Raw genomic sequence first — 56322 nt, 5'->3', positions numbered from 1 at the left:
TGCCATGCCAGGGGAGTGAGAAGATTCTCCATCGTTACATCCGGGAAAAGATTGTCGGATAACGAAATCGACCGTATCTGTCATGCCGTCCGCCAAATAAAAGCAACAACAGCATTGGGGATCTGCGTATCGATCGGTTTATCGACGGAAGATCAATTAGTTCAACTGAAAGACGCAGGGGTTACACGAATACATAACAATCTGGAGGCATCGGAAAACTTTTTCCCCAAAATATGCACGACACATACGTTTCGGCAGAAGGTTGAAACGATATTGACCGCTCAACGGTATGGTTTTGAAATCTGCTCAGGAGGAATTATCGGACTGGGTGAAACTTTCGAAGACAGAATTGATCTCGCCTTTGCCGCTCGCGAGTTGAATGTGGTCTCCATGCCGATCAATATCCTGAACCCGATTCCCGGCACGCCCTTCGCGACCAAGGAAAAGCTCAGCGAGGAAGAGGTGTTGAGGACCATCGCCATGACCAGATTCATTCATCCCGCATGTGTCCTGCGACTGGCAGGGGGGAGGGCACTCCTGGCCGACAACGGCAGGCGCTGCTTCACCTCCGGCGCCAATGCGGTGATAACGGGCGATATGCTGACGACAAGCGGCAGCCAGGTGGAGGACGACATCAGGATGATAACCTCTCTGGGCTATTCCATAGAGGGAGAGGCGCTCAGGTAGCGATGCACAGGAAATGCACCGATGCTGGTCTCTATCGGCAGGTGCAAGAGGATCGAGCTGAACGGCGACAACGCCCGTGAGGTCAGCGCCTCCAACGACCTGAAGACAAGAATATGGGAACTGCTTTCAAAACTTTTTTGGGTCTTCGATGTCAAGGCATCCAATGCCCGACCCCGACATTTAGGGGAAAAGGTAGCGATTTACCAGTTGAAATCGTTGAACATAATCCGGGATTATACACTTTGAGTGCAGGTTGAACCGATGTCCCCTTCGCTTCGCTCTCCATTGCTGTTGATGGCCGTTGCCGCCACCGTCGGCCTGCTGGTCGCCTCCGGGTGGTCTCCCTATGACCGGGCCACGTGGGTCATGGAGGTCGTGCCGGTCATCATCGCCTTGCCGGTTCTGTTGCTGACCTACCGGCGCTTCCCGCTCACCTCGCTGCTGTACCTCTGCATCTTCGTCCACGCCATGGTGCTGACGCTCGGCGGCGCCTACACCTATGCCCGGGTGCCGCTCGGCTTCCAGATCCAGGAGCTGCTGGGGCTGGACCGCAATCCGTACGACAAGATCGGCCACTTTGTGCAAGGATTCGTCCCGGCCCTCGCGGCTCGGGAAATTCTGCTCCGCGGGGGGTATGTCCGGGGTCGGTCGATGCTGGCCTTTCTGGTGATATGCGTCGCTCTCGCCATCAGCGCCACCTATGAGCTGATCGAGTGGGGGGCGGCGCTCGTTCTCGGGCAGGGGGCGGACGAGTTCCTCGGCACCCAGGGCGACCCCTGGGATACCCAGTCCGACATGTTTTTCGCCCTGCTGGGGGCGATATCGGCGCTCGTCTGCCTCGGATGGCTGCACGATCGGCAACTGCGGCGGCTCGCTGTCGAATCTTCCCGGGAAGGGGGACATCCGTCATGATCAAGGTTGCCGTCGTCGTCGCCGTCCTCATACTCATTGTTGTCGTGCTCTGTCGCGGCAATATCCAGCGCTCTCTGCTCTATTACCCCGGATCGTATTCGCTGGCCGAGGTGCGGCGCTCTGCCGCGGCCGGCGACCGGCTGCTGTGGCCCACCGATGACGTCGACTACTACGGCATTATCAGCCGCGATGGACCGGCCGCCTTCAAGGGCACGATCGTCGTCTGCCACGGCAACGCCGGGGCGGCGGTCGACCGCGGGTACTATATCGCCGCCCTGGAGCGACGGGGCTACCGGGTGGTGGTGCTCGAGTATCCGGGATATGGCGGCCGGCCGGGCGAGTTGAGCGAGGGGAGTTTCGTCGCCGATGCCCGCCGGGCGGCGCAGCGGGCGCGACAGGAATTCGGCGGGCCGTTGTACGTCTGGGGCGAGTCGCTGGGATGTGGCGTCGCCTCCGCCCTGGCCGCCGATGCCGATCTCCGCCCGCAGGGCGTGGTCCTGATCACCCCGTGGGACTCGCTGGCCAACGAGGCCAGGGTCCACTACCCCTGGCTGCCGGTCAGGCTGCTGCTGCACGACCGCTACGACAATGCGGCCAACCTGGCGAGTTATACCGGGCCGGTGGCGGTGGTCATGGCCGGGCGGGATGAGATCATCCCGAACCGATTGACGAAGGCGCTGTACCGCTCGCTTGCCCAGCCCAAGCGGCTGTGGACCTTTGCCGAGGCCGGTCACAACGATTGGCCCAACCATCCGGGTGCCGGGTGGTGGGATGAGGTCCTGGAGTTTTTGACCACCGGGGAATGAGCGGTCCAGCTTCGGCCATGGTCTCCGGTTGTCAATGACGGTCAGCCGGGCTCCCTTCCGGAGGGCCTCCTCGCGGCGATGTTCCGGCAACGGGTGGGCGGTCGGGTTCGGGATGACCGGGGGAATGGCGGACCGGGGGCCGATCACAGAGTGGAGGATGCGATGGGAATTTACCGGCATATCGATGGTGTCCAGGTGGCGGCCGCTTTTTCACCCTGTCGAAGGTACCGCTACCGGCTCGAGGTCACGCGCAATGCACCTGGCGGCGGCCATCCGCTGACCGTGTGCGCGATCCTGCAGAATCCCAGTGTCGCCGACGCCGATATCGCCGACCGCTCCGTCCAGTTTCTTGAAAAATTGGTATTCATGAAGGGGGTCCCCCAGTTTGCCGGGGTGGGCAGGCTGATAATCGTGAATCAGTTCGCCTTGATCCAGACCAGAGGGTTCGTCGGGGCGGAGACGGATATCGGTCCCGACAACGATCGCCACCTCGCCCGGGCGATTGCCGAAGCCGATATCATTCTCATCGCCTGGGGCAAGAGCAACGCCTTTGCCTCCAGGAAACAGGTGGTTGACCGTCTCCTCGCAGAGCAGAGCGACAAACTGCTGCTGCAGGGGAAATCTCATCCCTCACGGGCGAGTTACACCGGTTATGTCGCCACCCGTGTCGTCTGACCAGACCTGCCGGAAGCGGTTCGTTGCTGCCGCAGTCTCGGATACCCGCGACTGCTTTTTCCGGCCAGGGAAAATATGGTGCAACCCGTCCCGGGAGCTTATCGGCGCTTGTCAGCTTCACTGGTGATTTCAAGATGCTCCAGTTTGTCGATGGCGTAGGTCGTGTCCTCGAGCAGGTCGGTGTGGTTTGCCTCCAGCGTCACCTCCGTTCCATCGAGGCTGGCCAAGTGGAGCGAATCGGCGGCGAGGTGGACGTGGCGGGCGGTGATGATCACGAAATCACGGCCATAGGCCCGGAACAGCAGCGCTCCGGGGAAGAGGGCCTGCAGCTCGGTGGCGATTTTCTGCATCAGCAGGTTGCCCTGCTCCCAGCCCAGGCGCAGATTGTACTGCTCCAGATTGTTGACATGGAGGCTGTGCAGGCAGTGAAATTCCCGCAGTACCTGGTTGTTGCGCAGCATGATCTGGAGGTAGTCCTCGTTGTAAAGGCCCGTGAGCTTGTCGCTGAAAAAGTACAAAAATCTGCGTTGTTCCATCTGGTTTCTGGGAAGTTGGTTGATGGATTCGGGGATCTCCACATTGCGCAGCGCGATCAGCCCGGCGGCGACAACGTCCGGGTCGAATTGGCTGCCGCCGAGGGTGTTCAGCTCCCGCAGGGCCTCGTCAACCGTCTTGCGCGGCTTGTAGATCCGGTTGGTGGTCATGGCGTCGAAGGAGTCGGCAACGACGATGATCCGCGCCAGCAGGGGGATGTCCTTGCCCCCCAGGTGATCCGGGTAGCCCATGCCGTCATGGCGCTCGTGATGATGGCGGATGATCTCGGCCAGCTCCCGGTACATGGGAATGCCCGCCAGCATGACGTGGCCGGCGGAGGCATGATTTTTGATCAGGTCGTAATCGAGGGCCGAGAGTTTGCCCGGCTTGAGCAGCACCGAATCAGGGGTGGCGATCTTGCCGATGTCATGGAGGATCGCCGCCTGCTGCAGCAGATCGATCTGCTCCTCGGCAAGTCCCATCTGCAGGGCAAGCAGCCGGCTGTACCGGGCGACCCGCAGCGTGTGCCCGGCGGTATAGGTGTCGCGCTGGTCGATCATGTCGGCAAAGGATCTGATGGTCTGCTGGTAATTCTCGATCCGCGCCCGTTCCAGGCCGGCCACCTGTTCCTTCTGGCGGAAGGAGTTGACGGCAAAACCGATGTTGCCGGCCAGTTCCTCGAGCATGGCGATCTCCTCCGGCTCGAATCCTTCCCGGCGCATGGTATAGACGCAGAGCGCCCCCAGCGGAGCGGAGTGGCGGTCGGCACGCAGCGGCAGGGCGACGACCGCCCGAAACCTGCCGGTCGTGGCCGGATCGGGGCCGGGGGTGGCATCACCCTCCCCCTCTTCCCTGACCATGACCACGGTCCGGTTCGTCGTGATGCAGCGGCCCTCGGCTGACGCGGCGAAGAGACCGGTGGGATCGAAGGGGTTGAAGGGCGGCTCGCCCGGCAGCCGGAGGGGGGCGTCGGTGCTGAAAACCGTGTCGACCAGGCCATCGTGGAGCAGGCCGATCCAGCAGTAGCCGTAATGGCTGTGTTCGCTCATCGCCTGGCATGCCGCGGGCAGCAGGGTTTCCAGGTCGGTGGCCGAAATCAGCAGACCGTTGACCTCGGCGATCGTCTCCATGATCTCGCGAAGATACAGTTCCTGGTCAAGCAGGGTGTTGACCCGGCTGGTCCGCTCGACGACCTTGTCCTCCAGCGTGGCGTTGAGTTCGTCCACCTCTCTGTTCTTTTGCCGCAGCCGCCGGTTGAGGCGGAGTATGTAGAGCGAGGTCAGGAGAACGACGGTGACGAGGAGCAGCATGACCGCGAGCTGCCGCCAATAGCGGCGGAGGACGTCGTTGAGGGTGAACTGGCCGAAATCGGCATAGGGGCCGATGCGCAGGTCGAGCAGACAGTCGTGCACCGGCTGGTAGTTCAGCGGTGCGGCCCATCCGGCGCTGTTGCTGGCCCTGGCGGCGGGATCGTCGCTATCCATGGCCAAAAGGGCCGAGGCGACCCGGCGGGTCAGCTCGGCGGGGGTGGTCCTGATCGCCGCCATGGGCCATTCCGGATACAGGGCGGTGCTGAGTTTGAAGGGGAAGCCGGCGACCTGCCGCTCGTTGAGAATCCGGAATTCGTCGAGCTGGATGCTGCCGGCCTCGGCCATGCGCTCCAGGGTGTCGGTGCGGACCGTCCCCGCGTCGACCGTACCGCTCTGCACGGCCTGAACCACGGCGTCATGGGTGTTGCCGTACTCCAGTGAGGCGAAGAAGCGGAGGGGATCGATGCCGAGACGCTTCAACTCCCGCCAGCAGACCAGCCAGCCGCCGAAGGAGCGCGGTTCGACCGCCATGAACCGGCGGTTGCGCAGGTCCTTGATTCCCTTGATGTCATGGCGGTCGGCCCGGGCGAAGACGACGCCGCCGAAGGTGGTGGTCTGCTGCCCCGGCAGATTGCGGTTGATCAGGGTGGCGATCCGGTTGACCCCGTACAGTTTTTCCAGTTCCACGTAAAACGCGGAATTGGCGAGGACGAAATCGATCTTCGCTTCCCGGGCGGCATCGTGGATCTCGGTGAAATCGAGGGGGACGAGGTGGAAACGGTGGCCGGGCAAGCGGGCGGTGAGATAGTCGGCGGTCGCGGTCCACAGTTGGACGTCGATCTCCGAGCCCCGTTTCGCCAGCAGGCCGATCCGGACGTCACGGGCGGCCTGGGACCGGGCGTCGCCGGCCGCCAGGAAAACGGGCAGCAACAGCAGCAAGGCCAGGAGAACGCGGTATATTCCCGATATCATGTTCGATGTTCGTTGCGGATAAAGCACTGGCGCCTCCGTCGAAAAAACGTCCGGCCATCTGCTGCCGCCGACATCTCTTCGGCGATCAGGCGGCCGGAGATGCAGGCCCGGCAGGCCTGTTGCAAGATTACCCGGGCGCACATCTCCTTTCAACTCCTCCGGAGGCGACGGCGAACATTTGCCCCCACCGTGGCCTGGAAACCCACGGTTTCCATACCGTGCCGCCCGTCGGCCGATGGAGGAGCAGACCGGCGCACCGGCTGGCAGGGCAGCGTTAGTGGACGGAGAGGGGGCGATGAGGTCGGAAAATTTTCCCCATCGTGCTGAAAAGTCGCGATACGCTACCTGCCGCTCGTCGCTGCGATGACCACGAACGCGCCGTGGCCATGTCCTGGCCGCAGCGGCTCGATCGCCCGTGTCTCGGCCAGAGAGTGGGCGAGAGTCTGGACCCGGGCGTGGATTGAAAACCCTGAGTTCGACAGGAGCCGCTCCACCTCGACAGTGGAATGGAACGTGGCGTCACGGTAAAACACGTTTTCCGCCTGATGTGCCAGATACTCCTGGCCCAGGGGGCTCTCCCGGTCGATGAAGCCGAGCACCAGACGCCCGCCCGGCCTGAGGATCCGGTGCACCTCGGCCAGCATCGTCGACGGGGAATCGACGAAGCAGATGGTGGTCACCACCAGGGCGTGGTCGAAGCTGGCGTCCGCGAAGGGCAGGGCTTCGGCCGTACCCTCCACGACCTTGATGCCACGCCTGGCGGCGCGGACCAGCATGGCCGGGGAGGGGTCCACCCCCACCTGCACACCCAGAGGCGCGGCGAAACGGCCGCTGCCGACGCCGATCTCGATGCCCCGCCCCAGCCAGGGAACGAATGGCCGCAGGGCGAGCAGTTCCGAGATGTAGGCGGCCTGGTGCTTTTCGAACCAGGCCTCGTAGCGCTGATGATGCGCCTCGAAGGGCGCGATCCTAGGCATGCCGTAGCACCCTCCCGCAGCGCCTCGACCATCCGACGGTTGTCTCCCGGCAACGATGTGGTGAGAGGCATAGAGCCCGGGCCGCCGCAGAACTCGATGTCTTCATGGGTGAGCTTCCTGCCCCGGCCAGTCCTGAAAATGGAGTCCCGAATTCCAGCATGTCATCTTCCTTTTTTGGGGTTGGTGGCCGTTGTCGGCGGGGCACGGGACAGTCGCGGATCGCCGGCAACCGTGACTGGCGACCGGTGATGGTCGCGCGTGCTTGCCTCTGCCGGGAAAATGAACAAATCGATCGCTCATCGACTCGCCGCCTCGTTCTGTTTGTCCAGTTCACGTGCCACCTGCAGAAAAACCCGGCTGGTCTCGGAATCAGGCGCCGACACCAGGAGCGGCACGCCGTTGTCGCCGCCGCGCCCGAGCTCAAGATCGAAGGGGATCGCGCCCAGCAGCGGCAGGCCGGTTTCCCGGCTCAGTTTCTCGCCGCCGCCATGGCCGAAAATCTCTATCGGCTGCGACGAATGACCGCAGCGGAAGTACGACATGTTTTCCACCAGACCGGCGATGCGCAGGCGGTGTTTCTGAAACAGGGTGACCGACCGCCGCACATCGATCAGGGACACTTCCTGCGGGGTGGTGACCATCAGGATCGAGGCCTGGGGAATGGCCTGCGCCACGGTGATGGAGGGATCCCCGGTCCCCGGCGGCAGGTCGATGACCAGATAATCGAGCTCGCCCCACTGCACCCGCTCCAGCAGGTGACGGATCATCTTCGAAACCAGGGGGCCGCGCCAGATAAACGCGTCGGTCTCGCCGGCCGTCATGCCCAGCGAGACGACACGCAGACCGAATTTTTCCCTGGGCAGGATCATTCCCGCTTCTTCTTCGAGGGATTCGGGCAGGGCCAGCATCAGGGGGACACTGGGGCCATAGACGTCGGCGTCGAGCAGTCCCGTACGCAGCCCGTTGCGCGAAAAAGCCAGGGCCAGGTTGACGGCAACCGTGGTCTTGCCCACCCCGCCCTTGCCGCTCGCCACCGCGACGATATGGCGGACCTTTTCGATCCCCTTGAGCGGCACCCTGGGGAACAGCCGCTGCAGCTCTTCCTCGCTCAGGGTAATGACATTCACCTTCACCACCGAGACATCGGCCAATGCCCCTGCGGTTTGTTCAATATCCCGGACAAATTTTTCCTTCAGGGGACCATGGTCCGATTTCAACGCCAGGGTCAGGGTGACTTCCGTCCCCCGGACCGCGATGTCGCGGATCATCCCCAGGTCGATCAGCGGTTTCTTCAGGCTGGGATGGATGATTGCCCGCAATGCCGCGCCAATTTCCTTTTCCGTCATCATCTTTGTCTCCTTTGCCCCCGTCACTGCTGTTTTCAGCTGGTTGACTCCATTTGTCCCGCATTCCTGCCGGCATATTCTTTCGCCTTGGCCTGCACCATGGACAGGACGTCGTCGGCGTCGCGTTCCTTCGCGAGAAGAATTTCCGCATTGCTGTTTCCCAGCACAAACTGCGGCCCTGTGCCGGCCTGGTCTTGGTGGGAGATCAGCACATCGAGTCCGTTTGCGAGCAGCCGTTCACCCTGCCGTGAAGGGCCTTGAGCAATTCAGGATGCAGTGTTCTCATTGCCTGCTTGGCGACGCCCTGGTGTATCTGTCGACTTACCGGCGGCATCGCCCCGTTCCTCTGCCCATTCCCTGTCCCCGGCCCCGTCCCATGCCCTGCCCCATGCCGGGGCGGCATTCCTGCCCGGCAGCTGCAGCGGAGTCCTCCTTGAATTCACTGCGCTGAAACCTGGCCAGCGCCTCCTGCACGGTATCGGCGGCGGATGCCCCTTCAAAGACCTTGATATTGCAGGCCTGCAGGGCCTTGGAGGCATTGGGGCCGACAATACCGGTCACTATGGCCTGCACTTCCTTGTCCGCCATGACCTGGGCCGCGGCGATACCTGCTCCCTGGTTGCCGGCGGCAGCCGGGTTCTCAAGCACCTCGCGTGCCATGCTCTCGGTATCAATGATCTGAAAATAGGGAGCCCTGCCAAAGGCGGTGTCCACCCTGGAATCCATGTCTTTGCCGCTGGCGCTTATGCATAGTCTCATATCGTCCTCTACTGTGGTATTGTCTGCCCGATCCGGGCACGTTCCCCTGGCCATTGACCTGTGGGTTTCCTGCGCTTCGCCGAAAAAATTAAAGGCCTCCACCGGAATCGTCTGTTCCTTTGGAGGCCTTGCAAACGTAATTTCAAAAAAACCTCTTTCATTGGAGTCCTCCTCCGTGTCGAGGTCGTTCAAATGAACATATGTTTATAATATTTCTTCGCCACCGTGAAATCAAGTGTCACAATGTGTCACAGACGGGTGGCGCTTGTCCTCCGCCGGGCTGTGGATGTAAGATTGGATCGGGTCCAAACCCTGATGCGGCAGAAAAGTATCAGCCGCCTCGGTTTCGTCCGGGCGCCGGCCCGGCCAATCTCCGGCAGCGCCAACTCCCGGCGGAGAAGGAAGGGGATGGATGCCTGTCGCTGTGACGAAAGCATGAAGGGATGGCATGAATACCGCAAAGATGAGCCTGTTATGGACACAGGACTCAGGGGGGTGCAGCCGCTATGACCACTGAAACTTTTTCGCTGAACCGGCGGAGTCTCGCCCGCCGCCGGCGCCACCTTCACCCTCCTCGCCTGGGGATTCGCCTACGCGTTTCTGGCCTGCCAGATGTGGATCCCGGCCAGCTTCGGCGGCGATCCTGCCGCCGGTCGACCCCATACCTTCCTCGAATTGCTGTCCCTGAGCTTCAACAACCTGTCGGCCACCGGCCTCGGCGATATCGTCCCGCTCACCCCGCCGGCGCGGGTGCTGGTGATGCTCGAACAGTTCGCCGGTGTCGCCTATATCGCCGTGGTGGTTTCCCGGCTGGTGGGGATGACGATTGTACGTTACCGGGGCAAGGGGACATCCTGACCCCGGCAATTATCCTTCCCGGACCGTCAGAAATTGGTTGCGGAACGCCATCCCGTTGTTTTTCGGTTTATTTCCACAGGTACAACATATTGTAGATAAGACTTGAGCGGCCAATAAATGTGGTGTATAAACTGACTCGATTGCCGCTTTACGCAGACTGTGCCGGTCGGTTTGACCTGTCATCTATTGCGTAAATTTCAACGCCGTGGGGCACGGACAGAAAATCATACCACTGCAAATTTTCGACACCTTGAGGAGGGTGGGAGATGGCGCCGGATTTGACGAAACAGGTGTTGACCAGTACCGCTGAGACGGTACTGGCCAGACGGTACTATTTGAAAGATGCCGAAGGCAACCCCACCGAAACCTGGGAGACGCTGTGCCGCCGGGTGGCGGGGGCCGTGGCGGCGGTCGACCGGGAACCCGAGCAGGTCGGGCTGCTGCGCGATTCCTTTTTCAACCTCATCTATCACATGGATTTTCTGCCCAATTCCCCCTGCCTGATGAATGCCGGCACCGATCTCGGCCAGTTGTCGGCCTGTTTCGTCCTGCCGATCGAAGACTCGATGGACGGTATTTTCTCCGCTATCCGCAACGGCGCCCTGGTCCACAAGACCGGCGGCGGCACCGGCTACTCCTTTTCCCGCCTGCGCTCGAAGAACGCCTCCGTCCGTTCGACCCAGGGCGTCGCCTCGGGGCCGCTGTCCTTTGCCGCCGTCTTCGATGCCGCCACCGAGACGATCAAGCAGGGCGGCAAGCGCCGCGGCGCCAACATGGGGGTCCTGCGGGTCGATCACCCCGACATCATGGATTTCATCGCCGCCAAGGAAGATCAGAGCCGCTTCAACAACTTCAATTTCAGCGTCGCCATCACCGATGCCTTCATGCAGGCGGTGGAAGAGGGAGACGACTATGAACTGATCGAACCGTCGACCAGAGAGGTCACGGCGGTTTTGAGCGCCCGCGCCGTGTTCGAGAAGATCGTCGATCTCGCCTGGCATAACGGCGAACCGGGGGTCCTGTTCATCGACGCCGCCAACCGCGCCAACATGACGCCGCAGCTGGGCGAGTTCGAGGCCACCAATCCCTGCGGCGAGCAGTGGCTGCTGCCCTATGAGAGCTGCAATCTCGGCTCGATCAATCTCGCCAATTTCGTCCGCGGGGGAGAGGTTGACTACACGCGGCTGAAGCATGTCACCCGGATCGCCACCCATTTCCTCGACAACGTCATCGACTGCAACCGCTTCCCGATCCCCGAGATCGAGGAGATGACGCTGAAGACCCGCAAGATCGGCCTCGGCATCATGGGGATGCACGACATGCTGATCCAGCTCGGCATTCCCTACGCCGGCGAGCCGGGGCGGCAGCTGGCGGCGACGGTGATGAAGTTTATCAGGAATACGGCCGAAGAGCGCTCGATGGAACTGGCGGCCGACAAAGGCCCCTTCCCGGCCTACGATCCGGCCGTCAACGACTATCCGGCCCGACGCAATGCGGCCCTGACCTCGATCCAGCCGACCGGCACCGTGTCGATGATCGCCGATTGCGCCTCGGGCTGCGAGCCGTACTACTCGATCGTCATGGTCAAGCACGTCATGGACGGCGACCGGCTGATCCTGGTCAACAAGTACTTCGAACAGATCGCCCGCGCCGAGGGCTTCTATTCGGAGGAGCTGATGAGCCGGGTCGCCGACAGCGGCACGGTCATCGGCCATCCCGAGATCCCCGAAAAATGGCAGGAGGTCTTCCGCACCGCCCAGGATATCAGCCCCGAGGACCACATCCGGATGCAGGGGATCCTGCAGCAGAGCGGCGTCGACAGCTCGATCTCGAAGACCATCAACCTGCCGAAGTCGGCGACCCGCGAGGACGTCAAGCTGTCCTACATCACCGGCTACAGGCTGGGCTGCAAAGGGCTGACCGTCTATCGCGACGGCTCCCGCGATTCGCAGGTGCTCAACACCAAAGACAGCGCGAAAAAGGAGGAGACGGCGGTCGTTTCGACCAGCGGCCCGGTCAAGAAGACCCTGCCCGACATCCTCGACGCCAAGCGCTACAAGCTGAAGGACCAGGACCAGAAGTCGGTGTATATCATCGTCTGCTTCGACGAGAACGAGAAGCCGATGGAGGTCTTTGCCAAGTTCCCCTTCGACAACCGCTTCGATCTCAAGGACAAGTCGACGATGTGGACCACGACCTGCCGCCTGGTGTCGCTGGCGCTGCGCTTCAACGTGCCGATGGACGAAATCATCAAGCAACTCGACCGTTCGAGCGGACATATGCTTGACCTGCCGGCGCAGTTGAGTAAACTGTTCAAATCATTTCTGGCCGGCACCCAGCAGGGATTTTCCAGCATCTGCCCGGAGTGTTCCGGCCGGCTGGTGTTCGAGGAGGGGTGCGAGTCCTGCCGCTCCTGCGGCTACAGCAAATGTTCATAAAGGGCAAGATCATCGACAGCATGGTGTGACGATATGGGAAAAATAGGAAGAAACGACAAATGTCCCTGCCAGAGCGGCAGGAAGTACAAGCACTGCTGCGGCCTGAAGGAGCGTGAGGCCGCGCCGCAGCTCAGCCCCGAGGCGGCCCTGAAGATCACCCTGATGAGCGGGGTCGGAGCGATTCAGGAGGCGGCGCTGGCGAAGCGGGCGGTCAATCGCGAGCTGGGGGTCTTTTTCCTTTATGCGACGGCGGCCGGTGATGCCTGGCTGCTGGAGATGACCGATTGCGACTGCGTCCAGGTGGCGAGAGGCGGCGAGATCCTGGAGTCGCCGATCGATGAGAACCCGGAGATCATCGAGGTCAACTGGAGCCATACCTTCGCCATCCGCGACAAGCGGCTCGAGATCACCGCCTATGCCGACAAATCGGTGCAGGTCCTGGCCGATGCCCCCAGCCGGGAGATCAGCGCCGCGATCAGGCGGATCCGCCGCCGCTTTTCCGACAGCCAGCTGCGGGCCATTCACCTGCCGAACAAGGAGGGCAGTACCGCCGCATGAGCCGGTCGTTGCCGGCCCTGGCCCGTTTCCTGCCGGCGCTCGGGGTCATGGGCGCCATATTCCTGCTGTCGCACCAGCCGGCGACCGACCTGCCGCCGCTGTTCCCGCACTTCGACAAGCTTGCCCATTTTTCGATCTACGGCCTGCTGGCGGCGACCCTGGTCGGCGCCGTCCCCCCGGACCTGCGGCGGCGTCGGCCCTGGGCGGCGGCCGGGGCCATAGTCCTGTGGTGCCTGGCCTACGGCATCGCCGACGAGTTCCACCAGTCCTTTATCCCCGGCCGGTCGCCGAGCCTGGCGGACATAGGCGCCGACACCCTCGGGGCGATCGTCGTCTCCCTGGGGGCGCTGGTTTTCCGGCAACCGTCGGAAAAAACCGGAGAAGAGACGGGCTGAGCCCGCCGTCCGATTGATCCGCCTGACGCACAAAAGGGAGCCGAGGATGTCCTCGGCTCCCTTTTGTGCGTTGTGCCTCCTATGCCGTGATCAGCGCCGCAGCAGGCGGGCCATGTCCTTGGCGAAATAGGTGATGATGATGTCGGCGCCGGCCCGTTTGATCGACAGCAGGGTCTCGGCCATGACGCGGTCGCCGTCGATCCAGCCCCTCTCGGCGGCGGCCTTGATCATCGCGTATTCGCCGCTGACGTGATAGGCGGCGATCGGCAGGTCGAACTCGTCGCGCAGCCTGCTGATGATGTCGAGGTAGGCCACCGCCGGCTTGACCATCAGGATGTCGGCCCCCTCGTCGACATCGAGGGTGGCCTCGCGCAGGGCCTCGCGGCTGTTGGCCGGGTCCATCTGGTAGCCGCGGCGGTCGCCGAACTGGGGGGCGCAGTCGGCGGCGTCGCGGAACGGGCCGTAGAAGGCCGAGGCGTACTTGACGGCGTAGGACATGATCGGCACGGTCTCGTGGCCGTGCTCGTCGAGGGCGGCGCGGATCTCGGCGACCCGGCCGTCCATCATGTCGGAGGGGGCGACGATGTCGGCCCCGGCCTCGGCATGGGACAGGGCGGTCTTGGCGAGGATCTCCAGGGTGGCGTCGTTGTCGACGTCGTTGTTGATCAGGCAGCCGCAGTGACCGTGATCGGTGTACTCGCAGAGGCAGACATCGGTGACGACCATCAGCTCGGGGACCTTGTTCTTCAATTCCCGGATCGCCTGCTGGATGATGCCGTTCTTGGCGTGGGCGCCGGAACCCATCGCGTCCTTCTTCTCCGGCAGGCCGAAGAGGATGACGGAATTGACGCCGAGCTCGAGGCACTCCCTCGCCTCCTGCGCCAACTGGTCGATGCTGACCCGGAACACCCCCGGCATCGAGGCGATGGCCTCGCGCTTGTTTTTTCCCGGCATGACGAAGAGGGGATAGATGAACTGGGCGGGGTCAAGCCGGTTCTCGCGGATCAGGCCCCGAAAGGCCTCGTTTTTGCGCATGCGGCGCGGTCGATATTCTGGAAAAACCATAATCTGCTCCTGTTGTTGAGATGTGAGGGAGACGTTCCGGCCGGATGTCCGGGGCGTCGTCGCTGCCCGGCATGCGTCTGCCCCTTCCGATTGCTTAGCCCTTGCGCGATTCCGGCGAGGTGACGGGGAGTTCGACGATGAAGGTCGAGCCCTTCGGCACATTGTCCTCCACCCGGACATAGCCGTTATGGTCGGAGACGATCGTCGAGACGATGGCGAGCCCGAGACCGGTCCCGGCATTTTTCGTCGAAAAGTAGGGCTCGAAGAGTTTCGGCTTGTTTTCCTTGGAGATTCCCGGTCCGTCGTCGGATATCTTGATGATGGCGCTTTCCCCATCCTGGGACAGGGACAACTCAATGGCGATTGTACCTCCGCCCGGCAGAACTGCAACGGCATTGTCGAGGAGGTTGATGATGCAGCGTTTGATCTGTTCGGCGTCGAAGCTGAAGATCGGGATCGGGGTGCGTTCGTCGCAGTGGAAGACGATGTCGCGGTGCGCCTGTTCGTAGAGGAACAGGGTGTCGCGGGTCAGCCTGGTCAGGTCGGCCGGGGCCTTGTGGATTTTCGGCATCCGGGCGAATTTGGAAAATTCGCTGACCAGGCGCTTGAGTTCGTCGACCTGGGTGATGATGGTGCCGGTGCAGGTATCGAAGACGCCGTCCGCCTCCGCCAGGATCTCCGGGTAACGTTTGCGCAGCCGCTGGGCCGAGAGCTGGATCGGGGTCAGCGGATTCTTGATCTCGTGGGCGATCCGGCGCGCGACCTCGCGCCACGCCGCCACCCGCTGGATCTTCTCTATTTTGGTCAGATCGTCGAAGACGAGGACGAAGCCGAGCGGGTTTCTGCCCTCGTCCGTCAGTCGCATGAAGGTCACCAGCAGCGAGTAGTTGCGGCCCATGATGTTGAGCCGGAGGTGCTGCTCGACGGTGGTCTTGCCGGTGATGTTCAGCTCGTCGATAAAGCCGGAAACGATCGCCGCCTGCTGCGGCGGCAGGATCTCGGAGTAGCGCCGGCCGAGGAACAGGGAGCTGTCGAGGTGGAGCAGTTTTTCGGCGAAGCGGTTGAAGGTGGTGATGTGGCCGTGTTCGTCAAGGGAGATGACGCCGGTGGAGACGCTCTGGAGGATGATCTCGGTATAGCGCCGTCGCTGTTCCGCCTCCTGCGAGCTGGTCTGCAGGGCGGCATGGGCCTCGGCCAGATGGCGGTTGCTGGTGCTGAGGTTGTGGGTCATGGTGTTGAACGAGGTGACGAGCTGGCCCATTTCGTCGTCGGACTCGGCCGCCATCTCGAACTCGAGATCGCCGTCGGCAACGCGGCGGGTGGCGGCGGCCAGCTTTTCCAGCGGACCGGTGATGCCGCGGGAGATGTAGAGCCCGAACCAGATCGCGGCAAAGATGATCAGCAGGGTGACGATCAGCAGGATGACCAGGAGCCAGAACTTGAACGGGTCCTTGAAATGCTTGAGCTGGCGATAGCCTTCGAGTCCCTTCGAGATGACCTCCATCCGTGAGACCTGTTCCCGGCTGACCAGCAGCGAGGTGATCAGGGTCGCGGGCAGATTGCCGACCTCGATCTTGCTGACGCAGCGTACCAGGTCGCCTTTGGGCGTCTCCTGGATGATGGTCCGGCGCTTGCCGCTGGTCTTGACCTCGCGCATCAGGCTGAGCGGGATCCGCGGCAGGCTGACGTCCTTGAGGTCGGGGCTGACGACCGAGATCTCGAGATTGTTGTCGTCGGAGATCAGCGCCAGGCTGTCGGGGCCGTTGATGGCGTTGAAGGCGAGGATGTGTTCGAGTGAGAGGTTGATTTCGAGGGCGTTGGCGGATTGCAGATCCAGCTGCTGCAGCCGGTCTTCGACCCCCCTGCTCATCTCGCCGACCTGCTCTTCGGTCTCGAGGAGCAGGGACTGGGCGAGCTTCAGCGATTCCTGCAGCGAGTTTTCGATGCTGGTGTTGAACCAGTACTCCATGCTGGTCGAGACGAATTGCAGCGAGACGAAGAACAGGAGGATGGTCGGGATCAGGGTGAGCGAGAGAAAGGAGATGATCAGTTTGGTCTTGAGCTTGCTGCCCAGGCGGTTGATCCGCCTCTCGAACAGCAGTTCGGCGAGGTTGCGGAGAACCAGGAAGAGGACGAAGAGGACCAGCAGGACGTTGAGGTTGAGCAGGGCGAAGATGAGGATGTTGTTGCCGGTCGGCAACGTCGTTTCGTGCTCCAGCAGCGATCCCTGGATCCAGACCGACAGGGGGATGAAGCCGAGGCAGATCACGATGACCCAGCGGATCAGGCGACGTTTCTGGGCGAGCTGCTCCGGGGTGTAGGGGCGTTTTTCCGGCGCCTGATCGTCGTTCGGCAAAGGCATGTTCCGTGCTGGAGGCGTCGGCTTCATCAGGGCCTGTCGGGTGGTCCGAGTTTAAAGGTAAGGGTGTGCCAGTCGGTCTTGATATCCCACCATGACACGAACGGGACGACATGCTGCAGGCTCAGGGGCAGGGTCTTGTTGAACAGTTCGGCCTTGACCTGAAGGGTGTAGACGGCGTCCGGCGACAGTCGCGACAGTTCTATGACCTTGATGCCGTTGAGGTCGTTGAGGACACTCTGGGCATCGAGCAACGAGGCGAAGGCATGGCTGCGCCTGTCCTCCTCGAGTTCGACACGGTAGATCTCCTTGAGGATATCGTAGGTCAATGTGTGGGTGAAGGATTGCGAGACGACGACCTTGTCGGCGGTCGAGCCTGTCCGTTGACGCAGTTCGATGAAGAAGGAAAAGCGGATGGGGAGGCCGCTGTGCAGACCTTCCAGCATCTCTTCGGTGAAACTGTTGCGGAGGGAGCCGAACAGCAGCAGGTGGGTGTCGGAACCGGTTGCGGTGAGATCGACGATCGCCGCATCTTCATTCTCCTCCGCCCCGGCCGGGGACAACCCCTGGGTGGCGAGCGCGATCAGCAGCAGAAGGAGAACGATTCTTTTCAACATCGATATGCGAACGTATTGTAATAAAGGCAGTGTCTGCACGATTCCGGGATGGTGCCGGGGGCGGGATACGCCGACAATCTACCTGAAATGATAACGACTGTCCATCGCTTGTTCCCGCGGGGCCAGACCCGACGGCTCCTGCCCGGGCGTCCGGCATTAGACCTTGACAAACGGCGGCCGGGGGACTACATGTGCATATACACGGTATAATGTGCATATGCACATCCGGAAACATACGATAATTTTATCAGCAGGAGAATGAAAATGCGAGTAGCGATACCAACCGATCGTCCCGGCGGGTTGGATGCCGCACGATCGGATCATTTCGGTCATTGCGAGATCTTTACCGTCGTCGATCTTGATGAACACAACGCCGTCACTGCGGTCGAGACGGTGGCGAACGGTTCGCACGCGGCGGGCGGATGTCTGGTCCCGGTCAGGATCCTCCACGATGCCGGTGTCGACGCGATCGTCGTCGGCGGCATGGGGGCCAGGCCGATGCAGGGTTTCGCCGAGGTCGGCATCAAGGTCTATTTCGCCAATCGCGACGCCGTTCCCAGCGTCGGCGCGGTCATCGACCATCTGGCTGCCAACCAGCTGCCGGTGATGCATCCGGACCAGGTGTGCCAAGGCTCAGGTAATTGTCATCATTGACAGAATCGTTGCTATTTGGACCGATCATCAGTATAAGTCGATAACAACCTTCCCGGCAGGCCGTTGTTTGCAGGCCTGCCTCAATCTCCACCCAGATGCCGTTGATGTCACCACGACCAAAAAAAATCCGCCACTGCCAATGCAAGTTCTGCGGTCGGGCCTTCAAGCCGACCGGTACCCCCTTGGCCGAGCTTGAACAGGTTCACCTGTACCAGGATGAGCTCGAGGCCCTGCGTCTGTGCGACAGCGAGGGCCTGACTCAGGAAGAGGCCGGTCAGAGGATGGGGGTGTCGCGGGGAACAATCCAGAGGATCATCACCCTGGCCAGAAAGAAGACGGCCACCGCCCTCACCGAGGGGCAGGCCCTGATCTTCGTCAATGAGGACGAGCCGGCATAAGTCGTCCCTCGCCCCGTAATCCTACTCGAGACCGTTCTGTGGTCGGTCCCGGAAGCACTCCGCCCGGCGGCCGGCGAGGCCGACGCTTGTTGACCGGTTCCGCGGCTCAGATATTCTCGCGGGTCTTGTGGAACTCGACGTCCGGCCATTTCTCCATGAAGAATTTGAGCATCCATTCGCTCTGCGACAGGTAGGTCAGGAACCCTTCCGCATCGTAGGCCAGGGCCATCTGGTTCTTGCGTTCGAATTCCGCCATCTTCTTTCTGTCGCCGCAACTGACCCAGCGGGCGGCCTGGTAATCGACCGGTTCGTAGACCGCCTCGACCCCGTACTCGTTCTTCAGCCGGGCCATCGTCACCTCGAACTGCAGGACGCCGACCGCCCCCATGATATAGTCCGGGCCGATGATCGGCCGGAACACCTGGATCGCCCCCTCCTCGGCGAGCTGCACCAGCCCCTTCTGCAACTGCTTCATCTTCAGCGGGTTCTTCAGCAGCACGCGGCGGAAGTGCTCGGGGGCGAAGTTGGGGATGCCGGTGAACTTCAGCTCTTCCTTCGGGGTGAAGGTGTCGCCGATCTTGATCGTGCCGTGGTTGTGCAGGCCGATGATGTCGCCGGGATAGGCCTCCTCGACGTGGGAGCGTTCCTGGGCCATGAAGATCGTGGCGTTGGCGAGGGTGATGTCCTTGCCGAGCCGGTGGTGGCGGACCTTCATTCCGCGGCTGAAGGTGCCGGAACAGATGCGGAGGAAGGCGATGCGGTCGCGGTGGGCCGGGTTCATGTTGGCCTGGATCTTGAACACGAAACCGGAGAAGGCCTCCTCCTGCGGCCTCACCACCCGGGTGGCCGACTGGCGCGGTCCGGGCGGCGGGGCCATTTCGACGAAGGTGTCGAGCAGTTCGCGGACCCCGAAGTTGTTGATGGCGCTGCCGAAGAAGACCGGGGTCTGGCTGGCCGAGAGGTAATGGTCGTACTCCAGCGGGTTGGCCGCGCCGTCGAGCAGTTCGATATCGGTGCGCAGTTCGTCGGCCTGGTGACCGAGCAGCCGATCGAGTTCGGGGTCGTCGAGGCCGTTGATGGTGATGCCGGGGCTGAGCCGGCTGTCGTGGCCGGCGGTGAACAGGTGGAGCTGGCGGCGGAGGATGTTGTAGACCCCCTTGAAGGTCTTGCCCATGCCGATCGGCCAGGTCAGCGGGGTGCACTCGATCTGCAGCTTCTCCTCGATCTCGCCCATGAGGTCGAGCGGCGCCAGGCCTTCGCGGTCGAGCTTGTTGATGAAGGTGATGATCGGGGTGTTGCGCATCCGGCACACCTCCATCAGCTTTTCGGTCTGGGCCTCGACCCCTTTGGCGCTGTCGATGACCATGATCGCCGAGTCGACGGCGGTCAGCACCCGGTAGGTATCCTCCGAGAAATCCTGGTGACCGGGGGTATCGAGGAGGTTGATCTCGAAGTCGCGGTAGGTGAATTTCATCACCGAGGTCGTGACCGAGATGCCGCGCTCCTGCTCGATCGCCATCCAGTCGCTGGTGGCGTGACGTTCGACCTTGCGCGATTTGACCGCCCCGGCGAGGTTGATGGCGCCGCCGAACAGCAGCAGCTTTTCGGTGAGGGTGGTCTTGCCGGCGTCGGGATGGCTGATGATGCCGAAGGTCCGCCGCCTGGCGATTTCTGCTTCGAGTTGTTTGCTCATGGTGCTATTGTCAAAGATTGTCCTTTGCGATATCGGCAACTGGTATTATAAGAACAGGCTGAGAAGAACACAGCAGAATAGGTCCTTTTTCCCATAATGCAAACAGAAAACCCACTGCCATGCAAAAAACACGCACCGTCCTGGTGACCGGGGGCTGCGGCTTCATCGGCGCCAATTTCGTCCGCCTGCTCCGGGCCAAACGTCCGGAATGGCGGCTGATCAATCTCGACAAGCTGACCTATGCCGGCAACCTCAACAACCTGACCGGCATAGCCGAGGGGCCGGAGTATCGATTTGTCAGGGCCGATATCGGCGATGCCGCCGCGATCGAGGAGCTGTTCGCCGCCGAGCCCATCGACACGGTCGTCCACTTTGCCGCCGAATCCCACGTCGACCGGTCGATCACCGGCCCGGCGGCGTTCATCGCCACCAATATCAACGGCACCTTCACCCTGCTCGAAGCGGCCCGTAAAAGCTGGTCGGGAGCAGGGCGCCAGGACGGTGACTCGCGGTTTCTCCACATCAGTACCGACGAGGTCTACGGCTCGCTCGGGGCCGAAGGGTATTTCCGTGAGACCACCGCCTACGACCCGCGGTCGCCCTATTCGGCCTCGAAGGCCGCCTCCGATCATCTGGTCAACGCCTATTTCCATACCTACGGCCTGCCGACGCTGATCACCAACTGCTCGAACAACTACGGCCCCTACCAGTTTCCGGAAAAACTGATCCCGCTGATCATCCACAACGCCCTGCACGGCAGGAGCCTGCCGGTCTACGGCGACGGCCGCAATATCCGCGACTGGCTCTATGTCGGCGACCACTGCGAGGCCGTGCTCGAGGTCCTGGAGCGCGGGGTGCCCGGCCGCAGCTACAATATCGGCGGCAACAACGAGAAGATGAACATCGAGGTCGTGACCCTGGTCTGCGATATCCTCGACCGCCGTCTCGGCCTGCCGGCGACGGGGATGACCCGCCGCTCGCTGATAACCTTCGTCAAGGACCGGCTCGGCCACGATCGCCGCTACGCCATCGACGCCACCAGGATCAGGGAAGAACTGGGATGGCAGCCGCAGGTCGGTTTCGAGCAGGGCATCGAGATGACCGTCGACTGGTACCTGGCCAACCAGGAGTGGGTGGCCGCGGTCGTCGACGGCAGTTACCAGGAATATTATCGGACGATGTACGGCGGCAACTGAAGGAAGGAGGCTGCGCTCCCGCCAGGGGGCGACAGGGAGGGGCAACGATGCGGATCATTCAGACAGCCATCCCCGAGGTGCTGCTCGTCGAACCGAAGGTGTTCGGCGACGACCGGGGGTTTTTCTACGAGAGTTTCAATCAGCGCCTGTGGCGGGAGCAGACCGGCCTGACGACGACCTTTGTCCAGGACAACCATTCCCGCTCGATCCACGGCGTCCTGCGCGGCCTCCATTACCAGATCCGCCAGGCCCAGGGCAAGCTGGTGCGGGTGGCGGTCGGCGAGGTCTTCGATGTCGCGGTCGATCTGCGCCGCCATTCGCCGACTTTCGGCCATTGGGTCGGCGAGATCCTCAGCGCCGACAACAAGCGGCAGCTGTGGCTGCCGGCGGGTTTCGGCCATGGCTTCCTGGTGCTCTCCGAGTCGGCCGAGTTCCTCTATCGCACGACCGATTACTATGCCCCGGAGCACGAACGCTGCATCATCTGGAACGATCCGGACCTCGCCATCACCTGGCCGCTGGACGGCGACCCGGTGTTGTCCGTCAAGGACACCCAGGGTGTTCCTTTCCGTGCGGCGGAGGTCTACGACGGCGATCCGCCGTCGAGACACGGGGGCTGACGGCGGCATGAGCCGAGAGGCTTGAACACCGCGGCAAAACCCATTAGATTACTGCCAGCCGCACCGGAATGGCACCGGGTGGCCGAATTTTGCCCCAATCCTGCTGCATTCCATAAAAATTATCCACACTGCCATTGTGGGAGGATCCGTATGCGCCTTTTTCCCCTTCTCCTTGCCGTCATGTCCCTGGCGCTTGCCGGCTGTGAGTCACCCCTGCCGCTGACGACTGCCGGCCTCAGCGAACCGGCGATCAGCACCGCCGTCGATCTCAACACCAAGGCGCCGCTGGAGAAGGCGACAATCTTTCCCGCCGATACCAAGACGCTGTATGCCACGGTCAGGGTCAAGAACGCCCCGGCCGACACCGACGTCAAGGCGGTGTTCTATTATCTGGAAGAAAGCCGGCAGCAGATTGCCGAGAATACGGCCAGGGGCGAGGGCAGCCGCTATCTCAGCTATGCCTTCAATCCCCCGGAAAACGGCTGGCCGGCCGGTCGCTACGAGGTGGAGTTCGTGCTCGGCGACGAGGTCAGGGAAACGGCGGCCTTCTCGATCGTGCCTGCCCCCGACATCCCGGTGACGACCGGGTTCCCGAGCGCCCCGGGGCAGCAGTTGCCGCCCGCTCAGGCGCCATCTCCGGCTTCACCGGCGGCGGGGGCGGGGGCGGAGGGTGCCGCTCCAGCCGCCCCGCCCTCGGGCGGACAGACAACGGTGTCGTCCCAGCCCGACCTGAAATACAAGACCTTCCTCGACAGGCAGACCGGCTTCTCGTTCGAGCTGCCGGAGAACTGGACGTTCCAGACTGTCGGCGTCAACAGCGATTACCTGTTCAGCGGCCCGTCGGGAACCCCGGAGTCCGAGATCAGCGTCATCGTCCAGGTCGTCGATACCGAGAAAGGGGCGGTCGGCAGCCTCAAGGACCAGATGCTGACCCTCCTCAACCACTATTCCCGGATGAACGGGGCCAAAATTGAATCGAAGAGCCAGTTCCAGGCCGCCGGCCAGGCCGCTCCGTTCTTTCTGGTGACCTACCCGGCCGAGGACTCGAAAAAGCAACGGGTCACCTTCGGTCATACCCAGTTGGGCATCGACCATTCGCCCTACCTGCTGCTCATCAGCTACGCGGCTCCGCGCCAGATCTACCAGCAGAATGTGGCGATTTTTCAGCACATGGTCGATTCGCTGAAGCTGATGGCGCCGGTTCGCTAGGCGGGGCAGCCGCTACCGGCTGAACTCCTCCGATATCTCCGGCGGTTGGGCGCCGGGGGCGGGTGGCGCCACCGGTGCCGCCAGTTCCTCTTCCGGCATGGCGGGAGGGGCGGTTCCCATTGTCGCCGGATCGTCGCTGGAACGAAGGTTGCCGAGATAGCGTGAGGCAACCCAGCCGACGGTCCCTCGCTGCGTTTCGACTTCCGACCACAGGCCGCTCTGCCGGCGAACGGCAATCTCTTCCCCCCGATAGAGCAGGACCGTGACCTGGCAGGAGGTGTCCGGGCACTGGCGCAGGTTGAGGGTGTCGGCCTGCACGGTCATGTAGTGCCTGCTCGGCGGGGGAGAGATCATCCCGCTGCGCGACGGCGGTCCGGCGCACCCCGCGATGATCAGGGCGAGACTGCCGGCGGCAAGAAACATGGCGCGTCGCCAGGTGAAGATAGCGGTTCCCATATCAATTCCCTCCCGCCAGCCAGTCGGCCCGCTGGCTGACCTTGCCGGCATCCGGGGCGGACGGGGCGAGGCTCGAGTAACGGCGATAGGCGTCGATTGCCCGTCGCGTTTCGCCGTTCTGTTCGAGGAGGATGCCGTAATTCTTGTAGGTGAGGGCGTATCCCGGGTTGAACTGGATCGCCGCGGCGTAGGCCCGGGTCGCCTCGTCGATGCGGCCGAGCCGGCGCATGACGAGGCCGAGGTTGTTGAGGACATAGGCGTTGGTGGGGTCGATGGCGACGGCCTTCTCCAGGGCCGCCCGCGCCTCCTCGTATCTCCCCTGACGGGCGAAATCCGTGCCCATTCCGAGCAGATCGGCGGCGGAAAGCCCTCCTGCCGGGGTGCCGGCGCCAGGAGTCGGCGCTGTCGTCGGCACAGTGTCGATCGTTGCCGGCGGCACGGTGGAGCCGCCGGCCGGCGGCGGCGGGGCCCCCAGGTCGACGACCGTCCCGGTCGCCGGCCGCTCGAAGGCGGATTGCGGATCGGCGGCGGGAGCCTTGGGTGGCGGCTGTTGCTCCGCGGGCAGGACGAACGGCGAGGCGGCCGCCGGCTCGCCGGCGGCGGTGGTCGCGCTCTGCTCCTCGTCGCCTGCAGGGGGGAGGGCGAACGGCGACGGCTCTGTTGCCCCGACCGGAGAGGCAGCCAGCCATCCGGCGAGCAGAATGAGAAAAATTCCCGTTGATTGCAGTTTCATTGGTGTCGTGCTCCTTCTCTGTCACTGGTTGTACATTCCAGCAGGTTGCTGGATCGCGATCCCGACGGCGGCTTGAGCCTGGCGCGGCAGGAGCGGGCTAATTCCGTTTCCGCAGGGGTCCCTTGGCGTTCTTCTTCCCCTTTTTCCTTCGCGCCAGCGGCGAGGCGGCAAGACGCTGCTCGGCGAGGTCGATCAGAATCTCCTGGACGGTGCGACCCTCGTCGCCTTCTTTCGGCTGCCGCTGGGTGTAGGAGCCGTCGGCCTGCATTTCCCAGACGCTGCGGCGGTTGAAGATGTGGACGTCGAGAATCTCGCGCAGTTCCCGCTGCAGTTCCTTGCCCTCGACCGGGACGACGACCTCGACCCGGGCCTCGAGGTTGCGCTTCATCAGATCGGCCGAGCCGATGAAATACTCGGGGTTGCCGCCGTTGCGGAAATAGTATATCCGCGAGTGTTCGAGAAAGCGCCCGACCACCGAGATCACCGCGATGTTCTCCGACAGTCCGGGAATGCCGGGACGGAGACGGCAGCTGTCGCGGACGATGAGATCGACGTGAACCCCGGCCTGGGAGGCGCGGTACAGGGCCTCGGTGATCTGCTTGTCCTCGATGGCGTTGGTCTTGAACTGGATCAGGCCGGGGCTGGCGGGGCTGTGGCCGTCGATCTCCCGTTCGATCTTGGTCAGCAGGGCCTTCTTCAGCATGTTCGGCGACGGCAGCAGCTTCTGGTACTTGCGGGCCGGGGCGTAGCCCGTCGTGAGGTAGTTGAACAGTTCGGTGAGGTCTTCGCAGATCACCGGGTCGTTGGTCAGCAGGCCGATATCGCTGTAGCCCCGGGCGGTGCCGGCGTGGTAGTTGCCGGTGCCGATATGGGCATAGCGCTGCAGGCCGCTGTAGTCGCGGCGGACGACGAAGATGACCTTGCTGTGGGTCTTCAGCCCGACGACGCCGTAGGTCACGTGGATCCCGGCCTCCTCCATCGTCTCGGCCCAGCGGATGTTGGCCGATTCGTCGAAGCGGGCCATCAGTTCGACGACCACCGCCACCTGTTTGCCGTTCTGGGCGGCGTCGATCAGGTACTCGATGATCCGCGAGTCGGCGCTGGTGCGGTAGAGGGTCATCTTGATCACCAGGACCTTGGGATCGGTGCTCGCCTCCTTGAGGAACCTCTCCACCGTCGTGTCGAAGGACTCGTAGGGGTGCTGGAGCAGGATCGACTTCTGGGTCCGGATAATGTGGAAGATGTTCGGTTCCTCCGTCAGCAGCTTCGGGTGGTCGCAGGGCTGGTGCGGCGGATAGTGGAGCGACGGCTTATCGATCCTGGCGATCTCGAAAAAATCGCGCTTGCCCATGATGCCGGGGGACTCGATGACGTCCTCGTCGACGTCGATGCCGAGCTCGGCCGCCAGCAGGCCGCGGTGGTCCTTGGTCATGCACGGGCCGACCTCGAGGCGGACGATATCGGCGAACTTGCGGTCGCGGAGGGCCGATTCGATCATCGCCAGCAGATCGTTGGCCTGTTCCCCGCTCCGCTCGGTGATGGCGTTGCGGGTGACCCGGAACAGCTCGCAGCTGTGGATGACGAGTCCCGGAAAGATGAGGTCGAGGTTGTTGCTGACCAGGTCCTCGAAGGTGATGTAGAGGTGGTCGCCGCCGACCTTGATGAAGCGGGGGGCGCCGATGCCGGTCGGGACCTTGAGCCGGTTGAGGAAGACCTGCTCCTGCCCCTTCTCGCTGGTGGCCACCAGCCAGTTGAGCGAGAGGTTGGAGATGAAGGGAAAGGGGTGGGCAGGGTCGATTCCCTGCGGAATCAAGAGGGGATAGAGCTCCTTTCTGAAGTACTTTGTCATCTCCTGCTGCTGTTTCTGGGTCAGGTCGCCGAATTGGCAGATCCTGATCCCGTCATCGGCGAGGAGCTTGACCAGGGTCTCCTCGAGCTGCAACTGCTGGTTGAGCAGATCCTTGACGACCGGGTAGCAGGCCTCCAGCTGCTGCTTGGGCAGCATGCCGTCGATCGAGGGTTTTCTGACGCCGGCCCAGAGCTGCTGCTTCAGGCCGCCGATGCGCTTCATGTAGAACTCGTCGAGATTGGAACCGATGATCGCCAGGAAAAAAACCCGCTCGAGCAGCGGTGTCCGCTGATCCTGGCCCTCGGCGAGGACCCGGCGGTTGAACTCGAGCCAGGTCAGCTCCCGGTTCAGGAACCACTTGGGACTGGAGAGGTCGGTGATCTTCGTCGGTTCCTCGCCCTGCTTTTTCACCGTTTTTGAAAGTACCTGGCTCATCGTCGCGTTTCCTCCTTGACCGTCCGGGGCGGGCTGGCGCCGCCGAAAACGTTGGTCGAACCGGGCGCCTCCCGGGGGGGCTGATCGTCCCGAACCGTCGCGGATCGGCAATCATTACTTTGTTGTGAAATTACGGAAAAATGAGCAATAAGTCAAATACAACAGAGAACATCCGGGCGGCGACCGGGTGAGGGCGGGAGAGCGGAGCGGCCGGCAGCGCCGGAATCCCATGGGGTGGGCGGCGGAGCCGTGGCAGCCGGACAATTGTCCGGATTGCCTGGAAACTTCCGGGATCGTGGTTATTTTTACACCGTTTTCGGCTGGTTGAACGACTGCAGTGGGGTGGCGTCCGGGCTGGACCCTGATGCCGCCTTGCATCAACAGAAAGATGGAAAGCAAATTGAAAGGAGGGCGCCGGCGATGAGCGGGCAGGAGCGATTTTTCATCTTCCGCGAGGGTAAGATCCTGGTGCGCACGGACCGGCGGGAGATCGCCGCCTGTAGTCCCGGCGACTGGCGCGAACTGCAGCCCCGCGCCGCCACGGTCCTGCCGCTGGACAAGGGGCCTGAGGGCAGCACCTTCGCCGTGGAAATGGAAACGGGATTCGAGGCCGGCGAGAGATTCGCGTGGATGAGCCTGCGCCGCCTTGTCGGCCGCGTCGCCGACGAGGAGTTCAATGCCTGGGGCAAGGCGGTCCAGCTCCTGCACTGGTACAGGACCCACCGCTTCTGCGGCCGGTGCGGCCAGGCGACGATCGCCCACGCCAGCGACCAGGCAATGATCTGCCCATCCTGTTCATTGTCGTGGTACCCGCAGATCTCGCCCTGCGTCATCGTCCTCGTCTCCCGCGGTGAAGAGCTGCTGCTGGCGCGGTCGCCGCACTTCCAGGAGGGCATGTACAGCACCCTCGCCGGTTTCGTCGAGCCGGGCGAATCGGTGGAAGCGGCCGTGCACCGGGAGATCGGCGAGGAGGTGGCGGTCCGCGTCGGCGGTCTGCGCTATTTCGGCAGTCAGCCCTGGCCCTTCCCCGGCCAGCTGATGCTCGGCTTTCTCGCCGAATACGCCGGCGGTGAGATACAAATCGACGGGGTGGAGATCAGCGATGCCGCCTGGTACCACTATCGGCGGCTGCCGCTGATCCCCGGGCCGGCGACCATCGCCGGCCGGATGATCAGGCACTATCAGCAGATCCTGGATGGCGGCGGACCAGGGACGGATGCGCAGGGTTGACCCCGCTGCCGTCGGTAGACGAGTGAAAAGATGACCCGAATCGGGTACAAAGAGTTCCAATACCCCCGGCTCCGGCGATCGAGATGCCGTTGCCGCCTGGATTCAACCCCTACACCCTGAAGACCATGGATGCCTATACCGAAGCCCATCTCTTTGTTGCCGCCGTCAGGATCCTCCAGCATCGCAACCAGACTCCGCCGCGACTCGAGGATGTCTGTGAGATGCTGCAGATCTCCGTCGAACTGGGCCATTCGATCTGCCGCCGATTGGCCAAGGCGGGGATCATCGAGACCCTGGAGGATCCTTTTTCGATCATGGTCGCGGTCGCCGACCACCTCCGGATCGAAAAGATCCCGCGTCAGACCGGGGAGGAAAACAGTCTGGCCCGGGACCTTCAGAAGTTCCAGGCCGGGAAGAAGAGCATCGACCAGAAGGTCGCCGAACTCCAGGCCGAGATGGCGAAAAAGAAGAAAGCGCTCTTCGCCGATGTCGAGGCGATGTTCAAGAAGGGCGAGGACAAGGGCGGCAATGTCTAGCCCGACCATCACGATCCTCCACACCTCGGACTGGCATATCGGCCGCACCCTCTATGGTCGCCGGCGTTACCGCGAATTCGAGGCCTTTCTTCACTGGCTGGCGGATCTCATCGAAGAGGAGCGGATCGACGTCCTGCTGGTGGCCGGCGACGTCTTCGACACCAGCACCCCGAGCAATCGGGCGCAGGAGCTGTACTACCGCTTCCTCTGCCGGGTCGCCGCCTCTCCTTGCCGCCATGTCGTCGTGGTCGCCGGCAACCATGATTCGCCCTCGTTCCTCAATGCCCCGCGCCAGCTGCTGCGGGCCCTCCATATCCACGTGGTCGGCACCATCGGCGACCAGATCGGCGACGAGGTCGTGGTCCTCAACGGCTTGGACGGGGCGCCGGAATTGATCGTCTGCGCCGTGCCCTACCTGCGGGACCGGGATATCCGGATCGCGGAGGCCGGCGAGAGTCTGGAAGACAAGGATCTGAAGCTGATAAGGGGCATCCGCGGCCACTATGCCGAGGTTGCCGCTGTCGCCGAGGATCGCCGCCGGATTGCCGGCGGCGACATCCCGATCGTCGCCATGGGGCACCTGTTCACCGCCGGCGGCCGGACCCTCGAGGGCGACGGGGTCCGTGACCTCTATGTCGGTTCGCTCGCCCATCTGTCGGCATCGATCTTCCCCGCCGCCTTCGATTACCTGGCCCTTGGTCATCTCCATGTGCCGCAGGAGGTCGGCGGTTCTCCCTGCCGGCGCTACAGCGGTTCGCCGCTGGCGATGGGATTCGGCGAGGCCGGGCAGGAAAAGAGCCTCTGTCTGGTGCGTGCGGTCGGCCGCGATCTTGCGGTCGAGCTGGTGCCGGTGCCGCGCTTCCAGCGGCTGGCGCGGTTGCACGGCGACTGGGGCGAGATTGTCGCCGGCCTTCGCCGGCTTGCCGCCGAATGCGAATCGATCTGGCTGGAGGTCGTCTACGACGGCGACGAGATTATCAGCGATCTGCGCCGGCGTCTGGAGGAGGAGGTCGCCGGGACGGCGATCGAGATCCTGCGAGTCAGGAACCCCCGGGTCATGGACCGGGCCCTGAGCCGGATCGATGACGAGGAGTCGCTGGACGATCTGCAGGTCGACGAGGTGTTCGAACGCTGTCTGACCCTGCATGCGGTGCCGGCATCGCAACGGCCGCAGCTGCTGCAGTCCTACCGCGAGATCGTCGCCGCGCTTGCCGCCGCCGATGTCCGGGTGGAGTAGGGAGAGCGGCGGTGCGGATCCTCCAGGTACGGCTGAAGAACCTCAACTCGCTGGTCGGCGAGTGGGAGATCGATTTCACCCAGGCCGCCTTCGCCGCCGACGGCATCTTCGCCATCACCGGCCCGACCGGCGCCGGCAAGACGACGGTCCTCGATGCGATCTGCCTGGCCCTCTACGGCAGCACCCCCCGGCTCGGCCGGGTCACCGCCGGCGGCAACGAGATCATGTCGCGCCAGACCGGCGAGTGCTTTGCCGAGGTCACCTTCGAGACCCAGAGCGGGCGGTACCGCTGTCACTGGAGCCAGCGCCGGGCCAGGGGCCGGGTCGACGGCAACCTCCAGGCGCCGCGGCACGAGCTTGCCGATGCCGGCTCCGGCACGATCCTCGCGGCGATGCTGCTGGGGGTGGGGCAGCAGGTCGAGGCGGTCACCGGCATGGACTTCGACCGCTTCACCCGTTCGATGCTGCTGGCCCAGGGGGGCTTTGCCGCCTTCCTCCAGGCGGCGGCCGACGAGCGGGCCCCGATCCTCGAACAGATCACCGGCACCGAGATCTACAGCCGGATCTCGATGGCGGTCCATGCACGCCGGGCCGACGAGCGCGGCCGGCTCGACGCGCTGGAGGCGGAGCAGGCCGGTCTGCAGCTGCTGGGCGAGGAGGATGAACGGCAGCTGGGCGCCGCCCTGGAGCAGAAGCTCGAGCAGGACCGGCAGCTGAGCCGGCAGATCGACGAGCTGAGCGCGACCCTGGCCTGGCTCGACGGGATGAGGCGGCTGGAGCGGGAGCTGGAGCAGGTCCGCCGCCAGCGGCAGGAGCTGCTGGCAAGGCAGGAGGCCTTCGGGCCCGATCTCGAACGGCTTCGACGGGCGAGCCAGGCCCTCGAACTGGCCGGCGACCATGCCGGCCTGGTCTCGATCCGGGGCGAGCAGGAAACGGACCGGCGCAGCCTCGACGAGTGCCGGCAGGCGCTGCCGGCCCGCCGGGAGGCGGTCAGGCAGGCGGCGGTGGCGATGGCAAGGGCCGTCGGGCAGCGGGCGGAGCGGGAAGCGGCGCAGCTGCAGGCGCTGCCCGTGGTCCGCCGGGTGCGGGAGATGGATCTGCAGATCCGGGAAAAGGCGGCGCCGCTGACCGTCGCGGCCGCGGCCGTCGCCGCCCTGGAGCAGACATTGGCGACCCTCGGTCCCAGGCACGACAAAGACTGTGCCGAACTCGACGGCAAACGCGAGGACTGTGCCGAACTGAGCCGATTGCTGGAGGCGACGAAAACCGATGAGGGGCTGGTCGAACACCTGGCCGGGATCCGGGAGCGCGGTGAGGGGCTGCTCGCCCTCCAGGCCCAGGTGCGGGCGAAGCTCGAGGCGGTCGCCCGGGCCGAAGGCGAGGTCGAGGAGGCGGTCCGACGCTGGCAGGCGCAGGCGCAACAGCTGGCGGGGTTGGAGCAGGGCCTTCGCGCCAGTCAGGCCGCGGCGGCGCAGACCCGGCTGGAACTCCGGACCCTCCTCCGGGACAGGGAACTCTCGGCCTGGCGGCAGGAGCAGGCGTCGCTGCTGGCGGATGACCGCCGTCTTGCCGCCATTGACGACGCGGCCCGGTCCCTGGCCGCTTCCCGCCTGATTCTCGGGGAGCTCGATGGCCGTGCGGCGACGCTGACGACCGCGGCGGCAGGATTGGCGGATCGGCTCCGGACCGGAACCGGGGAGCAGGCGGCCCTGACCAGGGAGATGGAACTGCTCGAATCCCAGCTGTCGCTGCTCAACCGGATCGCCGCCCTCGACGAGCACCGGCATCGGCTCCGGGATGGCGAGGCCTGCCCGCTGTGCGGCGCCGTCGAGCACCCGTTTGCCGCCGGCAACGTTCCGGCGCCGGACGCCACCCGCCGGGAGCTCGCCGCCGTCAGGGCCGGCCTGGCAACGGCAGCGGCGGCGATCTCCGCCCTCCTTGTCGAACAGGCCAGGATCGGCAAGGACCTGGAGCAGATCGCTGCCGGCCGCAGCGACCATGCGGCAAAAATATCCGGATGGGAAGCGCTGATCGACAAGGACGGGGCGGTCTTTGCCCTCCATGCCGCCGACCCCGATCTGGCGGAAAAGATCGCTGAACGGCGGACGGCGGTCGCCACCCGGCTTGACCAGGCCACCGCGATTGTCGGCGCCGCCGAGGCCCAGGAGCAGGAGCTGGCAAGGCTGGACCGGACGCTGGACCAGGGCCGGGAGGCAGTGGCGCAGGTCGAGCGTGAAACCCGGGAAGCCGCCCACCGCCGGGAATCGGCCCGGCAGGCGCTGGACCGGCTCCGGCAGGAAACGGCGGCCCTCCAGGCGCAGCAGGAACAAGCGCTCGACCGGCTGCGGCGGGAGGTCGCCGGTTTCGGGGTCGAGATCGTCGCCATCGACCGCCTGCCGCCGGCGGTGGCGGAGTTGACCGCCCGGCGCGATCGCTGGCTGTCGCGGCAGGCGCAAAGGGCGGAACGCCAACGGCAGGTCGCCGCCCTCGAGATCCTGACCCGACACCAGGCCGGGGAGATAGAGAAGTCCGGCGAAGAACTGGCGGCGCGGCGGCGGTTGCACGAGGGCCTGCGGCGGGAGCGGGAAAGCCTGGAAGGGCAGCGGCGTGATCTCTTCGGCGGCAAGGATCCCGACGATGAGGAGGCCCGGCTGGCGCAGGCCGTCGAGGATGCAGCGATGGCCGTCGAGACGTCCCGCCGGCGATGCGACGCGGCGAATCTCGAACTCGAGCGGGTGAACGAGCGGCAGGCGGGGTTGGAAGCGGCGATCGGCGCCCGGGCCGGGCGACTGGAGGCCGCCGCCGCGGCCTTCGAGGCCCGGCTGGCCGGAGCCGGGTTTGCCGACGAGGCCGCCTATCTGGCCGGTTGTCTGGCGGAGGAGGAGCGCGGCCGATTGACGGCGCAGGCCCGGGCGCTGGCGGCGGAACAGGCGGAGCTGGGGGCCGCGGAGCGGGATCGGACGACGCAGCTGGCGGGAGAGCGGCAGCGCCGGCTGACCGACCGCCCCCGGGACGAGATCGAGGGACAGCTGAACGGAGGCGTCGCCCAACGGACCGAGCTGCAGCAGGAGATAGGCGGGATCCGCCGCAAACTCAAGGACAACGAGGAGCTGAAGGAGCGTCAGGCGCAGCGGGCCATCGCGGTCGCGGCCCAGCGCCGGGAGTGGGAACGCTGGGATCGCCTCCATCAGTTGATCGGGGCGGCCGACGGCAAGAAGTACCGCAATTTCGCCCAGGGTCTGACCTTCGAGATCATGGTCGGCCATGCCAACCGCCAGCTGCAGAAGATGAGCGACCGCTACCTCCTGGTGCGGGACCAGTCCCAGCCCCTCGATCTCAACGTCATCGACAGCTACCAGGCCGGCGAGATCCGTTCCACCCGCAACCTGTCGGGCGGCGAGAGTTTTATCGTCAGCCTGGCCCTGGCGCTGGGTCTGTCGCAGATGGCGAGCCGCAGGGTCCGGGTCGACTCGCTCTTCCTCGACGAGGGCTTCGGCACCCTCGATGACGACGCCCTCGAGACCGCCCTCCAGACCCTGGCCGGCCTGCGGCAGGACGGCAAGCTGATCGGGGTGATCTCGCATGTGCCGGCCCTGCGGGAGCGGATCGCCACCCGGATCAGGGTGCGGACCGGTTCCGGCGGCCGCAGCACGATCGTCGGCCCGGGGTGCCGGCGGGTGGGGGCTGGATGATCCTCTTCCAGGCAACGGCGACAAGGTCATGATCTCGCGAGGATAGAGGGATTGCGGGCCGGGGCGCCAAGAAAAGGCTTGCCTTGCGGGAGCGATCTGTGGCGTAATGAACAGAAGGGCTGGGTGGCGGCAGGGAGGGCAGACGGGCAACGGAGGGCGAGCGATGGCGGAGCAGCGGGGTAAAAAGCAGCGGAAAGGAAGGAACGCCGTCGACTGGCGCAAGAAATACGAGCGCCTCGAGGAGAACATCCCGGGGATGGTCTTCTCGCTGATCCTCTATCCGGATCACAGTTCTAATTTTTCCTATGTCAGCAAGGATGCCCTCGAACTCATCGGTCTGACCCCGGAGGCCCTGACGGATGATGCGGGGCTCTTCCTGCGGCTGATCCATCCGGCCGACCGGGAGGGCTACGAACAGTCCCTGCACCACAACTCCGTGACCTTCAGCCCGTGGCGGATGGAACTGCGTCTCGTCATCAACGGCCTGGTCCGGTGGTACGACTTCATGGCCCGGCCGGAACCGGACTGGGACGGCGCCGTCTGCTGGCATGGCCTGATCCTCGACATTACCGCCCGCAAGGAGGCGGAGAAGCTCCAGGTCCGCACCACCAGCCTGCTGCACGGCATCTTCACCCAGAACCCGTATCCAATCTGGATCGCGGACCGGTTCGGCAGCCTGATCCAGATGAACAGCGCCTGCCGGGAAACCCTGAAACGGTTCGAGACCGGGGCGGCCGGCGGCTACAACATCCTGCGCGACAGCCGGATCCGGGAGCAGGGTTTTCTGTCGGTGGTCCGTGTCGTCTTCGATGGCGGCAGTGCCGTTCACTTCCTGCTTCAGGACGAGGAACGGGTCGGGCGGGGGCGGGAGGGCGATCCCTCCTCGGTCTTCGAGGTGACGGTGGCGCCGGTCAAGGATGAGCAGGGCTTGGTGACCAACGTCATCGTCATGTACAACGATATCACCGAACGGTTGCGGGCGGAGGCCAATCTCCGCCTGACCCAGTACTGTATCGACCATGCCGGGATCAGCATCTTCAGCATCGAGGAGCCGGACGGCCGGGTGATCTCCGCCAATCACCATGCCTGCAGGAGCCTGGGCTACAGCCTGGAGGAACTCACCGCGTTGACGGTCTTCGATATCGACCCGAACTTCACCAGGGAAAGCTGGCTGCAGCACCGCCACAGGATGAGGGCGAGCCGGGGCGGGACCATCGAGACGATGCACCGCCGCAAGGACGGCACCACGTTTCCGGTGAAGGTCTTGATCACTATCCTTGAATTCGAGGGCAAGGATTATTCCTTCTCCCTCGCCGTCGACATCTCCGATCGGTGAAAGGCGGGAACCGGGGGCGGAAAACGGCAGGCAAGGCAGACTGATCGCGGTCGTTGTCGGCTTATCCGCCGTAAACCAGTTCGCCTCCCGCGTAGCCGAGGCCGCCGGCGCAGGCCAGGCACAGGAGATAGACCAGCAGCAGCTTTCCGGGTGAGGCGCCCCATTGCTTGAGGACCGCCGCGCCGATCAGCAGCAGGATCAGCAGGGTGGCGAGAATCATCTTGACGATGATCAACGGACTCCAGATCCCGCCTAACGAATGCAGCCAGTCGAGCAGCCCGGCGGCGATCGCCGGAAAGACCGATACCAGAGCCAGCAGGGAACAGTAATACGCGGTCTCGCTCAGTCGCGGTTTTTTCCCCACCAGGCCGATCAACGAAAACACCACCATCCCGACGACCATGCCCATCGGCAGATGGGTCATCATCGGGTGCAGGGGGTGACTGAAGCCTATGTTTTCCAGGAGTGCAAAGAGATCTTCAACCATGTTCTCCTCCTTTCCGCGGCCGGTGCAAGGGTGCAGACGACATTCGTCGTCTGCCGGGCGGAGGCGGGTCGGACGGCGCCTCCCATGCCAATAGGATAATCATTCCTCATCCCTTGGCATCCATTTTTTCTCCCGCCCTTGAAAACGAAGAGATCTATGAATCCGCTCAGTTGAGAGATTTGAGCCAGGCGTAGATGTCGGCGGCGTCCTGGCGCGGCAGTTTCTCCTCGGAGAACGCCGGCATGCTCGGCGACGAGGGCTTCCGGAGGATGGCCTCGAACCTGGTGAAGCCCATGTCGAGGTCGGCGATCGCCAGCGCGCGGCCGTCGTCGGCGTTCTGGCCGTGGCAGGCGGAGCAGTTGTGCATCGCATACCACCGTTTGCCGTTGGCGGCATCGCCGGCCGGGGTACTGCAGGCCGTCAGTATCGCGGCGCCGAAGAGGGTGAGGAGGATAAGGGGGATCTTGACATCCGCCGGGTTGAGCATGGTTCGTCCTCTTGGAAAGAATGTTTAAGCGATCAAGCGATCAAGCGATCAAGCGATTAAGCGATTAAGCGATCAAACGATCAAGCGATCAAGCGATCAAGCGATCAAGCGATCAAACGTTTAAACGTTTAAACGCTTAAACGCTTAAACGCTTAAACGCTCACCCCCTGGTCTCGATCGTCCGTTTGGCGTCGATCCCGAACCGTCGCATCCGGTTCCAGACCGTGACCCGCGACACCCCGAGGATCTCCGCCGCCTTCGACTGGTTGCCGCCGGTCCGCTCCAGGACTTCGAGCAGTTCCTGTTTCTCGATCTCCTTCAGGCTGAAGGCCTTCTTTTTGGCGGCGGTTTCGGCCGCCTTCGGCCGCAGGATCGTCTCGGGGAGATGGATGGGTTGGATCATCTCCTCATGGCAGGTGACGAAGGCGTATTCGAAGGCCCCCTTCAGTTCCCTGACATTGCCGGGCCAGCTGTGGTTGACGAGGAGCTCCATCGTCTCCCGGCTGATGCCGGCGAGCTCCTTGCCGCTCTTCAGCCGCAGCTTGTTGAAAAATTTCTCGGCCAGCAGCGGGATATCGTCGACCCGCTGACGCAGCGGCGGCAGGACGATCGGGATGACGTTGATCCGGAAATAGAAGTCCTGGCGGTAGGCGCCCTGCTCCACCAGTTGCAGCAGGTCCTTGTTGGTGGCGGAAATGATCCGGACGTCGGTGGTGATCGGGGTGCTGGAGCCGACCCGCTCGACGATCTTTTCTTCCAGCACCCGCAGCAGTTTGGTCTGGGTCGGGATCGGCAGGTCGCCGATTTCGTCGAGGAAAATGTCGCCCTTGTTGGCCAGTTCGAAGCGGCCGACCCGGTCCTTGTAGGCACCGGTGTAGGCGCCGCGGACGTGGCCGAACAGTTCGCTTTCGAGCAGCGATTCGGTCAGGCTGGCGCAGTTCACCTTGACGAACGGTCGGGTCCGACGCAGGCCGATGTCGTGGATCGCCCGGCTGACGAGCTCCTTGCCGGTGCCGCTCTCACCGTAGATGATGACCGGGGCGTCGGAGGCGGCGGCGTTCTCGATCATCGCGAAGACCCGCTGCATCGCTGCCGAACTGCCGACGATGCCGTGGAACTCGTCCTCGGAGTGGAGCTGCCGCCGGAAGGCCTCGATCTGGTTTTCCTTCTCGGTGATTTCGGAGAGATCGGCCAGGGTCTCGACCGCGCCGATGACGTTGCCCTCGGCATCGCGGAGGATCGCGGCGTTCTTGAGGGCCTGGATTTCCCGGCCGTCCTTGCGCCGGATCTGGCATTTCCGCTGTTCGGCCTCCTCGGACAGGTACAGGCTGCACCAGAAGGCGCCCCCCTCGGCCCGGGCGCGGGCACAGGTGTCGCAGTGAAGGATTTCGCAGCTCTTGCCGATCAGCTCCTCGCGGTCGTAGCCGGTGATCTGCTCGAAGGCCCGGTTGACGGAGACAATGGCGCCGCGGGTATTGACGATCATGATGCCGTCGCGAAGGGTGTTCACCACGGTCTTCCAATACCCATCCAATTCCCGCCCGGTCATGCGATCTCCCCCTGTTAAGCCTTAACACCTGTAAAGGGTAACTGTTTAAACAATTTAGCAGTGATGTTAAGCACTGTACCCATCTTTCCGATCTTTTTCAATCTCCAGAAAATTTTGTCAATGATGGCAAGAGGCTGGAATGGCAGGGAGAAAAGTACTGTCTGGGGGATAATATTTTCACTTCCCCTGCAACTGGCCCGATTGTTGCTCAACAGATCGGGTGGACAACATGGAGGAGTGTGCGGAAGTGGCAGGCAACGACGACATCATACTGGATTTCAGAAATACCTTCTCGTCCATCTCACTGTTGAAGATGACGGAGGCCTTCAGTCGGATGCAGCCGTCACAGATCATGGAGATCCGGGGCTCCGACCCCGATATCAAACAGGATCTGCTGAAGGTGCTGCCCGAGGCCTCGTACGAAGTGCTGATGGACGGCAGGAGTTATACCGGACCCGATTTTTTCCGGGTGCGGATCCGCAAGTGCCGGCCCTGAAGGCGGGGGCGGGAGCGGCGACGGACGGTAGGAAGAACCGGGATATCCCGATGTAGAAACCCGAGAGGAAAAGGACAGATTCATGCCGGAAAACAGTATTGTTATAACAGGTAAAAAGAAGAGCGGTTTCATCGATGCGGTGAAGGAGCTTCTCCCGGAAGGGGGCAACCTCAACCTCTGCCTGACCTGCGGCGCCTGCGTCTCCGGATGCCCGGCGGCCGGTCTGGCGGATATGGACCCGCGCAAATTCCTGCGCATGTGTGCGATGGGCCTCGACGACGAGGTCACGACGACCCCGTGGGTCTGGATGTGCACGATGTGTGAGCGGTGCAGCTACGTCTGCCCGATGAAGATCAACATCCCCCAGCTCGTCTTCAATGCCCGGGCCTCCTGGCCGCGGGACAAGCGGCCGAGCGGCATCCGCAATTCCTGCGACATGGCCCTGCGCAACGATTCCAACAGCGCCATGGGCACGGCGCCCGACGACTTCGTCTTCGTCGTCCAGGACGTGCTCGAAGAGTACCGCGAGTCGCAGCCGGAATTCGCCGACATGCAGGCCCCGATCGACAAGGAGGGTGCCCATTTCTTCCTCAACCAGAACTCCCGCGAACCGGTGACGGAGCCGGACGAGCTGGTGCCGCTGTGGAAGATCCTCCATCTCGCCGGGGTCGACTGGACCTACGGCAGCAAGGGCTGGGCGGCGGAAAACTACTGCATGTTCCTCGCCGAGAACGAGAGCTGGGAGCATGTGACCCGGGTCTCGGCCCGCCAGGCCGACCAGCTCGGGGCGAAGGTCTTTCTCAACACCGAGTGAGGCCACATCACCTTCTCGGTCCGGGCCGGACTGAAAAAATTCAACATCGATCACAAGTTTGAAGTTGCTTCAATCTATCAGTACTACGCCAGGTGGATCCGCGAAGGCCGCCTGAAGGTCAATTCCGACTGGAACAAGGATCTGGGGGTCAAGTTCACGATCCAGGATCCCTGCCAGATCGTCCGCAAGAGTTTCGGCGATCCCGTCGCCGATGACCTCCGCTTCGTCGTCGAATCGGTCGTCGGCAAGGAGAATATCATCGAGATGACGCCGAACAAGTCGAACAACTACTGTTGCGGCGGCGGCGGCGGCTTCCTCCAGTCCGGCTATCCCGAGGAGCGGCGGACCTACGGCAAGATCAAGTTCGACCAGATCACGGCCACCGGGGCCGATTACTGCATCACCGGCTGCCACAACTGCCACGCCCAGGTCCACGATATCGGCCACCATTTCGGCGGCAAGTACAGTACCGTCCATATCTGGACCCTGATCTGTCTGTCGCTGGGGATCCTCGGCCCCAACGAGCGGACCTACCTGGGAGACGATCTGCGCGACGTCAATGTTTTTCATCCCGAAACTGCCCTGTAAGGAGGTCATGATGACCTGCAGGGAGCAACCCGAAGCTGAGATGCTGGTATCCGGAGAGAGGAAACGATGAGTTTTCAGAAAAGATTACAGGCACATGAATTTGTAGTCCTGGCCGAGATGCATACCCCGAAGGGTGTGAATATCTCGAGGCTGATGACCGATGCGCGGCGCATCAAGGGCAGGATCGATGCGGTCGTCATTCCCGATATGGACAACGGCATCATGCGCATGAGCGCGATTGCCGGCGGCGTCCTGATGCAGCAGCAGGGGGTGGAGGCAATCATCCACACCTACTGTCGCGACCGCAACCGCATGGCCCTCCAGGGCGACATCCTCGCCGCCCATGTCCTCGGCATCCAGAACCTGATCGTCGCCCACAGCGAGGAGATGAGCCAGGGTGACCACAGCGACGCCAAGACCGTCGCCGACCTCGACGAGATCGGCCTGCTGGGCGCCATCCGCCAGCTCCAGGCCGGTCGCGACCTGGCCGGTTTCGATCTTGACGGCATTCCCAGCTTCACCGTCGGCTGCACCATCGCCCCCTGCGCCGATGCCGCCGAACTGGAGGCCGAACTGGCGGTCGCCGCCAGAAAAATCGAGGCCGGGGCGATGTTCGTCATCACCCCGCCGGTCTTCGATCTTTCCCACTTCGCCACCCAGTTGCCGCAGTTCAAGAAGCTCGGGGTCCCGGTCATTCCCACCGTCTTCCTCCTCAAGTCGCTGGCGATCGCCCAGTATATCGCCAACAGCGAACCCGGCGCCCATATTTCCGACGAGCTCACCCGCCGCATCAGGAAGTCATCGGATCGCGAGCAGGAGGGGATCCAGATCGCCGGCGAGACGGTGGCGGCCTTGAAGACGATGACCGAAGGGGTCATGATCCAGACCCTCGGCTGGGAGCACAAGCTGCCGGCAATTCTCGATATCGCCGGAATCTGACAACCAATCGTCGCCGACCCGGAATGTCCGGGCTTCCGGAGAGCGTCCGGGGGCCCGCCATCGGGCCGGGGAAATGAAGAGAGAGATAGAGACAATATGAATACCAGCAACAACAGAGTCCTGGTGATCGGCGGCGGCATGGCCGGCATCCGTACGGCTCTCGACCTGGCCGAGGCCGAAAAGAACGTCATCCTTGTCGATCGCGCCTACTCCATCGGCGGGCTGATGACCCAGCTCGACCGCACCTTCCCGACCAACAACTGCGATCTGTGCACCCTGGCGCCCAATCTCTCCGAGGGCAGCCGCCAGGAACACATCGAACTGGTGACGATGACGACGGTCACCGACGTCAAGGGCACGAAGGGCGATTTCACGGTCCAGCTCGAGACCGCCCCCCGCTTCATCAACCTCGACAAGTGCACCGCCTGCGGCGAGTGCCACAAGAAATTTCCGGAATGGGTGCGGTTCACCCCCGGGCTCGACCATCGCGCCCCGACCTGCATGCGCTATCCCCAGGCGACGCCCCAGGCCTTTTCGATCGACATGGCCAAGTGCACCGACGTCAAGGCCCTGATGGAATCGTGCCCGGCCGGGGCGATCAACCCCGACGACTTCGGCAGCAGGCGCGAGGTCAAGTGCGCCTCGATCGTCTTCGTTCCCGGCGGCGCCCTGTTCGACCCCAGCCATCTCGATTATCTCGGCTACGCCGCCCAGGCCGACGTCGTCACCAGCCTCGAGTACGAGCGGATCCTGTCCGCCTCCGGACCGACGATGGGTCGGCTGATCCGGCCCTCGAACGGCCAGCAGCCGAAGAAGGTCGCCTGGATCCAGTGCGTCGGCTCCCGGGGCCTGCAGAAGGGGGCCGGCCAGTACTGTTCGAGCGCCTGCTGCATGTTCGCCCTGAAGGAGGCCATCGTCACGAAGGAGCGGTTCGGCGACGACATCGAGACGACGATCTTCTACATGGACATGCGGACCATGGGCAAGGACTACGAGCGCTACTTTCTGCGGGCGCGGGACGAGTTCGGGGTCCGCTTCGTCCGCAGCCGGCCGCACAGTGTCCTCCGCCCGGCCGGGGTCGACAATCTGGTCGTGACCTACGGCACCGACAGCGGTCCCGTCAATGTCACGGAGGAATTCGATATCGTCGTCCTCTCCACCGGTTTCCGGGTGGCCGACGACGTCCGGGTCCTGGCCGGCAAGCTGGGCCTTGATCTCAACAGCGGCGGGTTCCCGACCACCGACGGCTTCAACCCGGTGGTGACTTCGGTACCCGGCGTCTATGTCGCCGGGGTCATCGAGGCGCCGAAGGATATTCCCGAGACCATGGTCCAGGCCAGCGCCGCCGCGATCATGGCCGCCGGTGATCTCGCCCCGGCCGAGAAGGTCGAGAAGACCGAGGCGGACCAGGAACTGCTGCCCCCCGAATTCGGCGTGGTCGGCGAGGAACCGCGGGTCGGGGTCTTCATCTGCGACTGCGGCGAGAATATCGGCGGGGTCATCGATGCCGGCGCCCTGGCCGACTACGCCGGGACCCTGCCCCATGTCGCCGTCTCCCGCCTCCAGGGCCACGGCTGCAGCCGCGAGTCGATGCGCCAGATCCAGCAGATCATCGTCGACGAGAAGATCAACCGGGTCGTGATCGGCGGCTGTTCGCCCCGCACCCATGAGGCCAAGTTCCAGGAAGTCATCCGCAAGGCCGGCCTCAACCGCTATCTTCTCGAGATTGCCAATATCCGCGATCAGGTCACCTGGGTTCATGCCAACCGGGCCGAAGGGGCGACCGAAAAGGCCAAGGACCTGGTCCGGATGGCGGTCGGCAGCGTTGTCCGCTCCCAGCCGCTGGCCGACCACAGTCTGCCGATGAACAAGGACGTGCTGGTCGTCGGCGGCGGTGTCGCCGGCATGACCGCCGCCCTCCAGCTCGCCGACCACGGCCACAAGGTCTACCTCGCCGAACGCTCGGCCGCGCTCGGCGGTCAGGCGGCGAAGATCCACCGGACCCTGGAAGGTGACGAAGTGGCGCCGCTGGTGCGTGATCTTGTCGCCCGCACCGAGGCCCATGCCAACATCCAGGTCATCACCCGGGCGCTGATCGTCGACCACAGCGGTCTGCCCGGCATGTTCAAGACCGGGATGCAGACCGGACGGCAGATGTTCTACCGCCAGATCGAGCACGGGGTCACGATTCTCGCCACCGGCGCCCTGCCGAACCGCCCCGCCCAGTACCTGCTCGACGAGTGCAGCCAGGTGTCGACCCAGCTCGAGCTGCAGGCCCTGATCGCGGAAAATCCCGAGACCGTCCGGACCTGGGACAACGTCGTGATGATCCAGTGCGTCGGGTCGCGGACCGCCGACAATCCCAACTGTTCCCGGATCTGCTGCCAGACCGCGGTCAAGAACGCCCTGCGGATCCTCGAGGTCAACCCCGAAGCCCGCATTTTCGTGCTGTATCGCGACATGCGGACCTACGGCTTCCAGGAGGAGTATTACCAGAAGGCGCGCCAGGCCGGGGTGATCTTCGCCCGCTACAGCGCCGAGGCGCCGCCGCAGGTGAAGGCGGTGGGGAACATGGTCGAGGTCACCTTCAACGACCCGGTCCTGGGCCGCGAGATCACCGTCAACGCCGATCGGCTCTGTCTCAGCACCGGCCTGGTGGCCGACGAGGACGGCAACGACGAGTTGGCGATGATCTTCAAGATCCCGCGGACCGCCGACGGCTATTTCCTCGAAGACCATGTCAAACTGCGGCCGGTCGATCTGCCGGTGCCCGGCTTCTTCGTCGCCGGCACCGCCCACGGGCCGAAGCTGATCCGCGAGAGTGTCGCCCAGGCGCTGGCCGCCTCCTCGCGGGCGTTGACGATGCTGGCCCGCGACACCATCGATCTCGGGGCCAGGGCGGCCCGGGTCGACCGCGATCGCTGCGCCGCCTGTCTGGTCTGCGTCCGGGCCTGCCCCTTCGGCATCCCCTACATCAATGCCGACGGCTATTCGGAAATCGATCCGGCCAAGTGCCACGGTTGCGGTGTCTGCGCCTCCGTCTGTCCGGCCAAGGCCATCCAGCTGATGCAGTTCGAGGATGACCGGATCATGGCCAAACTGGAAGAACTCTTTGAGAGGAGTATCGCGTGATGGATAACTTTGAACCGGTCATCGTGGCCTTCTGCTGCCACTACTGTGCCTATACCGCCGCCGACATGGCGGGGAGCCAGCGGCTTTCCTATCCCCCCAATGTCAAGGTCATCCGGGTTCCCTGCTCGGGCAAGGTCGATGCGATGCACGTCGTCAAGGCCTTCGAGAAGGGGGCCGACGGGGTGTACGTCGCCGGCTGCCTCGAGGGTGACTGCCACTTCAAGAACGGCAATACCAAGGCGGCCCGCATGGTTGCCTATGTTCGCAGATATATGGATGAAATCGGCATCGAGCCGGATCGCCTGGAAATGGTGACGATGTCCGCCGGCATGGGCTACCGTTTCGCCCAGGTGGCGACGGAGATCACCGAGAAGATCCGTCGGATGGGGCCGAGCCCGATCCATGCCGCCATTGAAACGGGAAAAGCGGCTTGAAGACGATTTCCCTGCAATTTTTTGCAACAGGAGAGTGAACAACAATGATCACGGCAGAACGAAAACCCCTGGAAGAACTCATTGAATATATTCGTCCCTATCGGCGCATCCTGCTTGTCGGCTGCAACGAGTGCGTGACGGTCTGCGCCGCCGGCGGCCGCAAGGAGGTGGGACTGCTCGCCTCCGGGCTGCAGATGGCCCTGCTCAAGGCCGGCGCCAGCATCGAGGTGCGGGAACACACCCTCGAGCGCCAGTGCGACCCCGAGTATGTCGAGGAGCTGGTGCCGATGCTCGACGGCGTCGACGCGGTGATGTCGATGGCCTGTGGCTGCGGGGTCCAGGAAGTGGCCCGCCGCTTCAAGAACAAACCTGTCTACCCGGCCCTCAACACCAAGTTCATGGGGGCCTCGGAACGGCAGGGCGTCTGGGCCGAGAGGTGCATGGGCTGCGGCAATTGCCTGCTCGGTGAAACCGGCGGCATCTGCCCGATCGCCCGCTGTGCCAAACAGCTGATGAACGGTCCCTGCGGTGGGTCGACGAACGGCCACTGCGAGATCGGCGACGATGTCGACTGCGCCTGGGCCCTGATCTGGGAGCGGTTGAAGGAATTAGGGCAGCAGGATCGCTATGTGGAGATTGCCCCGGCCAAGGACTGGCGGGCAGGTAAAGGCGCTGGCCCAAGAAAGATAATCAGAGAGGATCTGGCAGAATGAAAACCGAAAGCAAACTGGAGAAGGTACTGGCCGCAGGGCATCTGGCAGTAACCTCCGAGTGCGGCCCGCCGCGGGGGTGCATGCCCGATAAGGTGCGGGAGAAGGGAAAATATCTCGAGGGCGTCGTCGATGCGATCAACGTCACCGACAACCAGACGGCGATGGTGCGGATGTCGAGTCTCGCCGCCTCGGCGATTCTCAGGCAGGAGGGGCTCAACCCGCTGCTGCAGGTCGTCAGCCGCGACCGCAACCGCCTGGCGATGCAGGCCGACATCATCGGCGCCTATTCGCTGGGGATCGACACGATGCTCTGTCTGTCCGGCGATCACACCAAGTTCGGCGACCACCCGATGGCCGCCAACGTCCATGACATCGACTCCATCCAGATGATCCAGATGGTCAAGCGGATGCGCGACGAAGGGCTGTTCCAGGGCGGGGCCGAGCTCAAGAACCCGCCGAAGATGTTCATCGGCGCCGCCGCCAACCCCTTCGCCGATCCCTTCGAGCTGCGGGTCCTGCGTCTGGCCAAGAAGATCGCGGCGGGGGCGGATTTCATCCAGACCCAGTGCATCTTCAACGTCGACAAGTTCGAGAAATGGATGGAAGGGGTGCGGTCGATGGGGCTGCACAAGAAGTGCTATATCCTCGCCGGCATCACCCCGATCAAGTCGGTCGGCGCCGCCCGCTACATGAAGAACAAGGTGCCCGGTATGGACGTCCCCCAGGAGATCGTCGACCGGATGGCGGCCCAGCCGAAGGAGAAGCAGCCGGAGGAGGGCATCACCATCTGCATCGAGACCATCGAGCGGCTGAAGAAGATCGAGGGCGTCGCCGGCTTCCACATCATGGCCATCGACTGGGAAGAAAAGGTCAAGGAAATCGTTGAACGAGCCGGCCTGCTGCCCAGACCTGTAGTATAGATAAACCTGAGACTGATCTCAACAGATGTTGAGGAGGAAAAGAGCATGAGTAAGAACAATCTCATACTGGTAGTGGATGACGATACCGATCTGGTCGAGATGATGGCCATGAAACTGGAGAGCAAGAATTTCCGGGTCGCCAAGGCCTATGACGGCGTCGAGGCGATGGCCAAAATCAAGGAGGAGCGGCCGGCACTGATCATCCTCGATGTCATGATGCCGCGCAAGGACGGCTACACCCTGTGCAACGAGCTGAAGACGTCCGAGGAGTACAAGGGCATCGTCATCGTCCTGCTGACGGCGGTCACCGATGCGATCTCCTCGACCAACTACACCCACATGGGCGGCAAGACGACCCTGGCCGACGACTACGTGGCGAAGCCGGTCGACATGGACAAGCTCGTTGAGATCGTCCAGGACAGCCTGTAGACCCCATTCCCGCATCGAAACGGAGAAGGTCCATGTGTTCGATGCGGGATTCGTCCGTGCAATATCCCCTGATCCTCCGGCGCTGTCCGGAGGATGAATTCCCATCTTTTACCGGCCGATGACGAGTGGAGAAGCAGCTAACGCCTCCAGATGAACCCCGGATCGATGTCGGCGGCATCAAGTTCAGCCCCGAACTGGTCCAGTACACCTGCCGCCAGGTCGCAATTGCCGACCGGTCGCTGCCGATCGTGCTGCGGCAGTTGGCGGGGCGGCGGATCAATCTGACCTATTTCTGCTCCGGCCGCGATGGCGACCTGCTCCGCAGCACCTTCTGCGTTGCCGCCGCCGCGGCCCTGGAGGTCGATGCGCTCCTCGCCGCCGTCCCGGTCGACGCTGGCGATGTCGCCGGCCGGCCGGGAACGGAGCGGATAGAGCGGATCGCCGGGGTCGGGACGCTGACGATTTTTCCGCATCGCCGCAGCCCCGCCCTGCTCGGCCGCGTCGTCGCCTCCCTGGCCGAGGCCGGGATCGCTGTCCACAGCCTCTGCACCTCGATCTCGGCGTTGTCGGTCAACATCGACTTTCCGCGGCTCGATGAGGCGGTGGCAATACTGGGCGCCATAGTCGATCTGCCGGAGCATCATTCCCCCTTCCGGCCCGAGTTTTCCATCACCCAGATCAAACGGTGAGTACCGAAGTTTTCTGAGCTGCCAATGGAAACAATTGCTGTATACTGGGAACCCCAGATCCGCATCTACGGAGTCTCGACCGTCACCGGTCTGTCCCTGTTCACGGTGGAGTTCCCGGGGCAACGGCTGGCGCACTGGGGGGAGATGATCGCCTCCCTGGGCCAGGCCGGCGTGACCTTTCAGCTGGTGACCCTGCAGCCCCTCTCCGCCGGCACGATGCGGCTGTCGCTGCTGCTGGCGTCCGACGATGATCGGGACCAGCGGATTCGCCGCCTGCTGGAATCCGGGACCGGCGCCGGTCCCGGGTCGTGGCGGCAGCTGGCGCCGGTGGAGATGGTCTATCTGCACGGGCCGCACTTCCAGGATCGCTACGGCATCGCCGAGGCGGCGATCGCCCCGGTGCTGGCGGCGGCGATCCCGCTGCTGGCCTCCGGCTGTTCCGGGACCAGCATCCACCTGGTGGTGCCGGCGGATTGCGCCGCCCGGACCGTCGATTGCCTGAGGCACACCTTTGTCATCGACAGCCGGCCGCCGGCGGGGCCCAGCAATGGCTGAGGCGGCGGCGAATCGCTGCGGCGGCGCCGACGCCGTCCGGGGGGTGGTGCAGTCGGCTCGTGTGGCGGGATCGCTGCAATACTGTGGAGGAAGAACGGCCATGATGAACAAAGGCATCGACAGGGAAATCGACTGGCGGCTGCGGGTGTTCGAGTCACTGTCCTACCCCACGATCATCCTCCTGCCCGACCGGACGATCATCGCCGTCAACGGCCGGTACCTGGAGAAGATGGGGGTCGAGGAGGAGGAGATCATCGGTCGCTCCTGCCGGGAAGTCAACCTCCGCAATTATCCCGAGCAGAAATTCCCCTGCGCCGAACAGGGCGAATGCCCGCTGGCCCGGGCGGTGCATACCCGCAGCGGTCAGTCGGTGCTGCTCAAGTACCACGACGTCTACGGCGGCGAAGGCTGGGAGGAGCGGGTGTTTTCGCCGATTCTCGGCGCCGACGGGGAGGTCGATTTCATCATCGAGAGCATCCGCGACGTCACCCGGGTCAAGAATCTCGAGAAGATGTACAGCGGCGTCCGGGAGCTGATCGACCAGGTCGTCCAGACCTCCGTCTCCGGCATCATCGCCGCCGACCGCCAGGGCCGGATCATCCTGATGAACAGGGCGGCGGAGGAGCTGTTCGGCTATTCCGGTTATGACATCGACAACGTCAACATCGAGGATTACTACCCGCCCGGGGTGGCGCGGGAGATCATGCGGAAGCTGCGCAGCGAGGAGATCGGCGAAAAGGGCAAGCTGCCGATCACCCGGGTGACGATCCGCCGCAAGGACGGCGCCGAGGTGCCGGCGGAGATGACCGCCGTCATCATCTACGAGGACGGGCGGGAGGCGGCGACCGCCGGGATCTTCAACGACCTGCGGGACAAGCTGGAGGTCGAGCGCCAGTTGAAGGAGGCCCACGCCCAACTGATCCAGTCGGAGAAACTGGCCTCGCTCGGCCGCCTGGCGGCCGGCGTCGCCCACGAGATCAACAACCCGCTGACCGGCATCCTGCTCTACGCCAGCATGATGCGGGAGAAGCTGGAGAAGGATCACCCCCTCGAGCAGAATCTGCGCTACATCATCGAGGATACCCAGCGCTGCCAGGAGATCGTCAAGAACCTCCTCGCCTACAGCCGCCAGTCCAACCCGACCCGCCAGTATTTCCAGCTCAACGAGGCGCTGGGCGAGAGCCTGCGGCTGGTCCGCGACCAGAAGCTGTTCCTCCACGTCAAGGTCGTCGAGGACGCCCCGGCGGCCCCGGTCCTGGTCAATGCCGACAAGAACCAGCTGTGCCAGGTCGTCATCAACCTGATCATCAATGCCGTCGACGCGATGGACGGCAACGGCACGCTGACCCTCCGCACCTATGAGGACCGGCCCAACCGCAAGGCGATCCTCGAGGTCAGCGATACCGGGGGCGGTATCCCGGCGGAAAACATGTCGAAGATTTTCGATCCCTTCTTCTCCACCAAGGAGGTGGGCAAGGGGACCGGCCTCGGGCTGAGCATGGCCTACGGCATCATGGAAGAAAACCACGGACGGATTTACGTCAAGGACACGAGCCCGGAGGGAACGACCTTTGCCCTCGAACTGCCGCTGGTGCCGATGTCGGACGTGATCCTGTTCGATTCGATCGGCTAGCTTGGAGATGGGCATGGATATCGGAGCAGGGACGAAAGACAAGGGACGGATCCTGGTGGTCGACGACGAATCGCGGATCCGCGAGGCGTGCCGGATGGTCCTCGAGGAGATGGGGTTCGACGTCGTTCTCGCCGCCGACGGCGAGCAGGGGCTGGCGCTGATCGCCGACCGCCATTTCGACATCATCCTCGTCGACCTGATGATGCCGGTGCTGTCGGGCTTCGATGTCCTCGCCGCGGTCCGGGAACACCACCCGGACACGGTCGTCATCGTCATCACCGGCTACGCGACGGTCGAGCATTCGATCGAGGCGATGAAGAAGGGGGCCTTCGACTTCATCCCCAAACCGTTCACCCCCGACCAGCTGCGGGGCATCGTCGCCAAGTCGCTCCGCTATACCCGGGCCCTGCAGGACATCGCCGACAGCAAGTCGCGGCTGCGGGTCGTCGTCAACCGCCTGATGGACGGGGTCATGACGACCGACGGCGAACAGCGCATCGTCCTCGCCAATCCCGCCTTCCTGCAGATGACCGGCTGGGCCGAGAGCGACGTCGTCGGCCGCCGGGTCGAGGAGGTCGCCGCCGGGGTGGTGCTGCAGCAGATGATCGACGAGGCGCTGGCGATGCCGGCCGACACCTTCACCGAAATCGTCCGGGAACACACCGTGCCCGCCGCCGACGGCCGCCCCGAGCGGATCCTCGACGTCCGCTGCGCCCCGTTCCGCGGCCGCACCGGCGCCAACCTCGGTACCATCGTCGTCCTCCACGACATCACCGCCGGCAAGAAGATGGAGCGGATGAAGTCGGACTTCGTGTCGATGGTCTCGCACGAGATCCGCGGGCCGATGAACTCGCTGCTGATGCAGATCCAGGTCATCCTCGACGGCCTCGCCGGCGAGGTCACCGCCAAGCAGCGCGAGATCCTCGAGCGGGCCTCGGGCAAGATCCACAACCTCACCAACATGGTGTCGGAACTGCTCGACCTCGCCCGGATCGAGGCCGGGCTGATCGCCAACGCCAAAGAGGAGCTCGACCTCCGCACGCTGCTGGAGGAGCAGGTCGCCTTCCATCTCCCGGCGGCGACGGCGGCCGGGCTCGAGCTGGCCCTCGAGCCGCTGCCGACGCTGCCGCTGATCCAGGGCAACCCCCAGGGCCTCGACGAGGTCTTCACCAACCTGATCACCAACGCCATCAAGTACTCGCCGGCGGGCGGCCGGGTGACCGTGGCGGCCGGGGTCGACGGCGGTTGCCTGGCGGTGACGGTCCGCGATAGCGGCTACGGCATCCCCGAGGAGGACCTCGAGGAGATCTTCGCCAGCTTCTACCGGGTCAAGGACGCCAACACCCGGACGATCCACGGCACCGGCCTGGGGCTGGCGATCGTCAAGAGCATCGTCACCGCCCATCGCGGCAGCATCCGGGTCGAGAGCAAGCTTGGCCAGGGCAGCGCCTTCACCGTGTCGCTGCCGGTGAACGGGGGCTGAGCCGGCCCTGCGGAGATCTCTCCCTGCGGTCGAGATGACAGCGGGGGCAGGTCGCGATGACAGAAGATGAAAGGGCATAAGTCAGAGAATTCGTCGCGATGACAGTGCTCGATGTTCCCGGTAGGGCACAGGTCGCGATGCCTCCCCCGCTGTCATTTCGAACATTTTTCTTGTCATTTCGAAGCGAAGCGAGAAATCTCATTATCCCCGGTAGGGCAAAGGCCAAAATCTCCACCCCCGCTGTCATTTCGAAGCGAAGCGAGAAATCTTGTCCTTCCGTTTCTCCCAGTCCCAGCCGCAATCCTCCCCGCCGCCGCCAACTGTGGCGGAATTCCTTCGCATTCGCTATACTGCACGGTCATGGCGGCCCGGGTCCCGAACCACTACCGACCCCGGCCCGGCCCCAGACCACAGGGACTGACCAGCAAGGACAGATCGACGCCGCAGGGGAGAACGATGATGGCACACAGATTGAGCACCGATGACCGATTCCGGGCGGAGGCAGGGCATCATGGCGGATGACAGAAAATTCCTGGCGGTCCCGGCCTGGCTGCGGGACTATTTCGCCGATTCGTTCCAGCGCTGGCTGTTCATCGGTCTGGTCCTCCTCGGCCTGATCCTCACGATCCAGGAATACCGGGACCGCCAGCAGCTCCCGACGGTCGGCGGCAAGCAGATCTCCTTCTTCTTCCACCCCCAGTGCCCGCACTGCCGCGAGCAGAAACAGTTCATCCCCTACATGCAGGCCAAGTACCCGGAGATCCCCTGGGCCGGCTACGACACCTCGCAGCCGGCGAACCACCAGCTGCTGACCAGGCTCGCCGCCGAGAGCGGCCTGCCGCCGCAGGATCTCGGGGTGCCGATGACCTTTATCGGCCCCTACGTCATCGCCGGCTACACCTCGGCCGAGACGACCGGGGTCCGGATCGAGAAGGCCCTCCGCGCCTACCTCCACGACGATCCCTCCCTCTACCCCGAGGCCGAGCGCTCCTCGCGGCCCCAGGACAGCCTTGATCTGCCGCTGGTCGGCACGATCCGCCTCGCCGACTACTCGCTGCCGGCCCTGGCGGTCATCATCGGCCTGGTCGACGGCTTCAACCCCTGCGCGATGTGGGTCCTGGTCTACCTGATCTCGCTGATCGTCGGCATCAACGACCGGCGCAAGGTCTGGCTACTGGTCGGGACCTTCGTCCTCAGCTCGGGGGTGCTGTACTTCCTGTTCATGACCGCCTGGCTCAACGTCTTCCTGCTGATGGGCTATCTCCACACCCTGACCCTGATCATCGGCCTGGTGGCGCTCGGCGCCGGGATCCTCAGCGTCCGCGAATATATCCGCACCCGCGGCCAGCTGACCTGCAGGATCGGCGACGCCGCCGCGAAGCGACGGACGATGGGGCGGATCGAACGGATCGTCAACTCGCCGCTGACCTGGTTCTCGGTGGTCAGCATCATCGCCCTGGCCTTTATCGTCAACTCGATCGAGTTCGCCTGCTCCGCCGCCCTGCCGGCGATCTTCACCCACACCCTGTCGCTGCGGGCGCTGCCGACCCTGCAGTACTACGGCTACATCCTCCTCTACGACCTGTTCTTCATGCTCGACGACCTGGCGATCTTCAGCCTGGCGGTGCTGGCCCTCGACACGACGGTCGGCATGCGCTACGCCGGCTACTGCAAGATCGTCGGCGGGATCGTGATGATCGGGCTCGGCGCGGTCATGGTGTTGTGGCCGGAACTGCTGCGCTAGCGGTGGCGGTGAGGGCTGATCGCCGCTTTCCGGCGGCAGCCAGGGGTCAGGATCGCGCCCGCCCATCTCCGTATTTCCGGAAAAACGAACAGATTTCCGGAAGAGTTCCGGCAGATCATGGAATATCAATGATAACAGACATATAGTGTTGTCTCCGAGGATTCCTCCGGGACCGCCATCCCTGCCCGGAAATCCCTGCCTGTCCCTATCTAGCTCTAAACATGGGAATAATTCTTGATCGCCGCTGCTTCGGAATTCCGGTTGCTTTTTCGGACAGGAACCGGCCCCGGCCGGTCGCTGGTCGCGCCAAGGGCTCTTTCGTCGTCGCCAGCGATAAAAATAATTTATTAATTAAGGGATGTTAACACGTCGCTGTCGATTTCCCCTCTGTCACGCCCTCTTTTTCTCTGTATGGCCCCGAATTTGCAAGATATGAACAAAAGGTAAGAACCATCCGCAGGAGGGTGGGTGGTCCTTGATGCATTGAACAACGAAACAAAACTCAGCACAGGAGGGGGCTCTATGAAGAAGAGATTTCTGGCAGCATTGGCAACTGGATTGTTGGTCGTGGGGATGGGGGGAGTGGCGCAGGCCCTTGTCTTAGATGGTGATGGTGTACCCCGCATTGATGATGTAATATTTACTTATTTAGATGCCGGCGGTAATTCAATACCTACCTTTGCTACTAAATTTACAACATATCCTGGTCAGTTTTCTGGAACCGGATCTATAACGTATTTTGGGCAAACATTTGATTATATTGTTAAGGATGAAGCTGCACCAATTAATAATGAATTTGGAGTATTGGATGGAATTAAATTCACTCTAAATGCTGATGTAGGTAGTGTTGTTGGTGATTTTTCGTTACAGTGGGAGGAAAGTCCAGCAGGTAATAATAAGTTGCCAACATATTATGATTTCCTTTTTACGTTTAAAGCAGGCTCTGGGGGTTCATCTGGGAATTCAGGCGATGGGACTCTATTATATTTCTTTGATAACATATATCTTGCTGATCCGGGTTCAGGATTAGGTTTATTTGATCTCTCATATAATAATAGAGCACTTTCCAATATGATAGTATATGGCGACCCAGGCGATACTCCCGTTCCCGAACCGGCTACCATGCTGCTGTTCGGCACCGGTCTTGCCGGTCTCGCCGGTATCGCCCGGCGGCGGAAAAAGAACTAAAGCGGCGTAGTATTTCCAGCCGCCAGGCATCATCAGGCAGGGTCCCTCTGGGGGTCCTGCCTTTTTTTTGTCCCCGCCACTCTCCACCCCTTGCCTTTGCCGGTGGTGGCGGGTACTTTTCAGCTGTTGACTCTATCGTCAGCGGCCGGACCGATCCCGCCCGGCCGCATCATCGTTCTCCCTCTATCTGCGTCCGCCCATGCCGCTGCTTGAACTCGAACCCAACTATTCCCTTCATTATGAGTTGATCCCCGGCCCAACCCATCGTCCCTGCCTGGTTTTTCTCCACGAAGGACTCGGCTCGGTGAGCCAGTGGCGGGACTTCCCCCAGCGCCTCTGTGCCGCCATCGGTTGTTCGGGGCTGGTCTACGACCGCCTCGGCCACGGCAAGTCAGCACCGCTGCGCTCGCCGCGGACGATCCATTTCATGCACGAGTACGCCCTGTGCGAACTGCCCCGCCTTCTCGCCGCCCTGCTGCCCGATCGGCCCTACCTGCTGGTCGGCCACTCCGACGGCGGCAGCATCGCCCTGATCCACGGCGCCGCCCGTTCGCCGGGGTTGCGCGGCATCATCACCGAGGCCGCCCACGTCTATGTCGATGACCTGACGATTGCCGGCATCACCGCCGCCGACCAGGCCTACGCCGCCGGCCGGCTGAAAGGCCTTGTCCGCCACCACGGCGCCAACACCGAAACGATGTTCACCGCCTGGTGCCGGACCTGGCTTGACCCGGCCTTCCGCTTCTGGTCCATCGAGTACCTACTGCCGGCGATTCAGGCGCCGCTGCTGGTGCTGCAGGGGGAGGACGACCAGTACGGCATCCCGGCCCAGGTCGAGACCATCGCCGCCCGCACCGGCGGCCCGGCGACGCCGCTGCTGCTTCCCGGCTGCGGCCACTCTCCCCACCTCGAGTTGCCGGAGCTCACCCTCGACCACATGGCGACCTTCATCACAGGTCTCGCCGGTTGAGACCACGGCGACCGGTCCCGGTCCCCCGATTCCCGGTGCAGCCCCGCCCCCGCCCGGGCCCCCGCCCGCTCACCGGCGGCCTTTTTCCCGCGCCGCCGCCTGCTGCTGCTCTTCCGCCACCCGGAAGTGCACGATCCTGGTGATCAGATCGAGCGGCAGCGGCTGCTGGAGGTCGGCGGACGGCCACCGGGAACCCCCGGTGGAATGCCTGCCTTTTGCATCCTGCAACCCTGTTTGACTACCGGCCCTCTCCATGACAGCGATCATGAACCGGAGGCCACGGGGGGGTAGCCGGAGCCGTTATGACGTGGCGGCAAGGGATCTTTTTCCGGAGATCAGGAATAGATTCGGGCGAGGCGCGCATAAAGCAGATCCTGATAGCGCTGCCTGGCGTCAGCGGAGAGAAAACTGGCGGCAATAAGCTGCTCCCAGGCGGGACGGGCTGCGTGTACTTCCTCCAGGGTTGTGTTCATCAGCCGGGGAGGAAGGTGCAGGCGCTCGGCGCCGAAATAGAGGAGGAGATCGTTACGGCTCAGGCGGTTCTTTTTGCCGTTCAGCGGCAGGGCCAGCTCCTCTTGAGCTCCGGGCAGGACTATGGATGTGTTGAGCAGATCATACGCCGGCGAGAGGGTAATGATATCCATGTGGCGGATAAGTGAAAAATTTTTCAGGTGCATATCCGCATTGCCGACCAGAAAGCAGAACAGGACGAGACGAAACAGTTTCAGCCTTTCAATCGCCGGAAAGGTGCAGAATTCATCGATCACTTTCACGACCTGTTCCATGCTCGACCGGTATTTGGTGGCACGGCTTTTGCCCGTGAGCTGGGCGAAGTCCTCCACATGAATCCTTTCTTTCCGGCCCTTGCGGTCGAATCTTCTGACGAAATAGGTCAAGGCCCCGTCGATTCCGTAGATCAGCCCATGGAGGGGTGTTTCGATTCCCGCCTGCGCCGCCATCCGCATCGTGAGGTCCTCGTTTTCGGGAACTTCGGGATATGCAGCTGTCTGCGGTTTGAGGATGTAACGGCCACCCACATCAACGATTTCGAAACGGCCGGCGGCAACATTCAGCCGGGCCCCTACCTTCGGCTGTACTCCCTGGATCGACATTTTTGCCGCCCGTGCGGCGGCTTCACGGCGCAGTTGTTCGGTTGTCAAAGGCAGGTCGTGCAGCGTCGTCAAGGTGCGGGAAAGCAATTTCAGACCCTGCTCGGAATACCTGGCGGTGCAGAGCTGGTAAGTGATCGGGCAGCGGTTCATATGATCTCCGCGACGGTCACCGCTCCCACCGTATCGGTTCCCACAGCCACAAGCTGGCTGAATTTGTCGTCCCGGTCGATTTTCCTTTGTTTCAGCAGTCCTTCAAGCTGCATTCCCTCCGGCAGCAATCCCTCGAAAAACGGAGGCAATTCAGAAAAAACATACGGCTCCGGTCTGACCGGCATGGTCAGGGAGACGGGAGGCCCATCATAGAACGGATCATACGCGAAGACATAGGACGTTCCGGGCCTTTCTTCGGTCAGGTGTCCCGCCGAACGAAAGTTGCACAAGACGTCAGCTCTTCGCATCGGCGAGTTCCCGGTGGAAAGCGGTCATCAGGGGACTGCGGAATTCCAGTTCGATATTCAGCACTCGCAAGACGCTCAGCAGGTTTTCAAGCCGCACCGTCTGTTTCCCCTTTTCCAATTCATAAATCAGATTTTTGCCGACTCCGGCCAGAGCGGCAAGTTGCTGCTGGGACAGGCCGCTGCGCCGGCGGTGATACGCTATCAGTTGAGCGATGGTGGTTGACATGAAAAATTCCCTCTCTATAGGGATGAATCTGCATTTTATTCCTATAGTAAAGGTAAATGATAGCTTCGCCAAGGTTATTTCCCTCTATACAGGGAAATTATGTTGATATAGTCGTTGGGCCATGTTCTTCCGACGCTTTAAGACATATTTTCCCGCTATACAGGGGAATTGTGCCGGCTGTCCGATTCGCCCATCATCTCTTTTTCAAGTATGATTTCAGATCCCTGTAATAGTTTTCGTGTGGTCCAAGAGCAACCAACTCGAGATCTTCGCCAACAAGACGATATGATAAGAGATATTCTGTCTCGATCAAATTGAATTTATACACAAACACCCCCTTCAAATCCCCTTTCTTCTCAGTACCGATGAAGGGGTCGGTGATGAGGGCTGTGATTGCAGCATCTACTTCACGTTTTTCTGTCGGGTGGAGTTTTTTGACTCCGTTTTGCTTCTGAGGCGAACGTTTCAAGTTGATGTATGTTAGCATATATGCTAACATCGAGAGATGAGAGAAGTTACCTTTTATCGAACTGATAATGGCAAATGTCCAGTAGAAGAATACCTGGATACACTTTCCAATATCTGATTACCATCGAACTTCAGCCAACTTGAGCAGGCGCTGCGGGACCGGTTGAGTTCGTAAGGCTATATAGGTTAACCGATCAACCATTGTATGGAGTTGAAACCGGCGGTTGAAACGATAGCAGAATTCGGCAAGATAACGAGGCAGATGC

53 protein-coding genes and 2 pseudogenes (1 of these 55 only partly in view) are annotated in these 56322 nt (G+C 63.0%); 34 read left to right on the top strand and 21 right to left on the bottom strand.

Annotation, left to right across the window (positions count from 1 at the left end; genetic code table 11):
• The 5 genes from bioB to HNQ81_RS06330 form a co-directional block, all read left to right on the top strand.
• Positions 1-687, top strand: the 3' portion of a protein-coding gene (bioB, locus tag HNQ81_RS06350; RefSeq protein ID WP_183349463.1) for a biotin synthase BioB. Its footprint begins 288 nt before the window's first position; only the last 687 of its 975 coding nucleotides appear in the window; the start codon falls outside the window, past its left edge; it ends in the stop codon at positions 685-687.
• A gap of 21 nt (positions 688-708) precedes the next feature.
• Positions 709-933, top strand: coding sequence for a hypothetical protein (locus HNQ81_RS06345; protein WP_183349461.1), 225 nt, complete (start codon positions 709-711; stop codon positions 931-933).
• Between the two features lie 15 nt (positions 934-948).
• Positions 949-1599, top strand: a complete 651-nt coding sequence (locus HNQ81_RS06340; RefSeq protein WP_183349459.1) for a DUF2238 domain-containing protein — start codon at positions 949-951, stop codon at positions 1597-1599.
• Entirely contained in the window at positions 1596-2405 is an 810-nt protein-coding gene (locus HNQ81_RS06335) for an alpha/beta hydrolase (RefSeq protein ID WP_183349457.1), read from the top strand. Before HNQ81_RS06340 ends, HNQ81_RS06335 begins: the two co-directional genes overlap by 4 nt.
• 162 nt (positions 2406-2567) lie before the next feature.
• Positions 2568-3080, top strand: a complete 513-nt coding sequence (locus HNQ81_RS06330) for a DUF1643 domain-containing protein (protein WP_183349455.1) — start codon at positions 2568-2570, stop codon at positions 3078-3080.
• 98 nt (positions 3081-3178) lie between these two features.
• Here the strand turns inward: HNQ81_RS06330 and HNQ81_RS06325 are convergent, their stop codons facing one another.
• The 5 genes from HNQ81_RS06325 to HNQ81_RS06305 all read right to left on the bottom strand — a co-directional run bounded on the left by HNQ81_RS06325 (position 3179) and on the right by HNQ81_RS06305 (position 8978).
• Positions 3179-5896, bottom strand: coding sequence for a PhnD/SsuA/transferrin family substrate-binding protein (locus HNQ81_RS06325; protein ID WP_183349453.1), 2718 nt, complete (start codon positions 5894-5896; stop codon positions 3179-3181).
• A gap of 341 nt (positions 5897-6237) precedes the next feature.
• Entirely contained in the window at positions 6238-6873 is a 636-nt protein-coding gene (locus HNQ81_RS06320; protein WP_183349452.1) for a class I SAM-dependent methyltransferase, read from the bottom strand.
• A gap of 296 nt (positions 6874-7169) precedes the next feature.
• Positions 7170-8222 (bottom strand): Mrp/NBP35 family ATP-binding protein, encoded by a 1053-nt coding sequence (locus HNQ81_RS06315; RefSeq protein WP_183349451.1) that lies wholly within the window; start codon positions 8220-8222, stop codon positions 7170-7172.
• Positions 8223-8254: 32 nt separating this feature from the next.
• Complete coding sequence (locus tag HNQ81_RS06310) at positions 8255-8431, bottom strand: hypothetical protein (RefSeq protein WP_183349450.1); 177 nt, start codon at positions 8429-8431, stop codon at positions 8255-8257.
• A 109-nt stretch (positions 8432-8540) separates the two neighbouring features.
• Positions 8541-8978 (bottom strand): NifB/NifX family molybdenum-iron cluster-binding protein, encoded by a 438-nt coding sequence (locus HNQ81_RS06305; RefSeq protein WP_183349449.1) that lies wholly within the window; start codon positions 8976-8978, stop codon positions 8541-8543.
• A gap of 549 nt (positions 8979-9527) precedes the next feature.
• Here HNQ81_RS06305 and HNQ81_RS06300 point away from each other — a divergent pair.
• The 4 genes and pseudogenes from HNQ81_RS06300 to HNQ81_RS06285 form a co-directional block, all read left to right on the top strand.
• A pseudogene (locus HNQ81_RS06300) lies at positions 9528-9836 on the top strand (ion channel); the annotation flags it as partial.
• Between the two features lie 266 nt (positions 9837-10102).
• Entirely contained in the window at positions 10103-12274 is a 2172-nt protein-coding gene (locus HNQ81_RS06295) for an adenosylcobalamin-dependent ribonucleoside-diphosphate reductase (protein ID WP_183349448.1), read from the top strand.
• 33 nt (positions 12275-12307) lie between these two features.
• Positions 12308-12832, top strand: coding sequence for an SEC-C metal-binding domain-containing protein (locus HNQ81_RS06290; RefSeq protein ID WP_183349444.1), 525 nt, complete (start codon positions 12308-12310; stop codon positions 12830-12832).
• Positions 12829-13227: a VanZ family protein gene (locus HNQ81_RS06285; RefSeq protein ID WP_183349443.1), complete on the top strand. Its 399-nt coding sequence runs from the start codon at positions 12829-12831 to the stop codon at positions 13225-13227. Before HNQ81_RS06290 ends, HNQ81_RS06285 begins: the two co-directional genes overlap by 4 nt.
• Positions 13228-13317: 90 nt before the next feature.
• Here the strand turns inward: HNQ81_RS06285 and hemB are convergent, their stop codons facing one another.
• The 3 genes from hemB to HNQ81_RS06270 form a co-directional block, all read right to left on the bottom strand.
• Entirely contained in the window at positions 13318-14292 is a 975-nt protein-coding gene (gene hemB, locus HNQ81_RS06280) for a porphobilinogen synthase (RefSeq protein ID WP_183349442.1), read from the bottom strand.
• Between the two features lie 94 nt (positions 14293-14386).
• Positions 14387-16654, bottom strand: coding sequence for a sensor histidine kinase (locus HNQ81_RS06275; RefSeq protein ID WP_183349441.1), 2268 nt, complete (start codon positions 16652-16654; stop codon positions 14387-14389).
• Positions 16655-16680: 26 nt separating this feature from the next.
• Positions 16681-17268, bottom strand: coding sequence for a DUF4390 domain-containing protein (locus HNQ81_RS06270; protein ID WP_183349439.1), 588 nt, complete (start codon positions 17266-17268; stop codon positions 16681-16683).
• A 264-nt stretch (positions 17269-17532) separates the two neighbouring features.
• Here HNQ81_RS06270 and HNQ81_RS06265 point away from each other — a divergent pair, with 264 nt between their 5' ends.
• On the top strand, positions 17533-17922 hold the full coding sequence (locus tag HNQ81_RS06265) for a NifB/NifX family molybdenum-iron cluster-binding protein (RefSeq protein ID WP_183349437.1): 390 nt from the start codon (positions 17533-17535) through the stop codon (positions 17920-17922).
• Between the two features lie 104 nt (positions 17923-18026).
• The gene (locus tag HNQ81_RS06260) at positions 18027-18320 is read left to right on the top strand and encodes a DUF134 domain-containing protein (protein WP_183349435.1); all 294 of its coding nucleotides are present in this window, start codon (positions 18027-18029) and stop codon (positions 18318-18320) included.
• Positions 18321-18426: 106 nt separating this feature from the next.
• Here the strand turns inward: HNQ81_RS06260 and HNQ81_RS06255 are convergent, their stop codons facing one another.
• Positions 18427-20013: a peptide chain release factor 3 gene (locus HNQ81_RS06255; RefSeq protein ID WP_183349433.1), complete on the bottom strand. Its 1587-nt coding sequence runs from the start codon at positions 20011-20013 to the stop codon at positions 18427-18429.
• Between the two features lie 119 nt (positions 20014-20132).
• On the opposite strand from HNQ81_RS06255, the gene rfbB reads away from it, so the two are divergent.
• The 3 genes from rfbB (at position 20133) to HNQ81_RS06240 (ending at position 23038) form a co-directional block, all read left to right on the top strand.
• The gene (rfbB, locus tag HNQ81_RS06250) at positions 20133-21209 is read left to right on the top strand and encodes a dTDP-glucose 4,6-dehydratase (protein ID WP_183349431.1); all 1077 of its coding nucleotides are present in this window, start codon (positions 20133-20135) and stop codon (positions 21207-21209) included.
• Between the two features lie 47 nt (positions 21210-21256).
• Positions 21257-21829, top strand: a complete 573-nt coding sequence (rfbC, locus tag HNQ81_RS06245; RefSeq protein WP_183349429.1) for a dTDP-4-dehydrorhamnose 3,5-epimerase — start codon at positions 21257-21259, stop codon at positions 21827-21829.
• A 150-nt stretch (positions 21830-21979) separates the two neighbouring features.
• The gene (locus HNQ81_RS06240) at positions 21980-23038 is read left to right on the top strand and encodes a PsbP-related protein (RefSeq protein WP_183349427.1); all 1059 of its coding nucleotides are present in this window, start codon (positions 21980-21982) and stop codon (positions 23036-23038) included.
• A 12-nt stretch (positions 23039-23050) separates the two neighbouring features.
• Here HNQ81_RS06240 and HNQ81_RS06235 read toward each other — a convergent pair whose 3' ends face one another.
• From HNQ81_RS06235 to ppk1, 3 genes are all read right to left on the bottom strand, one after another.
• Entirely contained in the window at positions 23051-23494 is a 444-nt protein-coding gene (locus HNQ81_RS06235; RefSeq protein ID WP_183349425.1) for an SH3 domain-containing protein, read from the bottom strand.
• 1 nt (position 23495) lies between these two features.
• A complete protein-coding gene (locus tag HNQ81_RS06230; RefSeq protein ID WP_183349423.1) occupies positions 23496-24227 on the bottom strand; it encodes a tetratricopeptide repeat protein in 732 nt (243 codons plus the stop codon).
• A 97-nt stretch (positions 24228-24324) separates the two neighbouring features.
• Entirely contained in the window at positions 24325-26511 is a 2187-nt protein-coding gene (gene ppk1 / locus HNQ81_RS06225; protein WP_183349421.1) for a polyphosphate kinase 1, read from the bottom strand.
• A 420-nt stretch (positions 26512-26931) separates the two neighbouring features.
• Between ppk1 and nudC the strand changes: the two genes are divergently transcribed.
• The 5 genes from nudC to HNQ81_RS06200 all read left to right on the top strand — a co-directional run bounded on the left by nudC (position 26932) and on the right by HNQ81_RS06200 (position 34542).
• Complete coding sequence (nudC, locus tag HNQ81_RS06220) at positions 26932-27741, top strand: NAD(+) diphosphatase (protein WP_183349419.1); 810 nt, start codon at positions 26932-26934, stop codon at positions 27739-27741.
• An 83-nt stretch (positions 27742-27824) separates the two neighbouring features.
• Positions 27825-28277 (top strand): hypothetical protein, encoded by a 453-nt coding sequence (locus HNQ81_RS06215; protein WP_183349417.1) that lies wholly within the window; start codon positions 27825-27827, stop codon positions 28275-28277.
• Between the two features lie 7 nt (positions 28278-28284).
• Entirely contained in the window at positions 28285-29514 is a 1230-nt protein-coding gene (locus tag HNQ81_RS06210) for an exonuclease SbcCD subunit D C-terminal domain-containing protein (RefSeq protein ID WP_183349633.1), read from the top strand.
• A gap of 11 nt (positions 29515-29525) precedes the next feature.
• Positions 29526-33206, top strand: coding sequence for an AAA family ATPase (locus HNQ81_RS17780; RefSeq protein ID WP_183349415.1), 3681 nt, complete (start codon positions 29526-29528; stop codon positions 33204-33206).
• 106 nt (positions 33207-33312) lie between these two features.
• On the top strand, positions 33313-34542 hold the full coding sequence (locus HNQ81_RS06200; RefSeq protein ID WP_183349413.1) for a PAS domain S-box protein: 1230 nt from the start codon (positions 33313-33315) through the stop codon (positions 34540-34542).
• Between the two features lie 61 nt (positions 34543-34603).
• On the opposite strand, the gene HNQ81_RS06195 is transcribed toward HNQ81_RS06200, so the two are convergent.
• From HNQ81_RS06195 to HNQ81_RS06185, 3 genes are all read right to left on the bottom strand, one after another.
• The gene (locus tag HNQ81_RS06195) at positions 34604-35029 is read right to left on the bottom strand and encodes a DUF2231 domain-containing protein (RefSeq protein WP_183349411.1); all 426 of its coding nucleotides are present in this window, start codon (positions 35027-35029) and stop codon (positions 34604-34606) included.
• A gap of 166 nt (positions 35030-35195) precedes the next feature.
• The gene (locus tag HNQ81_RS06190) at positions 35196-35516 is read right to left on the bottom strand and encodes a c-type cytochrome (protein ID WP_183349409.1); all 321 of its coding nucleotides are present in this window, start codon (positions 35514-35516) and stop codon (positions 35196-35198) included.
• Between the two features lie 160 nt (positions 35517-35676).
• A complete protein-coding gene (locus HNQ81_RS06185) occupies positions 35677-37065 on the bottom strand; it encodes a sigma-54 interaction domain-containing protein (RefSeq protein WP_183349407.1) in 1389 nt (462 codons plus the stop codon).
• A gap of 229 nt (positions 37066-37294) precedes the next feature.
• On the opposite strand from HNQ81_RS06185, the gene HNQ81_RS06180 reads away from it, so the two are divergent.
• From HNQ81_RS06180 to HNQ81_RS06110, 15 genes are all read left to right on the top strand, one after another.
• Positions 37295-37561, top strand: coding sequence for a sulfurtransferase TusA family protein (locus HNQ81_RS06180; protein ID WP_183349405.1), 267 nt, complete (start codon positions 37295-37297; stop codon positions 37559-37561).
• 82 nt (positions 37562-37643) lie between these two features.
• Entirely contained in the window at positions 37644-38963 is a 1320-nt protein-coding gene (locus HNQ81_RS06175; RefSeq protein WP_183349403.1) for a (Fe-S)-binding protein, read from the top strand.
• A 66-nt stretch (positions 38964-39029) separates the two neighbouring features.
• A complete protein-coding gene (locus HNQ81_RS06170) occupies positions 39030-39902 on the top strand; it encodes a methylenetetrahydrofolate reductase (protein ID WP_183349401.1) in 873 nt (290 codons plus the stop codon).
• A 96-nt stretch (positions 39903-39998) separates the two neighbouring features.
• A complete protein-coding gene (locus tag HNQ81_RS06165) occupies positions 39999-43034 on the top strand; it encodes an FAD-dependent oxidoreductase (protein WP_183349399.1) in 3036 nt (1011 codons plus the stop codon).
• Positions 43034-43468, top strand: a complete 435-nt coding sequence (locus tag HNQ81_RS06160; protein ID WP_183349397.1) for a hydrogenase iron-sulfur subunit — start codon at positions 43034-43036, stop codon at positions 43466-43468. The genes HNQ81_RS06165 and HNQ81_RS06160 overlap by 1 nt, the downstream gene beginning before the upstream one ends.
• Positions 43469-43512: 44 nt before the next feature.
• A complete protein-coding gene (locus HNQ81_RS06155; protein ID WP_183349395.1) occupies positions 43513-44181 on the top strand; it encodes a methylenetetrahydrofolate reductase C-terminal domain-containing protein in 669 nt (222 codons plus the stop codon).
• The gene (locus tag HNQ81_RS06150; RefSeq protein WP_183349393.1) at positions 44178-45101 is read left to right on the top strand and encodes a methylenetetrahydrofolate reductase; all 924 of its coding nucleotides are present in this window, start codon (positions 44178-44180) and stop codon (positions 45099-45101) included. The genes HNQ81_RS06155 and HNQ81_RS06150 overlap by 4 nt, the downstream gene beginning before the upstream one ends.
• Before the next feature lie 45 nt (positions 45102-45146).
• Positions 45147-45530, top strand: coding sequence for a response regulator (locus HNQ81_RS06145; protein ID WP_183349391.1), 384 nt, complete (start codon positions 45147-45149; stop codon positions 45528-45530).
• A gap of 125 nt (positions 45531-45655) precedes the next feature.
• Positions 45656-46219 carry a hypothetical protein gene (locus HNQ81_RS06140; protein WP_183349389.1) on the top strand — a complete coding sequence of 188 codons (564 nt, stop codon included), beginning with the start codon at positions 45656-45658 and terminating at the stop codon, positions 46217-46219.
• A gap of 24 nt (positions 46220-46243) precedes the next feature.
• Positions 46244-46774, top strand: coding sequence for a hypothetical protein (locus tag HNQ81_RS06135; RefSeq protein ID WP_183349387.1), 531 nt, complete (start codon positions 46244-46246; stop codon positions 46772-46774).
• Positions 46775-46874: 100 nt separating this feature from the next.
• On the top strand, positions 46875-48407 hold the full coding sequence (locus HNQ81_RS06130) for a PAS domain-containing sensor histidine kinase (RefSeq protein WP_183349630.1): 1533 nt from the start codon (positions 46875-46877) through the stop codon (positions 48405-48407).
• Positions 48408-48420: 13 nt separating this feature from the next.
• The gene (locus HNQ81_RS06125) at positions 48421-49890 is read left to right on the top strand and encodes an ATP-binding response regulator (protein ID WP_240191829.1); all 1470 of its coding nucleotides are present in this window, start codon (positions 48421-48423) and stop codon (positions 49888-49890) included.
• Between the two features lie 511 nt (positions 49891-50401).
• A complete protein-coding gene (locus HNQ81_RS06120; RefSeq protein WP_183349383.1) occupies positions 50402-51634 on the top strand; it encodes a hypothetical protein in 1233 nt (410 codons plus the stop codon).
• 522 nt (positions 51635-52156) lie between these two features.
• Complete coding sequence (locus tag HNQ81_RS17510) at positions 52157-52822, top strand: PEP-CTERM sorting domain-containing protein (protein WP_240191828.1); 666 nt, start codon at positions 52157-52159, stop codon at positions 52820-52822.
• A 199-nt stretch (positions 52823-53021) separates the two neighbouring features.
• Complete coding sequence (locus HNQ81_RS06110; RefSeq protein ID WP_183349382.1) at positions 53022-53792, top strand: alpha/beta fold hydrolase; 771 nt, start codon at positions 53022-53024, stop codon at positions 53790-53792.
• Positions 53793-53861: 69 nt separating this feature from the next.
• On the opposite strand, the gene HNQ81_RS06105 is transcribed toward HNQ81_RS06110, so the two are convergent.
• The 6 genes and pseudogenes from HNQ81_RS06105 to HNQ81_RS17505 form a co-directional block, all read right to left on the bottom strand.
• Positions 53862-54047 carry a hypothetical protein gene (locus HNQ81_RS06105; RefSeq protein ID WP_183349380.1) on the bottom strand — a complete coding sequence of 62 codons (186 nt, stop codon included), beginning with the start codon at positions 54045-54047 and terminating at the stop codon, positions 53862-53864.
• An 80-nt stretch (positions 54048-54127) separates the two neighbouring features.
• Positions 54128-55054: a HipA domain-containing protein gene (locus tag HNQ81_RS06100; RefSeq protein ID WP_183349379.1), complete on the bottom strand. Its 927-nt coding sequence runs from the start codon at positions 55052-55054 to the stop codon at positions 54128-54130.
• Positions 55051-55362: a HipA N-terminal domain-containing protein gene (locus HNQ81_RS06095; RefSeq protein ID WP_183349377.1), complete on the bottom strand. Its 312-nt coding sequence runs from the start codon at positions 55360-55362 to the stop codon at positions 55051-55053. Before HNQ81_RS06095 ends, HNQ81_RS06100 begins: the two co-directional genes overlap by 4 nt.
• On the bottom strand, positions 55349-55588 hold the full coding sequence (locus tag HNQ81_RS06090; protein ID WP_183349375.1) for a type II toxin-antitoxin system Y4mF family antitoxin: 240 nt from the start codon (positions 55586-55588) through the stop codon (positions 55349-55351). Before HNQ81_RS06090 ends, HNQ81_RS06095 begins: the two co-directional genes overlap by 14 nt.
• Before the next feature lie 193 nt (positions 55589-55781).
• On the bottom strand, positions 55782-56075 hold the full coding sequence (locus HNQ81_RS06085; RefSeq protein ID WP_183349373.1) for a type II toxin-antitoxin system RelE/ParE family toxin: 294 nt from the start codon (positions 56073-56075) through the stop codon (positions 55782-55784).
• 99 nt (positions 56076-56174) lie between these two features.
• Positions 56175-56322 (bottom strand): annotated as a pseudogene (locus HNQ81_RS17505) (IS1595 family transposase); the annotation flags it as partial.

This window comes from Desulfoprunum benzoelyticum (assembly GCF_014201505.1).
Taxonomy (GTDB): domain Bacteria; phylum Desulfobacterota; class Desulfobulbia; order Desulfobulbales; family Desulfocapsaceae; genus Desulfoprunum; species Desulfoprunum benzoelyticum.
The sequence above is the reverse complement of the archived record's forward strand: the minus strand, read 5'-3'. Positions and strand labels throughout refer to the sequence as shown.

What these genes read in the sequence shown, in the direction of transcription:
- HNQ81_RS06150 (WP_183349393.1), top strand. Translation starts at nt 44,178, where the DNA reads ATGAAAACCGAAAGCAAACTGGAGAAGGTACTGGCCGCAGGGCATCTG.
- HNQ81_RS06325 (WP_183349453.1), bottom strand. Translation starts at nt 5,896, where the DNA reads ATGATATCGGGAATATACCGCGTTCTCCTGGCCTTGCTGCTGTTGCTG.
- HNQ81_RS06290 (WP_183349444.1), top strand. Translation starts at nt 12,308, where the DNA reads ATGGGAAAAATAGGAAGAAACGACAAATGTCCCTGCCAGAGCGGCAGG.
- HNQ81_RS06320 (WP_183349452.1), bottom strand. Translation starts at nt 6,873, where the DNA reads ATGCCTAGGATCGCGCCCTTCGAGGCGCATCATCAGCGCTACGAGGCC.
- HNQ81_RS06165 (WP_183349399.1), top strand. Translation starts at nt 39,999, where the DNA reads ATGAATACCAGCAACAACAGAGTCCTGGTGATCGGCGGCGGCATGGCC.
- HNQ81_RS06085 (WP_183349373.1), bottom strand. Translation starts at nt 56,075, where the DNA reads ATGCTAACATACATCAACTTGAAACGTTCGCCTCAGAAGCAAAACGGA.
- HNQ81_RS17510 (WP_240191828.1), top strand. Translation starts at nt 52,157, where the DNA reads ATGAAGAAGAGATTTCTGGCAGCATTGGCAACTGGATTGTTGGTCGTG.
- HNQ81_RS06180 (WP_183349405.1), top strand. Translation starts at nt 37,295, where the DNA reads ATGGAGGAGTGTGCGGAAGTGGCAGGCAACGACGACATCATACTGGAT.
- HNQ81_RS06120 (WP_183349383.1), top strand. Translation starts at nt 50,402, where the DNA reads ATGGCGGATGACAGAAAATTCCTGGCGGTCCCGGCCTGGCTGCGGGAC.
- rfbB (WP_183349431.1), top strand. Translation starts at nt 20,133, where the DNA reads ATGCAAAAAACACGCACCGTCCTGGTGACCGGGGGCTGCGGCTTCATC.
- HNQ81_RS06145 (WP_183349391.1), top strand. Translation starts at nt 45,147, where the DNA reads ATGAGTAAGAACAATCTCATACTGGTAGTGGATGACGATACCGATCTG.
- HNQ81_RS06215 (WP_183349417.1), top strand. Translation starts at nt 27,825, where the DNA reads ATGCCGTTGCCGCCTGGATTCAACCCCTACACCCTGAAGACCATGGAT.
- HNQ81_RS06340 (WP_183349459.1), top strand. Translation starts at nt 949, where the DNA reads ATGTCCCCTTCGCTTCGCTCTCCATTGCTGTTGATGGCCGTTGCCGCC.
- HNQ81_RS06185 (WP_183349407.1), bottom strand. Translation starts at nt 37,065, where the DNA reads ATGACCGGGCGGGAATTGGATGGGTATTGGAAGACCGTGGTGAACACC.
- ppk1 (WP_183349421.1), bottom strand. Translation starts at nt 26,511, where the DNA reads ATGAGCCAGGTACTTTCAAAAACGGTGAAAAAGCAGGGCGAGGAACCG.
- HNQ81_RS06330 (WP_183349455.1), top strand. Translation starts at nt 2,568, where the DNA reads ATGGGAATTTACCGGCATATCGATGGTGTCCAGGTGGCGGCCGCTTTT.
- nudC (WP_183349419.1), top strand. Translation starts at nt 26,932, where the DNA reads ATGAGCGGGCAGGAGCGATTTTTCATCTTCCGCGAGGGTAAGATCCTG.
- HNQ81_RS06200 (WP_183349413.1), top strand. Translation starts at nt 33,313, where the DNA reads ATGAACAGAAGGGCTGGGTGGCGGCAGGGAGGGCAGACGGGCAACGGA.
- HNQ81_RS06315 (WP_183349451.1), bottom strand. Translation starts at nt 8,222, where the DNA reads ATGATGACGGAAAAGGAAATTGGCGCGGCATTGCGGGCAATCATCCAT.
- HNQ81_RS06090 (WP_183349375.1), bottom strand. Translation starts at nt 55,588, where the DNA reads ATGTCAACCACCATCGCTCAACTGATAGCGTATCACCGCCGGCGCAGC.
- HNQ81_RS06105 (WP_183349380.1), bottom strand. Translation starts at nt 54,047, where the DNA reads ATGGAGAGGGCCGGTAGTCAAACAGGGTTGCAGGATGCAAAAGGCAGG.
- HNQ81_RS06265 (WP_183349437.1), top strand. Translation starts at nt 17,533, where the DNA reads ATGCGAGTAGCGATACCAACCGATCGTCCCGGCGGGTTGGATGCCGCA.
- HNQ81_RS06260 (WP_183349435.1), top strand. Translation starts at nt 18,027, where the DNA reads ATGTCACCACGACCAAAAAAAATCCGCCACTGCCAATGCAAGTTCTGC.
- HNQ81_RS06100 (WP_183349379.1), bottom strand. Translation starts at nt 55,054, where the DNA reads ATGAACCGCTGCCCGATCACTTACCAGCTCTGCACCGCCAGGTATTCC.
- HNQ81_RS06240 (WP_183349427.1), top strand. Translation starts at nt 21,980, where the DNA reads ATGCGCCTTTTTCCCCTTCTCCTTGCCGTCATGTCCCTGGCGCTTGCC.
- HNQ81_RS06130 (WP_183349630.1), top strand. Translation starts at nt 46,875, where the DNA reads ATGATGAACAAAGGCATCGACAGGGAAATCGACTGGCGGCTGCGGGTG.
- HNQ81_RS06095 (WP_183349377.1), bottom strand. Translation starts at nt 55,362, where the DNA reads ATGCGAAGAGCTGACGTCTTGTGCAACTTTCGTTCGGCGGGACACCTG.
- HNQ81_RS06125 (WP_240191829.1), top strand. Translation starts at nt 48,421, where the DNA reads ATGGATATCGGAGCAGGGACGAAAGACAAGGGACGGATCCTGGTGGTC.
- HNQ81_RS06170 (WP_183349401.1), top strand. Translation starts at nt 39,030, where the DNA reads ATGAGTTTTCAGAAAAGATTACAGGCACATGAATTTGTAGTCCTGGCC.
- HNQ81_RS06135 (WP_183349387.1), top strand. Translation starts at nt 46,244, where the DNA reads ATGGAAACAATTGCTGTATACTGGGAACCCCAGATCCGCATCTACGGA.
- HNQ81_RS06275 (WP_183349441.1), bottom strand. Translation starts at nt 16,654, where the DNA reads ATGCCTTTGCCGAACGACGATCAGGCGCCGGAAAAACGCCCCTACACC.
- HNQ81_RS06305 (WP_183349449.1), bottom strand. Translation starts at nt 8,978, where the DNA reads ATGAGACTATGCATAAGCGCCAGCGGCAAAGACATGGATTCCAGGGTG.
- HNQ81_RS06235 (WP_183349425.1), bottom strand. Translation starts at nt 23,494, where the DNA reads ATGGGAACCGCTATCTTCACCTGGCGACGCGCCATGTTTCTTGCCGCC.
- hemB (WP_183349442.1), bottom strand. Translation starts at nt 14,292, where the DNA reads ATGGTTTTTCCAGAATATCGACCGCGCCGCATGCGCAAAAACGAGGCC.
- HNQ81_RS06110 (WP_183349382.1), top strand. Translation starts at nt 53,022, where the DNA reads ATGCCGCTGCTTGAACTCGAACCCAACTATTCCCTTCATTATGAGTTG.
- HNQ81_RS06230 (WP_183349423.1), bottom strand. Translation starts at nt 24,227, where the DNA reads ATGAAACTGCAATCAACGGGAATTTTTCTCATTCTGCTCGCCGGATGG.
- HNQ81_RS06335 (WP_183349457.1), top strand. Translation starts at nt 1,596, where the DNA reads ATGATCAAGGTTGCCGTCGTCGTCGCCGTCCTCATACTCATTGTTGTC.
- HNQ81_RS06160 (WP_183349397.1), top strand. Translation starts at nt 43,034, where the DNA reads ATGGATAACTTTGAACCGGTCATCGTGGCCTTCTGCTGCCACTACTGT.
- HNQ81_RS06270 (WP_183349439.1), bottom strand. Translation starts at nt 17,268, where the DNA reads ATGTTGAAAAGAATCGTTCTCCTTCTGCTGCTGATCGCGCTCGCCACC.
- HNQ81_RS06345 (WP_183349461.1), top strand. Translation starts at nt 709, where the DNA reads ATGCTGGTCTCTATCGGCAGGTGCAAGAGGATCGAGCTGAACGGCGAC.
- HNQ81_RS06195 (WP_183349411.1), bottom strand. Translation starts at nt 35,029, where the DNA reads ATGGTTGAAGATCTCTTTGCACTCCTGGAAAACATAGGCTTCAGTCAC.
- HNQ81_RS06285 (WP_183349443.1), top strand. Translation starts at nt 12,829, where the DNA reads ATGAGCCGGTCGTTGCCGGCCCTGGCCCGTTTCCTGCCGGCGCTCGGG.
- rfbC (WP_183349429.1), top strand. Translation starts at nt 21,257, where the DNA reads ATGCGGATCATTCAGACAGCCATCCCCGAGGTGCTGCTCGTCGAACCG.
- HNQ81_RS06295 (WP_183349448.1), top strand. Translation starts at nt 10,103, where the DNA reads ATGGCGCCGGATTTGACGAAACAGGTGTTGACCAGTACCGCTGAGACG.
- HNQ81_RS06255 (WP_183349433.1), bottom strand. Translation starts at nt 20,013, where the DNA reads ATGAGCAAACAACTCGAAGCAGAAATCGCCAGGCGGCGGACCTTCGGC.
- HNQ81_RS06155 (WP_183349395.1), top strand. Translation starts at nt 43,513, where the DNA reads ATGATCACGGCAGAACGAAAACCCCTGGAAGAACTCATTGAATATATT.
- HNQ81_RS06190 (WP_183349409.1), bottom strand. Translation starts at nt 35,516, where the DNA reads ATGCTCAACCCGGCGGATGTCAAGATCCCCCTTATCCTCCTCACCCTC.